This window comes from Thermoplasmataceae archaeon, assembly GCA_038729425.1.
Taxonomy (GTDB): Archaea; Thermoplasmatota; Thermoplasmata; order Thermoplasmatales; family Thermoplasmataceae; genus B-DKE.
This window is the reverse complement of the sequence record JAVYSB010000005.1, coordinates 1-57,671: the sequence shown is the minus strand read 5'-3', so window position 1 is coordinate 57,671 and position 57,671 is coordinate 1. Positions and strand designations below refer to the sequence as shown.

The following is a 57,671-nucleotide window of genomic DNA, read 5'->3' as shown; positions in this document are numbered from 1 at the left end:
CTATATACGTTGATAAGCAAATTGGAAGCTCTTGCAAAAACGTGAAGATACTCAATTCAATAAATATAGGTTATAAATAATTATGTTTAGTTAAATATATATACGATTATAATATTAACTGCTGATCGGTGTGCCACTCTCAGAAGAAAGCGAAAAACTAGCACGATTTCTGATAATATCAGACATCCCAAGAAGCGTTGCGTATACGCTTGTATATATCCGGAACAAAGGGGAAATTACGAGCGTGGAAATTGAAAGGGAGACCAGCCTCAGGCAACCCGAAGTGTCCATTGCGATGCAGTGGCTGCGAAGGAAGGGCTGGATAAACAAGCGTAACATGAAAAAGGAAGGCAAGGGCAGGCCAATCCATGGCTACAAGCTTTCAAAAAGTTTTAATGAAATTCTAGACGAGATTATACAGGAACTGTCTAACAAGATTGATGAGATTAACAATAACATCAACAGCCTGAAGGCATTCCAGAAATGATATTTTCATTTTAAAGTTCAATTGTCAGACATTGATTTCCTTTTCCCTGAAATATCCGTTTTGCCATCCCGTTAAAGATACCAACCTCGACGACACCCGGAATAGACTTGATCAATGATTCAAGCCCGACAGTGTTCTGAATCAAGCCAAAATCACAATCCAGTATAAGATTTCCGCTGTCGGTGGTAAAATCCTTCCTGATTCTGCAAACACATCCAAGCTGTTCAATGTTTTTCTTGGTAAATTCAAGACCAAATTCTAGGACCTCTACTGGAACTCCAAATTTTCCTAGCTTCAATTTCATTTTCGAGCTATCGATCATCACGTTGAATTCTTTGCTGTTTTTGGCCAGAATCTTTTCTTTTGTGAGTGCGCCTCCCCCTCCCTTGATCATGCTTCCTCCAGGTTCAATTTCATCTGCTCCGTCAAAATAGGCATCCAACAACTCATTACTCGTACTAATGATCTCAATTCCAAGATTCCTAGCTTTCTTTTCAGTATCCACGGAGCTTGCCATGCACTTCACGTCATATCCATTCTTGACAAGACTAGCAAGTTCAAGTATGAAGTAATGTGTTGTGGAGCCTGTTCCCAAACCTATAATGGAGCCGCTCTTTACGTATTTTGCAGCTTCAACAGCTGCAGATCGCTTTTCCTTTTCAAGCACAGAATCCATGGATGTGAAGCTAGGATTGAATAATTAAATTATCTGGAAAGAATACCAAAATAATAAAAGATTGGTGTAAATATTCTTCCATGGATTCAAAGAAATGCGAGGAGTCATTCTCAACCATGGAACGCCTTGTCCTACCCGCAGATACTAATATTTTCAATGCTCTTTATGGTGGAAGACTCGTGGAGTGGATAGATAATGTGGCATCAATTGTTGCGATAAAACATGGCAGGAGGAGAGCAGTTACGGGCAGTATTGACAGCCTTTACTTCCTTTCGCCAATTCATCTTGCGGATATCGTTAAGATGCAGGGGAGGGTTAATTACGTTACTAGGACGACGATGGAGATTGAAGTTGATGTTATTTCTCAGGAAGGGCTCACGGGAGCTGAACACTTCGCAACCAAGGCATATCTCACATATGTTGCGGTGGATCAAGATGGGAGACCCACTGATATCCCCGGTTTGATCGTCGAGACCGAAGATGAGAAAAAGCGTTTTGAAGAGGCTGAAGCAAGGAGAAAAATACGTCTTGAAGGACTCAGCCGGATCAGGAAGGAAATAGGCGATTCGTAAACTTCAATCCTGGAGTGTTGTTCGATAAGCCTATTTTTGAAGTCGGAAACGTTCAGAAAACGTTTAATAGGATTGTCAAATCAACCTTTGTACTTTTCTGGACGTGAAAACATGAATCAGACATTACAAACTGGAACGACGACCGTCGGTATAACCCTGAAAGACGCCGTGATAATGGGGACTGAGAGAAGGGTCACCATGGATCATTTTATCATGCATAAGGATGGGAGGAAACTTCATCAAATAGACACTTACGCCGGAATGACCATAGCTGGTCTTGTAGGGGATGCTCAGGTTCTTGTAAGATACATGAAGGCAGAACTTGAGATTTACAGGCTGCAGAGAAAGTTTAACATGCCAATAGAGGCTGTAGCCACCTTGCTGTCAAACATTCTCAATCAATCAAAGTATTATCCATACATGGTGCAGATCTTGATCGGTGGTGTGGACAAGTCACCTCACATATTCTCCGTTGACGCAGCAGGGGGATCGGTTGAGGATATCTATGCAAGCACTGGATCCGGATCGCCATTTGTATATGGTGTGCTGGAGACCGGATACAGCAGGGATATGAAAGTGGATGAGGGAATAGATCTTATCATAAGAGCAATTTCTGCCGCAAAGCAGAGGGATTCTGCCTCTGGCGGTAAGATAGACATAGCTGTTATGGATAAGAAAAATGGTTATGTTGATCTTACAGAGGAAGAGATAGCCGAAAGGATCAAAAAACTTAAAATCCCACAATAAATTTATTTTATAACCAGATAACATTTAAATTATATTCGCAGTACGGAGAGTTTAAAATAATGTCTTTTAGAGATTACCTCGCGGAAGCCAGACAGATCTTTGATAGATTGTATCCAAACAATCAGATCACCGAGATCGACTACGAAGGCCCTACTATTGTTGTTTACACAAAGGATGAAAACCTTTTTTCCAAAAGGGAAGACCTTGCCAAACAGATAGCTCAGGAGATGAGAAGAAGGATTGCAATCCGACCTGACCCATCGATTATGATGCCTGAAACGGAAGCGGAAGAGAAGATAAAGGCGATTATACCTGATAAAGCCGGACTTCAGGATATTTACTTTGAGCCGGATACTGGTGAGGTCGTAATCGAAGCGGATGAACCCTCGATCGTGACTTCCAGAAATTCCGGGATGATCGTGCAGATAAAATCTGAAACGAGATGGTCTCCAAGAGTAGTAAGGGCTCCACCTATCAACTCACGAACTGTAAAGGAAATGAGGGAGTTTCTCCGTGAGGTAAAACAGGAGAGGAAGGAGTTTCTCCATAAACTAGGAGAAAAGCTTAACATCCCGACTATGCCGGGAGAGACGTGGATAAGGATCACTGCACTTGGAGGTCATCGGGAGGTTGGTAGAAGTGCCACACTTGTCAGCACCAACAACTCAAAGGTTCTGGTGGATGTCGGCATGCTCAATACTAACGATGCTGATGAACAGCCATGGGAGGGAGCACCCTACCTGTATCTTCCGGAAGTGCAACCTTTCAGTTCAATTGATGCCGTTGTCCTGACGCATGCACATTTGGATCATTCAGGATTGCTCCCCATCCTTTTCAAATATGGATACGATGGGCCAGTATACATGACACAACCTACCAGGGATCTTGCCGCATTGTTGCAAAATGATTATATCAAGGTCGCCCATGCTGAAGGCCATAAGGCACCTTATGAATCAAAGCACATTAGAGAGATGCTAAAGCGTACCCTTGTCCTGAGATACAACGAGACGACGGATATAACAAGGGATATGAGACTGACGCTATACAACGCCGGTCACATACTGGGATCATCCTCAGTACATCTTCACATCGGCGACGGGCTTTACAACATCGTGTTGAGCGGTGACGTAAAGTTTGAGAAAACATGGCTTTTTAACCAAGCTAACAATAAGTTTCCGCGCGTGGAAACATTCATGACTGAGTCCACCTATGCTGGTAGAGACGATTATTTCTATACCAGGGCGGAAGCTTCAAACACCCTTATTGACATAATAAACAGGACTTTCGATCGCGGAGGATCCGTTGTAGTGCCCGTATTTGCCGTGGGAAGGAGTCAGGAAGTAATGCTGGTCCTTGAACAGGCAGTTCGTGAAGGTTTGATCAAGAACGTTCCAGTGTATCTCGATGGGATGATTATGGAGGCTACTGCCATTCATGCTGCCTACCCAGAGTATCTCAACAAGAATCTTAGAGAAAGTATTATGATCAGGGGGGAGAATCCTTTTCTGAGCCCAATCTTCAAGAGGGTTGAAACCCGGGAACAGAGACAAAATATATGTGACTCTGTCGAACCGCAGGTTGTACTGGCCACATCTGGGATGATGAACGGCGGACCTGTGATGGAATATCTCAAGTCCTGGTGCGAAAACCCAAAACACTCACTTGTCTTTGTCGGGTATCAGGCAGACGGAACACTAGGGAGAAAAATCCAGAGGGGGGCAAAGGAGATTTCGCTTAATGATGCGGGGAAACTGCAAAAATTTCAGATAAACATGGCGGTTGAGGTTGCTGAGGGATTTTCAGGTCATTCAGATAAGAAACAACTACTTGCGTATATTGCCACTATGCAGCCAAAACCGCACAGAATATTGGTTAACCATGGAGATGGCGATAAATGCTATGAGTTCGCAAAACTTATTAGGAACAAGTACGGCATCGAAAGCATCGCCATGAAGAACCTTGAGACCGTCAGGGTATATTAGAGGTTGATCTGGTACAATTTTGTACCAATAAGAAAATATCTGTAATTCCCGATTATATAATATGTTTAAACACATAGCCGTAGGTGCGGTAATTACCCTGCTATTATTGGGGGGATCATCCATCGCTCTTGCGGATTCGAACACCGGAGACGGGGGCACGGGGTTGCATTTTACATATACCCTGCTTTCCAATGGTAACGTCTCGGATGTTGCCTACGGAAACCTGTCTCTCGCGAGTAATGTGAATGCCACGGGATTTCCAGTATCTCAAAATGGAGGTATAGTATCTACAAAGACAATGACACTCTTTGGTGGTCAGGACTCAAAGGATCTTTGGTTCGGGACAGCACATCAGTCAATGCAGCCCCTATCAACGAGAGAAAACGTGACCATGGCCCTAGCCCTTGCTACAGATCCCGTATTCCTTGGGAACAACTTGATCAACACTGATAGTGTGGAGTTACCGATGGACATTAAGGCAACCTATGGATGGAATGTCTACAGCCTGTCTACAGGAAATTACAGTGCATACCTGTTGACGAACGGTAAGGTTTACACCCAGTCAGGAAAAAATGTCACTTTCTACAGCAACCAGTTAACAACATTCAGTACCCTAATGGTTGGATTTATAATGAGAGGAGATGTTCAAACCCTAATCCAGAAATATTCGCACGAAGATCATGAAAATGCCTTCACATACAATCAGACAACTGGAAATGTAACTGGCAGATTCGTAAACTTCAATTTCAACAGGACAACCGGCCTTATCTCTAATTTCACTGCTAACCAGACAGGGCAACAGGTGTTCTCAAGCATAACAGGTGCAGGCATCGGCAATTTCACCTCAAATGAATACCTGCCCGCAATACGGACCCCAGTTTTGACTGTAGGGGGGCTATTTGTTTACAATAACGGATCAATAATTTACGCCATACACAACAACCCGGCTCTTGAATCCAAATTCCTTGTGTATAACGGGACAATAAGCTTCACCCTCTCTAGTAACCTCACTGCTTCACAATTCTCGACACCTAACGAAGAAACTTATTACAATACCTCTGACCTGAATTCAAACCTATCTTACCTAGCAAATGTGAGCTTCGGATACAACCATAGATTCGAGGCCGGCCATATGGGTGTACTGATTAACAATTCGCAGTTTTACGGGTTCCTCCTCATCAACAACGGAAATCTCACTATTAACGGGAAAACACTGACAGTCTCGTCTTCAACGGGTCAGATAGCAGGTGTTTCCTTTGTTGCCCCTGAGGGACTTCAAAGAATGGGTTATGAATACCAGCACAGGCTTTCATACGCGTTCGCTCACAGGCAACTTGCTGGTCTTGTCTCTGTTAGCTTGACAAACACGGTGTTTTCTAACATCACTATGTCTCTGAACTCCTCAGTGAATCTATCGGTTTCCTCAACCACAAACGGTAAGGTAGCACTGCATCTTTCGTCTGCCGTGCACACTGGAACGAATATAGCGGTGTTCATATCAGATCAGGTGATCAACTCGGCAGGAAAGATGTACGTATATCTAGACGGAACTGGGATAACACTGTCTTCCTATGATAACGTGATAAACTCCACCAGCAGTACAAACGCTTATTACGCAGTCATACAGGAGAGCACCGGCACATTGCTGGTGGTTCATGTTCCCCACTTCTCCAACCATACACTGGTAATCAGTTCAACGCCGATAAGCAATTCTGGCAGCAGTTTCTCCAGCCTTGGATTATATGATTACTTGGCCATTGGCGCTGTGGTAGCAGCAATAGCCGCAGTGGCATCCATAATGGCTGTCAGGAGGAAGAGGAACTGAATTAAACAATTTATTTTTTTTATTTATTTAATCGTCAAGGATCCTCAAGGCGACGAACTTGGAATGTTCCTTAAATTTCTTTGTTAGTGAACTAACACTGATGGCGTGTATCGGTTCAAAGACTGATCCTATTACGCGGATGGCGTAATCTTAACCTAAATTACTTTTTACCCATAAGCACCATTAGAAATTCTGGGGAAAAATTCCTACGCACAAGATAGGTGTGAGAGAAAACATTTTTAGAAAGTTCATTTTTGGAATTTTATAGGGGGAAATCACCATTTGGCGATACCTTTTTCCAGTCATCTAGAAATCTCCTTAGCCCCTCGTCGGTTTTGGGATGAGAGGGCAGCTTTTGAAGAACATCAAATGGCAGAGTAACTACATCAGCTCCAAGCAGGGCTGACCTGAGGACATGCACAGGATTCCTTATAGATGCAACAAGGATGTTGGTTGAAAGGTCGTAGTTCACAAAAATAGTCTTTATCTCCTGTATTATGGCCATTCCATCCTCACCTATATCGTCGAGCCTGCCAACAAAGGGTGAAACGTATTCTGCACCACTCTTGGCTGCAAGTATCGCCTGAATGGGATTGAAAATAAGGGTGCAATTCACCTTGATCCCCTTGTCACTAAGTGCCTTGACTGCCCTTAGGCCATCAAGTGTCATTGGTATTTTAACTACCGCATTTTCTCCAAGGGAAGCTATTTTCAAGCCCTGTTTTACCATATTCTCATAATCTGTCGCAACAACTTCTATACTCACTGGTCCAGGTGTAATCTTAAGGATTTCCTTAACAATATCGACGAACCCCCTGTCCTTGGTCGCACTCTTAGCAACGAGAGAAGGGTTCGTTGTCACACCATCGAGAAGGCCATAACTGATCGCCTGTTTTATTTCTTCAACGTTTGCAGTATCAAGGAATATTTTCATATCTTTCCACCCTGAAACACTCTTCAGAGGTTTTTGCTATATCCTCTGCTGACATATGAAAGTAATCAAACAATTCCCAAGATTTCCCAGATTTTCCGAAGTTATCTTTCATGCCTATTCTTCTCATAGGGATTGGATATTCCTCTGAAATGATCTCAGCAACACGGCTCCCTAGGCCATTATAGATAGAATGCTCCTCTGCTGTCACAATTCTTCCTGTTTCCCTGGCTGCTTTTATAATTAAATTCCTGTCAATAGGTTTGATAGATGACATGTTGATAACTCTTGCATCTATTCCCTTTGCCTTCAACTGAAGAGCTGCCTTCAAGGAGAAATCTATCATTGCCCCGTAGGTCACTATAGTAAGGTCACTACCATCCCTGAGAACAACTCCCTTACCCAATTTAAATTCGTAGTTTTTCTCTGTCACAACTTGGAATTTCTCTCTGGATAGCCTCACATAAAAAGGGGTCTTAGATTTTTCGTACAGGCATCTTATTACTGCTGATGTCTCAACGGAATCCGCCGGGACAACCACATGCATGTTTGGTAGACCCGACATAATTCCCACATCCTCAACTATCTGATGTGTTGCCCCATCCTCACCGACGGTTAATCCGGCGTGGGTTACAACTAGCTTTACATCAAGATTATTGTAGCAAATGGATTGTCTTATCTGCTCATAAGTGCGTGTGAGGAAAACCGCGAATGTTGAAGCAAATACCTTCTTCCCTGCGAGGGCTAGCCCAGCAGCAGCGGTGACCATTGATTGCTCCGAAATGCCCATGTTGAAAAATCTTTCTGGAAAAGCCTTGCCAAAAATTCCGGTTCTAGTGGAAGATGAAAGGTCGGCGTCAAGCACAACTAGTTCATTGTGCAATCTTCCAAGCTCGGCGAGCGTGTTTCCGTAAGCATCTCTGAGGCTTTCTGACGTCAATTAATTACCTCCGCATCCAGTTCTTTAATAGCAAGGTCATATTCTTCCTTTGACGCAGGAGGGGAACCATGATATTTGGCTGTGCCTTCCATATAGCTGACGCCCTTCCCCTTTATGGTGTTGGCAATTATAAATGTGGGAGTTCCTTCGTGTTTTTTCGCGCTTTCTATGGCGGATACGATCTCGTCATAATTGTGGCCATTGATCTCTATTACGTTCCATCCAAAGCTCTCAGCCTTGGCACGGATGTTCCCCATTGGCATTATATCGTCCGTGCGCCCATCAAGCTGAACACGGTTCCTGTCAAGGATAGCAATGAGATTATCCAGCCTGTACTTTGATGCTGCCATCATGGACTCCCATATGTTTCCCTCCTCTATTTCCCCATCTCCGAGTATAACAAATACATGATAATCCCTCTTGTCAAGCTTCCCGGCAAGTGAAAGGCCTACCCCGATTCCAAGGCCCTGTCCAAGAGATCCCGTGGAAGTTTCAACGCCTGGAACTCCCTTGTGAACGTGACCTTCAAGTTTTGAATTCAACTTCCGGAAACCTGACAGCAGTGAATGGGGGAAATAACCCCTTTCTGCAAGAACTGCATAGAGACCAGGAGAGGCGTGGCCCTTGCTCAGTATTAGTCTGTCCCTGGAAGGATCCTCAGGATTTTGCGGATCCACGGACATTTCCTTGAAATAAAGAACTGTGAGTACATCTGTTATACTTAAAGAACCACCTGGATGGCCACTGCCCGCATTATACACCATATCTATGATATCGTGGCGAATCCTATTTGCTATTTTTTTAAGGTCAACAATACTATACTCCATAAGATATTCCTCTTCTGGTAACATCCAAGAACTGAAAATTAACCATTACCGGTCTCGTAATATACGAGTAGTTAAAAACCTTTTTTTGCTGGCCGTGAAACAAATGGCTGGATCGATGAATTGCAGACTCATTTTATAGGTGTGTAAGGTCATCTGACAACATCTATGCCAGTGCCACCTTGGTCTGTTCCACTGCCAAGGAGTTCATCAATCAGTTTAGACTTAACCCCGGTCACAACCAGCATTACCTGCACCTTGGACTCAGTGTCCTTGTCAATATTTATGCCTAGAAGCATCTTTGTGGATTTGTTGCAAACCGACTTCATTATCTGGGATATTTCACTTGCTTCCTCGATCTTTAGATCTTTGCCCCCGGTAAGATTCATAATCACGCCCGTAGCGGTGGAAAGATCAGCTGATATGAATGGAAAATTCAATGCGTCCTCAACGGCATTTCTAACGCGAGACCCGGCATCGCCCTTGCCGATACCTATTCCTATGACCGCCAACCCTGAATTCTTTATCACTGATTTGAGGTCGTTGAAATCAAGATTTATCAGCCCCGGTTTGGTGATAAGTTCAGTTATGCCTTTTATTGCCCTGACTATTATTTCATCTGCATACCGAAATGCCCGCTGAACTGAAAGTTTTGGCACAAGTTCAAGCAACTTGTCATTGGGGATTACAATTGTGGTATCAGAATAATTGAGCACTTTCCTTAGCCCCCAGCGCGCGCTCTGCATCCTCGACTCCCCCTCGGACTTGAAGGGAAGCGTTACGATTGATACTGAAACGGCACCCAGGCTTTTCGCAACCTTTGCGATATGAGGAGCAGATCCAGTGCCAGTTCCACCGCCCATCCCGGCAGTTATGAACACGAGATCTGATCCCTTAATACGGCGTATCACTTCACCCTCTGATTCTTTCGAAGCTTCTTCACCTACAAGGGGGTTTGCTCCGCTCCCCAGCCCACGGGTCAGGTTTTCGCCAAGAAGTATCTTCCCATTTGCTTTTGTCCTAAGAAGGTGTGGGGCATCAGTATTACACGCAATTAGTTCAATACCCTGTAGTTTTTCCCTTGCAAGCCGTGTGATGGTGTTAGAACCAGCACCACCAGTACCAAAGACTCTGATCTTTGGTGCTCTCCTTTCGATTATCTGCCTAAGTTCATCATCAGAGGTAAGCGAATTTTCTGAGTCATCTGACTCGAGCTGGCCATTATTGTCCGTTGGATAGACCACGAAGTGTGTTAAGGCATCTTACTCTATTAAACTTTCATTTACGTGGGTACCTACGCATAAAGATTTATCGACAAGTAACATTTGACTCTAGGCATACCATGAGGAGAAACAGTGGTATTATGGACAGAAATCGTGAAGACAAAGCCGTGGCTGAAATCATAGGCACGATCCTTGTTTTCGCCATTGTTATCAGCATTCTGACTGCCTTTGTCGCGTGGTATGTCCCAACCGAGGGTGCCTCAAATGAGCAATCGTATCAACAGGCAGCCTTGACGGCATTTTCAGAACTCTCCTCTAAATTGTCATCTCAGTCCCTGCAAAACGGCAGCATGATAGTTCAGTCCATACCGCTTGGAGTAAACGGGGTTGAGCCCTTTGAACAGCCCTATGCAACACAGTTAACCTCTTTGCCGTCATCTTCTGGGATGAACTTCAGCCTGAGATTTCAGCTACTGGTGAACTATACTCAGAATGTAAATACGAAATCAAACATCAATTTCCCTGTCACTGTGAATGGTTCAGGTTCCCTTCAGGAGTATGGGTCCACAAATTTTGTCACACCGGAGTATTTTATTATTGAGGACGGAAATCTGGTATCCAGCTATGGATCGCCATCAAGCTCCACCTCTCTCGGTCCCATGCCAGTTTACATTACCGGAAACAATAGCAACGTGGCCCTGGAAACACGATCAATCTCCATCGGCGGATATCCAATTGCAATTTCAAAGATCGGGTCATTGGTGATGAGCTTGGCCGTTTCCAATTATTCATTAATCCAGTACACTACCGGTCACAGCTACCTTATCAATGGTAATACATCCTCCATAGATAATATAACACTAAAAAATTATGAATATTACATCAACACGCCATTCTACAGGCAATGGAACTATTCTCTATACAGTGAACTCAACAACAGCCTTTCAATATACAACCCAAACCCCGCGGGGACTTCTTGGAATTCAGGCAATTTTACAGTATCAGTCGGGGCAGGATATATTAGTATAACTTCCAAAGGTTCTGTAAAACTCTCTTCAATTCAGTTCACTTCTTATGTAATAAAAGTTATCAGTTCCTGAAAATACGTGTTCTTAGGAAAAAGTATTTCAATTCTTGTCGCTTATAATTTTGGTTTTGATGAATGTGAATGAATTCAAACTGACCATTGGTAATCTGTTAGATACGGCCGCCGATAGCAACCCTAACCAGGAGATCGCCTATAGAAGCAAGGAAAAATATACTTACAGGAAGTTCCAGGAAAGGGTTTACAACCTAGCAAAGGGGCTTGTTGGGCTGGGCGTAAGAAAGGGAGACAGGGTTGCGTTCATAGACTGGGACACAAACAGGTTCATGGAAGCTTACTATGCCGTTCCCATAGCTGGAGCTACACTTCATACTGTAAACATAAGATATACCCCAGAGCTAATATTTTACACGATGCAGCATGCGGAAGATAAGATTGTGTTTGTAAGGGATGAATTCCTTCCAGTCCTTGAGAGAGCCGTAGAGGCGTTTGACTTTGTCGAGAAATGGGTTGTTTATTCTGAAACCGGAAGCTACAAGACCATACTTCCAAACAGCTATAACTATGATGACCTAGTTAACGGCGATCATAAAGCGCAAATCCCTGATGTCACTGAGGACGATATAGCGACAACGTTCTATACTTCCGGAACAACGGGATTACCTAAAGGTGTAACTTTCACACACAGACAGCTTGTTCTGCACACTCTCTCTGCCAATGGATCTCTTTCAAACGACCCCGTGAATCTTGTCAATACTGATGTGATGATGCCACTTGTTCCCATGTTTCACGTTCATTCATGGGGAGTTCCATATATAGCGCTAATGAAGGGCATGAAATACGTGCTACCTGGCAAATACGATTTTCTTGAGATTCTCAAAACTATAAAGGCAGAAAAGGTCAATGTCAGCCTGATGGTACCAACCGTGCTTTACATGGTCATCACCCATCCTGAGGCAAAAAAATATCTCGAGGGCTCAGGACTAAGGGTTGTCATTGGCGGGTCAGCACTACCTCGTGGCCTTGCGGAGAAAGCAGAACAAATGGGGGTCCAAGTGACATCAGGCTATGGCATGTCGGAGACCTGCCCTATTCTAACAATTTCCACCTTTACTTCAGAAGTCAAAAAGATGACAGATGAAAAGAAATTTGAATACAGGCTCAAGGCTGGTGTCCCCCTGGGACTGGTGGATCTGAAAGTGGTTGACAATAAGGGTAAGGAAGTACTTAGGGACGGGAAGACTATAGGCGAAGTTGTGGCCAAAGCGCCCTGGCTCACGTACGCGTACGTGAAAGATGAGGAAAGCACAAAGAAGCTCTGGAAGAATGGATGGATGCATACAGGCGATCTCGGGACCATTGATGACAATGGTTACCTCAGTATAGTCGATAGGGAAAAGGATGCGGTAAAATCTGGCGGCGAATTTATCCCGACACTGATAATCGAAGATGGGATAAGCACGTGTAAAGGGGTGAAAGAGGTGGCGGTTGTCGCCAAACCACATGAGCAGTGGGGCGAGAGGCCGGTAGCATTTGTTTCCTCAGATCCCGGGCTTAAGGGTTCTGATATAAGAAAGCATCTCGAGATTCTCGTAGAAGCCGGTAAAATAGCGAAATTCTGGATTCCGGATGAATTTATTTTTGTCAACGAGTTTGCAAAGACTAGCACAGGCAAGGTTGACAAGAAGGTTCTCAGGGAGATGCTTCAAACTCAAAATTAATCTATTTGGAAACAATAATTATTATAAACATACTAAATAAAAACATTTATATTTATAATGTATGACTGGAGTGTGTCTCTGTATATCGATGTTGATGTTACATTCATCCTCCTTGCCATCATTTCAGTAGTTTATTACCTTGTAAATAGCTATTTTTCCATAAAATATAAACAGGAAATAGGGAACAACCCTGTGGATAAAAAGAGGGTCACAGCCCTGATTCCTGTTTACAATGAAGACAGGGAACGTTTCACACAGGTCGTTCAAGCTGTAAGGAATCAGAATATTGAATTCTTGGTTGTAGGTGATGCCTGCAATGAACCCTACCGCTCAATTACAGAAGACAACGGAGGTCACTTCCTGTACGTCAGAGATCACGGAGGAAAGAGGATGGCGGTATCTGAGGGAATCAAAAGGATAGACTCAGACTTCGTTTTACTCATAGACAGTGACACCGTGATTCCGGATAATACCGTTATTAGCATGCTGTCAAAATTTAGCGACCGCGTTGGCGGTGTAGGGGCTAATCTTTCAGTAAGGAGAGACAGTAACTGGATATCATACAGTGCTGAATTTGTAGAAAGATCTAGGGAGGTACTTTTCAGATCGCTCTCGTCGCATGGAAGTGTCATGCTCCTGGATGGTGCCTGTGTGATGTATCGGACTTCACTTGTCAAGCCTTTCATCCTTTCCGATGAGTACACCGACCACAGAGTATTTGGGAAGAGAAACCCACTGGGCGATGACAGACAATTAACAGGATATATCATCAGGTCAAATTACAAAGCTGTCAAAGACTATAGCGTGAACGTTGAGGTTCCGGCTCCAGTGAGCGTGAAGAAATTTATAAAGCAGAATGTAAGGTGGATGAGATCAAACTGGGTTAATTTTTTCAGGGAATTATTCAATGGGACTGCAAAGAAGGCTGGGAAATTCTACACATTTGATCTGCTCTATACGTATCTGCTGCCATTACTATTTATTGCGACGGTCGGTGTTCAGGCATATTTTGCTATTCACTTCATTGATGTCAGATATCTGGCAAACGGGCATTTCCGTTATTTTCATGGCATTTCAGTTAATGTGATTTTCACACGCTTTGCTCACGTAAGTCCAGTGTTTTTAATTCGAGCTCTCACAACGGTTGCAAATTACATGGCGACAATGGTATTTAGCTTGGCTATTGCGTTTAGAATTAGCAAGGATCGCCTTAAGACATTCGCATTTGGTGCTATAGCAATGCTGGTTATGCTCGGGACATCAATATATGGCCTCATAACGATATGGAAGCAAAACGGCTGGATGACTAGATAACTTATCAAAAAATGGGATTATGGTTTATATACCATTTTCACTTCTTTTACTGCGAAATCAATATTTGGGAAACTCTGCTTGACTTCTCTCATTATCTTTGTCAGCTTCATTACAAAAAGTTCTCCTGCAAAGAAGTGTATGCCCAGTGTACCCGCTGACCATTCTGACCACCTTCGAAGATAAAAGAGGTTCTCTCCCATCATTACCTGGCTTATGTGGTTTGACAGCTTGTCCCCAAAGAACGCCCTATAAATCTTGTAGTTCTTCACAGTAGATATGTACTTGCTTTCCGACTGGCCAATGAAAGTGGTGTCTGTTATTATTTCAGGAGTTTTGCTGCCACTGTAGATTGCATAGACATAATCCTCAATGCTGTTCACGTGAGGAAGTTTAGATTCTCTCTTCCAGTTCGTGGAAGTATCGCTGTATGCAAGTATTCCTCCCATGGATTCTGCATGTTTGACCTCGAAGACAATCTCATATACTGATTGGTTCACATGCAAAGCCTGCAGAATTGATAAGAAGCCATTGGATTTTCCAAGGTATTCTGCGTATATGTCAGGGTTTCCCTGCCCCTCTACTTTTGAAAGCAAGATGTCAGATATCATCTTTCTCTGTGTACTTATGAATCTGAATGGTTGAATATATATGCCATTTTCAATGACGCCTGGATCGAAGATGATACTCTCAACCTCCTTAAGAAGCAAGGCGTATTGTGACAACTCACCAAGGTTATTGACATTGGAAACTTCCCATATATTGTTATTGAGTTTAGCCCCATTTCTATTAAGTTCAGCGGTTATCTCTGTCCGTTTTGCCTCAGGTATTCTCAAATCTGGAAGGAAAACCCTTACTGATATGCTACCCTCCGGGGTGGCAAAGGGCACAACAATCATATTAAGCCCGTATTTACGGCTCATCTCGCTGGCCACATCCTTGAAAACGCCCTTCATAATCAACTGTGAGTCAAAAACCTCATCCACATCGTTTATTTCCATAATGCTCACATAATAAATGCAATAGGAAGATTATAATTTTTGCCCATTTGCTATGTTGGATATTGAAAGATCAACATATTTGGCAGAGCAGAGTTGAGTGTGAATAGTCGAATCCCCTGAAATGAAAAAGTTTTAAGCTAACCCAGCAATCAACAACTATGCCCGTTTCTCCCATTGAGTACAGGTACGGAAGAAATGAAGTGAAAAACATTTTCTCAGAAGAGTCACGCTTCAGATATATGCTCGAAGCAGAAGCTGCACTTGCATATTCAGAATGGAAGAATGGTATAATTCCGAAAGAGGCATATGAAGACATTTCTGGTGTGGTCTCAGCCAGAATCGTAAATCTGGACAGGGTAAAGGAGATAGAAGCCGAAACTAAGCATGATTTAATGTCTCTTGTTAGGGCTCTGACCGAGAAATGCGGTCCGGGCGCCCCCTACGTCCATTATGGTGTCACCTCAAGCGATATTGTAGATACGGCAACAGCCCTTCAGCTGAAGGATTTCTACAGTATACTGCTAAATGATCTATTTGATCTTCAAACGGCGCTCGAAAAGCTTGTCCAGAAGCATTCGCTCACAATTATGGTTGGCAGGACTCATGGCCAGCACGCCAGCCCAATCACATTCGGCTTGAAAATGGCCGTGTTTCTGAACGAGATTGGCAGACACGCAGAAAGAGTCGTGGAGTCTAAGAAGCGCGTTCTGGTTGGAAAAATGCTTGGACCGGTGGGAACGGGAGCATCCATTGGAGAGAATGCCCTTCAGGTTCAGAATGATGTTATGGAGAAACTGGGAATAGGAGTGGAGGACAGCGCTACACAGGTAGTAGACAGGGACCGATATGTAGAGTACCTGCAAATATTGTCTAATGTCGCCACGTCGCTCGAAAAATTTACTACAGAGGTTCGTAACCTTCAAAGAACAGAGATTGATGAAGTTTCCGAATATTTTGATATCAGCAGACAAGTAGGATCCAGTGCCATGCCAAGTAAGAGGAACCCAATAGACTCCGAAAACGTCGGAAGCTTAGCGCGTATTATAAGATCGCTGGTTAACCCAGAGTACGAAGCAGCAATTACCTGGCATGAAAGGGACCTTACGAACAGCGCACTTGAAAGATTCACAATTCCATATGCAAGCATCCTTATCGATCATATACTTGTGAAAACTGTTAACATATTCTCACGCCTGAATGTCCATGTCGAAAGAATGAAAATGACTGCGGTGTCCAACGAACTCTCCATGTCAGAAAATGTTGTGAAGCTCCTCGTATCCAAGGGGATGCCCCGGCAGGAAGCCCATGAGTTTGTTAGAAAATCAGCTATGGAATCCATAACTGACAAAAAAAAGCTGTCCAAAGTAATACTCGATAAAACTGGCAAAGTAACTGCAGATGAACTGCGGGATGCCATGGATCCTTCCAGATTCATCGGTGTTTCCGAGAAGATATGTGAAATGTCTGTCAATAATTCAAAGAAACTGAGAGAATCACTTGGGGGGAAACGATTTGCAAATTGAAAATGAGTCCAGTTCCCTGTGGAATAGAATTCTGGATCATCTGTTGCTCGAAAGTAAATCCATTTCGGGGATAGCCCAGGAATTGTCTAAGGAGGGGATAAAGCTGAACAGGCTTTTCCTGACAGGTTATCTCGAGGCTATGGTGAGAGTTGGCGTTCTTGCAGTCAGGGAGATAAAGCCGTCTAAGGTATACTCTGTGAACCAGGAAAAGCAATTTGACATTTATGAGAAGGTAGGGAAACTATGCCGGGAGAAAGACCCAGAAAATGCTGCTGACAGGGTGTTGGATACCCTAAACCTCCTCTTTAACAGGCCCATATTCCTGAGAGAAATCGAGAGATGCAATGTCGATATCCCAAATCAATACAAGAAAGCAAATTCTGCTAAGCGTGCTGAATACATAGAAAAATTGACAAAACTTGGCCTGAAAATCCCTGAGAACAACGCCATGCTTGAACCGACCGTGCATGACAAGAATTTTGCCATATCGATGCTGATCCAGCTCATAAAGAGCAACACAAACCTTGATACTTATTCACCAGAGGAATCAGAGGGAATTCAGAAAAGACTGGATGAATGACAGCGGGTACCAGATTCAGTGCAGGTTCTGATTAGGTCGCGATTTGCTTCCTATTTCAACAGCAGCATTCTCGTATTGATCAGTCTCGTTCACTTCTGTGTTGAACAAGTTCCTAGCTTCTCCGACAAGCCCTTTAATTTGTCTCGGCAACATGTTGTATGTGTACGAATAACCGCGCACACATGTTCTCACACACAGGTTACACGTTTCGGATTTCTTGGCGTAAGCACGGAATTCCTGGCTGGCAAAATAGTCCTTGAGCGAGCCTTTTTTCAGGTCATATGCAAAGGTGTAGTCACAGTTGTATATTTCCTTGTTTGGGGTGACATATACAAACATCTTAGGGAAATGGCATTTCCAAGGTTTGCCCTCAACATAGTCTTCCAGAACATTCTCGGTTTCCATAAGCGGATAACCCTCCCTCTTGATTTTGAGCAGAGTATCATAGAACTCATGAAGTTGTTGCTTACTCAGGCCGATCCCGAAATTAGGTGTTGAATTTACATCTGTCTGACCAAAATCAAGCGACTGCTCTATCGAATTGAACGAAATACCTATTCCGAGCGATTTTGCAAATTCCGCCATTTTCCTCATCGACCCCCAATTCAGTGTGCTTATGGTTGTAACTAGCGAGATTTTTGTCCTGCCAATTTTCTTGAGAGCGCGTATTCCATTCATGACCTCTTTAAAAGTTCCAGGCCTGCCCCTGATGACATCATCATAATCATTATAGTAGTCCACTGATACGAAAGCAAAATCAAGATTTTTCAGCTCTTCTGCTTTCTTTTCCATTAGCGAACCGTTTGTATTCATCACTGTGATAAACCCTTTGTTCTTTGCATAATCTGTTATTTTACCTATATCTCTCCTGATTAATGGCTCTCCCCCAAACATGTAATACCCCCGGATCCCCGCATCATAAGCCTCATCCAGAAGATTAAAAACTTCCTCGGTTGTAAGATCCTCCTTCATTCTCGGAGTATTTTTCCAGTAAGTGCAGCTCTTGCACCTGGAATTGCATCCAAAGGTCATCGCATGTGCGAGAAAAAATGGGGTATGTGTGAACAATCTAGATTTTAACATTGAACCTACTGCTGAAAGATATCGCCCCCAATTTTCTTGACTGACGTAGTCGGTCTTATTAGAAGCGTTGCGGGCTACGGTTTCAGATGAATACATAACATTAATAATTAGAATTAAGATATAATTGCTATACCTTACATGTTAGGCTAATTTCTTGACCATATTTGTGCAACCGCACGCATCGATCAACATTGGAAACGTCGTTCTTTAAATAAGTTGCAGTTCTGAAAATCGACACCCGTGTTGAAGTTATGCTCAAACCACTAAATCTATAATATCGAAGTAAGGTGGGTATGAATTTTGGAATACAATTCCGGTTTAGAGACAAAAGGTTTCGTAATTAGATTTCATAAAATTTGAGATGTTCTAGGTAGCACCAACACCCAAAAATGGTCTTTTGTACTTTTTGGATAATCAATGATTAGATCAACTGGGGGTCCTTTGCTGATTCCGGTATATTAGAATACTTTAATGAGTTCAAATATATGACCGGAGGTTCTTGGCACTTTAATTTTCCTGAACACCTGAATGGTCAATGCAAATTGCCTGTCAGCCTGTTATGTGCATGCGCTTCATTAAATCTGATCAAAAGAGAATTTCAAGTCAGAATGGTTTCATTTCCAAGAGGATCTCCAACCTGTATGGAGAGAATATTATTAGAATATCATTTGTTGACAATTTTTGCACTTCTGGGCATATGACTTCCAGTCCTGATCTCGTTTATTCAGGTAGTTATTTTTGTTATTTGGATTCCTCGAGAATAGAAGAATGTTTTCTCTTTTATTATAGCCTCTTATAATCCCTCAATAAATAGTGCCTATCTCGGAATATCGTGTCACTATAGGTTTTCCTCTCTTAAACCGATCCAAAGAAAAAGCCCGCCAATCGAACTCTGCACTTTCAGGATCTTGATCCGTGACCATTTCAGATACAATTTTTCCATAGGCCGGTGAGAGTTTGAATCCATACCAACTTAGTCCTGCGCATACAAAAACGGAATCTAGGCCCAGGTATGACAGTGAGTCAATCAGCGCTTTTCCGTCAGTTTTCGTAATCTAATCCGAAATTGTCGTCAACCATGTGTAAGTTATGCTAGTTAGTTATACTTAAAATTTATGAGATTCATAACCTATCTTTTTTGTGTGAAAGTAAAGGTATGTTACAAAGGGTTTCAGTGATATTATATATGAGGTCTAAATGACGATGATCATGAGAAGGATGAGTGGGGGGTCGGCTTACACAGGGAGTTTACCTCTCGGGTGCCAACTTTGTGCAAAGGGAGGAAAGATGGTGCTCTTTGTTTCCGGTATATGTGACGCTAAGTGTTTTTATTGTCCCCTCTCAGAACCCAAAAAAATGAAGGATGTAATGTATGCCGATGAAATGCCACTCAGAAATATGAAGGACGCAATTTACGAGGCGAAGATGATCAGCGCTACCGGCACCGGAATCACCGGTGGGGATCCTCTCAAATATTATCAACGTACATCTGAGTACATCACAATTCTAAAAGAAGAATTCGGCAAGACACATCACATCCATCTGTATACCATAAGCGGAACTAAAACTGCGATCGATACAGTAGCAAAAGCTGGATTGGACGAAATAAGGTTTCATCCTCCGGAAGAAATATGGTCTTTTATGGATAGGTCCATTTTCAAGGATAGAATAAAATGGTCGAGAGACAATGGCATGAGCGTAGGTATAGAGGTACCCAGTCTTCCTTACAGGATGAAGGAGACTCAAGATCTAATAGAGTTCGCCAGAAAGATGGATCTTGATTTCATAAACCTTAACGAACTGGAGTTCTCGGAGACCAATTACGAAAATCTATTGGGAAGAGGATATCAGGTAAAGAGCGATTATGAATCTGGGGCCAATGGTAGCCAGTCTCTCGCTATAGATATGGTCAAAAAGTTTCCTGATTTTACCGTACATTACTGTTCCGCGGCTTTTAAGGACGGTGTCCAGCTTAAGAATAGACTAAAGAGAAGGGCAAAGAATGTTGCAAGGGATATTGACGTTGTCACAAAGGATGGTACAATAATAAGAGGTATAGTGGAGGGCGCCGACACGACAGAAATGCGTAACAAACTTATCTCTCTTGGCATGGATCCCGAAGAGATTCACGTCAATCCGACAAAAAATAGGTTGGAAGTTCCGCCATGGATACTGCAGGATATTAGAAACTCGGTTGAGTATGATATATACGAGATTGAGGAATACCCTACGTGGGATGCTCTGGAAGTTGAAAGGGTCAAAATCTGAACTCACTCACTAAGTAGGAGATAACCGCAGGAACCCTCCCACACTTTTTTGGAGTTTCTGTAGTCAATCTCTGGTTTCCCAGGGACACCGTACACGAATGTCTCATATTCGCCACCTTCACCCGCGATATTTATTCTCCTCTTCCGAGAGATGTTATTAAGATGCTGTATGTACTGTGAATCAATTGTTTTACCTAGGTCTTCCTCTGTGAGACCCTCGGCAGACACTGAAACAATCACTGCCCTGATGCCCCTCTCCAATAACTCAAGTAAAACCTTCCCCTGGCTCTTCCGCCATAATGGCGTAAATGAGATCATTCCAAGTTCGGTGCACATTTGTTCGATCCTTGTCTTCTGATAATCTGAGGCGATGGCTCCAGAAATAATAGCCCTGGCTCCCTTTGCATAGTAGGATTCTACGGTTTCTCTCAGCTTTTCTTCCATGCAGAATGCCACAGGCACTTCAAGAAACCTGGCCGGCAACGCCGATTTAGACGCATTGGGAAAATGAAACATGGGAGAGTATTCGTCCGGCAAAACGGTCACTGCGGAAATAATTTCATAACCACTTTCTTGCGCTATCTGCATTGAAAGAAAGGAGTCTTTCCCCCCTGAAAAAAGAGCAACTGCCTTTGTCATTTTGTTACTCGACTTGGATGTGGAATTCTATTATAATATATAGCACATAACTTAGGGTCGCGTAACGATGTATGTCATAACACTGAATCTGTTAACCTATTTAATCAAAGACATTGTTCATAGTGCTAAACCACTCTCGCTCACATGCGATCTGGCACTTCTGTAACATTTTTTGATCAGGTATCATTAAATATTTCGCGGCGATAAAAGCAGCAGGAAATATATGACACTGAAAGTTGGAGATAAGGCTCCGAATTTTGCTTTGCCAGATTCTAAACTGAAAATGAGATCGCTATCTGAATATAGCGGGGAAAAAGTTGTTTTAGCGTTTTTCCCCGGAGCATTTACCAGCGTCTGTACAAAGGAAATGTGTACTTTCAGGGATTCTATGGCAAACTTGAAGAAGCTCAGTGCAAAAGTTGTAGGAGTTAGCGTCGATACACCCTTCACGCTCGCAGAGTTTGACAAGCGGAATAATTTGAACTTCGACCTTCTCAGTGATTCAACAAGAACGGTTTCAAAACAGTATGGTGGAGTACACGAGGATTTCGTTTCACTGAAAGGGCTTTCCGTGTCAAAAAGAAGTATTTTTGTTCTGGGAGGGGACGGGGTCATAAGGTATGTGTGGATAAGCGAGGACCCTGGGAAAGAACCTGACTATAAAAAGATACAAGAAGTACTCTCTGGGATCAACTGATCCCGGAAATCTTCAATTGCTCCAATCAATTCTTTTATCTGGACCGTTGTATCCTTGGACGATAATTGAAAAAGTTTATTCAAATGTTGAGTATCAAACACCGTGGATAAAGATACTGCAAGAAAATTGATAGCTATTGTCTTCTCAAACAAAAAAAATTCGGAAAGGTGCACAAAACAGGATTTCGTTACATTCCTATCATTTAAGCGCTCCCTTTTGAAACCAGACGTCGTAGAGAAATTCATCGTTGAAGCCGTGAATGAAGGACTGCTTTATGAAAGCGACAAGGAATACACACCAGCCTTTAGTCCCGCCGGAATCATAGTACCTCTCGACTTCTCTGTGAATGTGGATGAACTTTTTTCCTCGTCCAGAGACAAGCCTATTGTGGATAGGCTTCTGGACGCCATTGCAGCTTCAGGGAAGCTGACCAAGAAGGAAGCAATAGCCAGAAGCAAGGAAGTCACAGACAAGATAAAGCTGATTAACTTCGACCTGGCATTAATGGCAGTTATGTCTGATGAGGATATTGATCTAAGGCCATTCACAAAGGAAATGCTGGAAACATACCTTAAACTGAAGAATTAGAAGATTTGATCGGCTTACTCAGATAGCCTTTGTGCTATTTTAATCGCGTCGTCCACATTACCCATCTCCATGGCTATATCTGAGGCTATATCGTATATATAGGAGAGGGAGCTTCTAAACTCCTTTCTTTCTTTTTTGTTCTTTATACTAGCTGATATGCTGTCTATCTCGTTCAGAGACTCTATCGACTTTTCAAGTGCGTCTTCAGCGTTTCCATGTTTTCTGATATTCTCTATTATTCCCTTCTTTGCTTCAAAGTAACTATCCCAATCACCGTTTTTACGCGAAGATTCCATTACGCCATTAAAGATATTCAACAATTCTTCTTCGTTCCCTTTACGGGTACCAATAAGTTCTGCTTTCGCCAAAAGTACCATGTTTACAAGACCTTCGTCTTCAGTCTCTCTGGCAATTAAAAGGGCCCTTTCCAGTTCCTCGCCTGATTCATTCAGTTTACCGGCGTCCATCAGAATATAAAACATGTTAAGTCTGTCAACGATCTCGAGATCTCTCTCGCCTGATTTATTATGAATATCTAGAGCCATATTAGCGTATTTCATGGAATTTTCAATATTCTTCGGCTCCAAGGCTGAATACGCCTGTGATATCTTGTAATAGATTTCTCCTAGTGTTGAAAGATCACTATCCTTGATTAGTTCTGTCGCTCTCACGTAGTCTCTGATTGCGTCAATGTACTTCTCTCTCTGAAGCGAGTTATCAGCAGACTTTAGCAGTGCCCCTAATTCATCCATTGGATTCACCCAATCATCGTAAAGCTATATTTAGCTGTATTTATGAATTCTTGCGTAATAGGGCTAATATTTCCCTCGCACGTGATGGCGATATAGTATTTTCCTCCCTCATGATTTTTGCGACCTGATCGATCTCTCCACCTAGTGCTCCTGCCGTGATAGCTATGCTTCTGGCGTGCAGACTCATGTGCCCCCTCTGGATGCCTTCCGCACTTAGTGCACGTACTGCAGCAAAATTCTGGGCGAGTCCAACAGATGCCAGAACACATGCAAATTCCCTTGAATTCTCCACATTTAGTATCTTTCTCGCTACCCTGGCCTTTGGAACAGTATTGGTAGAACCTCCCACCGTCCCGGTAGCTATAGGTATGGCTATGCTGACATTGAGATCGCCACCCGGTGTGATGTCATATCTGGTAAGTGACTTGTATCCAGTAAGAGAAGCGAAGGCATGAGCTCCAGCCTCAATTGCACGCCAATCATTCATTGTTGCCAGAAGAACTGCATCTATACCGTTCATGATTCCTTTGTTGTGGGTTGCTGCCCTATAGGGGTCTACCATAGATAAATTGAAGGAATTCATAATATTTTTTACAACCTGTTCTCCACCAATCAAGTCTTTTTTAAAAATTGCAGATGCATATGCCATTCTCCTGTCAGAGAGATTCGATAAAATCCTTAGATTAACATGACCTCCTGTAATCTCTTCAATATAAGGTGCTATAAACTCGCACATTGAATTTACAATGTTGGCCCCCATCGCATCGAGCACATCGACAAAGAGGTGCACCACAAGCATATCCTCCGGGACATGGTATTCCAGCAGCTCTATGTGCTGAGCACCAGCACCTGCTTCTCTCAGGGTCTTGCTCTTTGTGTTTGCCAACTGCAGAATTTTTTGTTCTGACCGCAGGATTTTTTCCTTTGCATCATCCTGAGATCTCAGATTCATGATCTGGATCTGGCCAATCATTATTGGGTCACTCGCACGGGCAGTGAATCCCCCGGAAGCTCTGGCTATCTTTGCAGCGTTGGAACACGCAGCTATGATCGAGGCTTCTTCTACTGCCATTGGTATCAAATAATCTTTGCCGTTGATTTTGAAGTTGGTGGCTACACCAAGCGGGACATCAATGGTAGAGATTACATTTTCAATCATTCTGTCAGCTATATCCACTGGAAGGGAACCAAAATTAGAAAGGAGTGAAACGTCATCATCCCCGAGATCTGAGAAGTCAGCTACGAGCTTCACTCTGTCTTGTATGGATAATTTGTGCAGACCGGGTATAGAGGAACTCTTGCCACCCATGAGGAGCCATGATTTCCATGATTAAATTACTATCTTTGGGCATTTTACTTTTATTGAAAATATGGGTACACCAAAAATAAAATTTAATAATATTTTATTAAGCTGAGCCGAGAGTTATTTAAAAACGTGGAATCCTCTTGCCATCGGTGAAGCTTGGTCAATAGAAGAATGAAAATAATATTAGAAGTAGCGCCTGGCGCTATTATATCGCTTCTTATTTCATTTTATTTAACTTCGGCTGAAATTTAATAGCAACTTAATTGGCAAAGCTTTGCGGTAACTTTTCCTGGGTTCTAACTTTTGATATTCGCTGGAGTCTGGTCATACTTCCATGCAAAATTTTTTAGGCGTGCCTTAAGATGAAAAACTCCGTTAGGTCAAACAATACCATTTGATAAGAGATCCAACAATTAAATCTTCAGTCAAAATTCGAGCAAAATTGATCAATCCTATTCATTCTTTTCATCCGCTTGATAATTCCTTCTCTTCTTGATGTGAATTGCTTTTCCTATCCGCAAATCCCTATTACTCGCATCTAAGCAAGAAAAATAGTTTTGTTAACTTCGTTTTATCCGCATCTACTGGAAAAGTTGTAGGACCCATTTTAAAATTAGTCATCGTTCAAATTGAGCCAAATTCATCTCCCATATTTCAAGCGAAATGATAATCCTATTATTATGTATTTTCCGCTATATTCATTAAATTAGCAATTCTTACAAACACTGTTTGTTAGCCTAGTTTCAAGATTCTGTATGAATGCCGTTTACAAAAAGTTTATAAACATAATCTCTAACATCTCAAGTGCCCTTTTTATTAATATTCTGAAAATAACAAATTAGAGGTCTAGAAAATGACATTTGTTGATCCTTTGGCCGTGATGTTGATCGGCTTAGCAATGGGTACGCTCCTAGGTGCATTTTATTTCTTCTTCTCAGCTAGGGGAGACAAGGAGCAGATTAAGAGTTTGGTAATACCAGCAATCGGTGTGGGTCTGTTCAATATTGTGAGCGGATTTTACATGTCCTTCTCATGGGTAATGACGGGATTCGCAACAAAATACAACATGGAATTCGGAGATCCACTTCTTCTCTTTGGTATTGTATTGCTTGTCTCTGCAGTGATGATATATAAGGACATGCATCTTGGTCTTATGCCCTTGCTGATCATGCTGGTTGGCATCTATGTTCTGGTTGGAGCTTATAACATACTTGATTATAGTATGGAAAGTGGAAACGACCTGATTACTTCAATGGGACTGTACATTTTTGATGGAATCGGTGCTCTCCTTGCTCCAGTGCTTTACATTAAGCCTACGACATCCACTGGAAAGATTCTCTACTATATCGAGTGGATTATACTGGGTATAGGTACTGTATTCGCACTAATTATTGGATATGGAGCATTTAACCAGCACGTAGGAAGCCCTCCGTAATCCATCCTCTTTTTTTAACCTAAAGTCTTTTAATTCTACAATCATTTATCTATTTTGATGTTGAAAAATAGAAGCATAGTTTCCATTGATGATGTTGACTCATCTGATTTGAGCGAGGTTTTTTCAGTAGCCGACAGAATGCTGGCTGCGTTGGAATCAAGAAAAAAGCTCGAAATACTGACGGGAAAGATTATGGCGACCCTTTTTTATGAACCCAGCACTAGAACGCGCTTATCGTTTGAATCGTCCATGCACAGACTTGGTGGTTCTGTAATTAGCGTTTCAGACGTCAAATCATCTTCGGTAGCTAAGGGGGAGACCCTTGCAGACACCATAAGAATGGCCGAATCATACTCTGATGTAATTGTCATAAGGCATCCTCTTGAAGGGGCTGCGAGACTTGCCTCAAAATTTTCGTCCAAACCGGTTATCAATGCCGGTGACGGGTCAGGGCAGCATCCTACACAGACTCTTCTCGATCTGTATACAATTAAGAGGCACTTCGGCAAGATCGACGGACTGAATATAGCAATGGTTGGAGATCTCCGCTATGGGAGGACGGTGCACTCACTTCTTCTGGCACTTTCAAACTTTGATGTTGAGGTTACCCTTATTTCTCCCGCTGTTCTTAAAATGCCCGATCATATTAGAGAAAGACTCAGTAAAAAGGTCAAAATCACAACAGAAGAGAACCTTGAAAAGGGGATAGATGAACACGACGTTTTCTATGTAACAAGGATTCAGAAAGAAAGATTCACTGATCAGAACGAGTACAACAGTGTTATAGGGTTATACTCGATAGATAGTGAAACTGTGAAAAAAATGAAGCAGAACTCAATAATAATGCACCCCTTACCAAGGATAGATGAAATAAAGGCGGAAGTGGATTTTCTGCCGAATGCAATGTATTTCAAACAAGCTTACTACGGCGTGCCGGTCAGAATGGCATTGCTTTCCATGATCCTGGAGTGATGAACATGGAACAGACACTAAAAGTATCAAAAATAAAAGACGGGACTGTAATAGACCATGTTCCGGCTGGAAAAGCACTGAGGGTTGTCTCCATTTTGAAGATAGAAAACAACCCTGACGTATCCACCACCATAGCTATGAGGGTCCCAAGCAACAAACTTGGAAAGAAAGACGTCATAAAAGTGGAGAACAAATTCCTGAGTAGAGACGATCTTGATAGAATATCTCTGGTAGCACCTGCAGCAACTATTAGCATAGTCAAAAACTATGAGATAACCGATAAATTCACGGTGAAACTCACCGGAAACGTTGTTGGCATTGTTAAGTGCCAGAATCAGATTTGTATTACTAACCAGAAAGAACCCGTAAATAGTGAATTTTCCGTTGTATCAGAGAATCCACTGGTGCTGAGGTGCCTTTACTGCGAAAGGAATATGGTGGAAAAAGATATAATAACCCAGTTGTAAAACAGGGCATAAAAATTAATTATGTGGTGTGTTCAAAACGCCACAATCTTCTTTGCATTTATAGATGCATTTGACAGCTTCATAAGATAAACCTCAATTTCCCTTGCAATTTTTGTATTGATCGAACCCCACTGACCATCAACGCTGTATCCAGTGGTATGTCTTGTTAAATTCTCTTCCAGGTCCTGATTGTCAATTACTCTAACTCTTTCGCCTGCTGATACAAGGCGGTTTATAGCCCCCTCAGCGATTGATCTCTCACTCGGATATAGCCTGGAAGGTTTTATTATGACATTCAGATGCGGAATATTTCTGCTTGACATAATTCGGGAAATAGATGAATGCATAGCCTGAGCATATCTGTTCCCAAACGCACTGAGCAGGATATATGAATCACTTCTCTGAAACTCGGTAAAGACACGTAATGCAGTTCTTGTGATGTCAGATTCATTATTTGAAATGTCCGCAGTAGTTGTTTCGAATTTGGCCATCGCGTAATCGTCGCCTCTCATGCTGTCGTCATCCAGCGAGTCATCACCTGCGTTTACAACTCTCACTTCCATAGGTTTATGAGAGTAAATCTCTATGTGAGCAACATCATTGCTTATGTTTTTCTGCGCAGCTAAAGTATGTCTTGAATGATTCACAGCGTGGTAGAAAACTCTAGCTTCCTCTAATGGCATAACTTTCCTTAATGCCCTTTCCGCCGCGCTGCCTATGGCGATCAGCGCACAATCATATCTATCAGTAGCGTAATCCCTAGCAATTGAACAAATTCTCTCTCGAAAATATCCAGTTTCAGTTTCAACATCCTTTTTCATCATTTTAATCACCTATGATTTTTCCTCGTCGTCATTACTCCGATCTATCTTGGTTCTCAAGGAAAGGTCTTCTACCCTAGCCCCAGTAGACTTGTCCATGACCGCCCTGAACTCATTGTTCTTTGAATCAATTATTTTTGAGATCAATCCGCTAGATCTGGCAACATTGAGGATTTCTGTTATTGCATCACTCCTGTCGTTGAAATAGCCCTGTCTTATGGCCAGCGCTAACGTCTGCTCCATTATCTTGTCCAGCCTGAGCGAAATTTCATTTGGACCAAGTATTGTAATTCTGTTTTGAGAGATGTATTCAAGAGCAGCAAATCTGATGAATTCAGATCTGCTGGCAAATCTCGCAGTGGATTTGAGGAAATTATCTATCTCCTCAACTTCGCCTTCAGTGATTCTGATGGTTATCTTTGTGTCCTTGTTCTCCAACGAGATATAACCTCTAAACATTATGTAACAATATATATTTAAATGTTTCTTTTGTATATACAAGTAAGTAATGTTGGCCTGATGCTGAGTACACACATTATGTACACGTGGAGACAGTTATTATAATAATTTTTCTCTACTTAACCATGATTATATTTTGTTGATATCATTTATTTTATAAATTTGCGTATCATTATATATATCGTACATAATTTTAATAATCATTAGTTTAAATAACCCGTCAGGATACGTCTATTGTATGACAAACGATTACGAAGAGCTTCTGGAAAAGGCGTCGGGGATGCTTGCAAAGTCAAATACCAGCGATAGCAGACTTAAGATACCGGAACCTGACGTAATCACCGAGGGCAAATCTACCATAATCAGGAATTTTCTCGATATAACTGATCTCATCAATCGGGAACCGCAGGTTATTGCGAAATATCTAATGAAGGAATTTGGCATTGGTGTGACCATCAGTGGGAGAAGACTCATAATTAACAGGAAGCTGTCCGCTTCACAGATTTCAAAGAAATTCTCACAATATATGGACTCTTACGTGAAGTGCTACGAATGCGGATCACCTGACACAGAGATCCACAGGGTCGGCAGAATAGATCTGCTTACTTGTAAAGCATGCGGGGCCCAACACCCTATCAAGTTAACAAGGGATTCAAAATCTAACGAAGCCGATCTGGAAGAAGGGAAGCAATATAATATAACTATTAACGAAGTTGGGAAATCCGGCGAAGGGAGAACCAATTATAAAGGTTACTCAATAATTGTTGCTGGGGGCAAAAAGGGCGAGAATCTCAGGGTTCTTATTAAAAAAATCAGGAATGGTACAGCGATTGCGGAAATAGTCTCAAAAAACTGAAATGGACAGCAATACTGTCATTGTAGATTCCAACGCACTCATATATTCGGTCAGACAGAGAATTGACCTGAAGAAAAACCTGCAAGGCAGAGGTCTTCAAAATATTCTTGTCCCAGATTGTGTTATTCGTGAACTGGAAGGGTTGGCAGGTAGTGTGAAGGAAGCTAGAGCCGCGCTCGAAATCGCTTCTAAGTTCAGGTCAATCATTGTAGAGGGGGCTTGCGACTCAGCCATAGTCAGGCGTGCGATGAGCGACAGGTGCTCAATCCTGACCAATGACCGCGAGATGATCTCTGCTGCAAAGACGGGTAAAGTACATGTTTTTACGATCAAAAGAAAACGAATAATCGATGCCGTGTAATCGATCATAAGGATTAAGATTGAAGGCTTAATTCCTGAAGGAGGATGAAATCAGGAATAGCTAAGGATTATCAGCTTTATCTGGCACTTAAAGCCATAAAGAAACTTATAGGAAGAGAATCGTCCAGAAATATATCTTCAGGTGAAGTCGCAAAGCTAATGGGAATAAGCCAGCAATCCGCTTCTAGGATCATAATAAAACTAGGGGCAGAGAAATATATAAACAGGGTACTGGAAAATAGAAAGCAGGACATTTCGCTTACAGAGAATGGTTTAGACATTCTTTTCTCGGAACTAGATTCTCTCTCGCGTATACTGGATATGTCTGACATAATAACAATTGAAGGGGAAGTGAAGAGTGGACTTGGTGAAGGTAGATACTACATTTCAAGAAAATCATATATTATTCAGTTTCAGGAAAAGTTGGGATACATTCCATACCTGGGGACACTTAATATTAAGGTTGGACGGGAATTCGAGAACGAATTGAGACGCCTCAGGAACAGCTCAGGTATACACATAGATGGGTTCCAGACAGAGGATAGGACCTTTGGACCGGTAAAGGCTTTCAAGGCAAAGATAGACAGCATCGACTGCGCCGCAATATTGCCAGAAAGAACAGTCTACTCTGATGTTCTTGAAATAATATCAAGTCAGTACCTACGCGATATGCTCAAGCTGGTCGATGATTCCAAGGTATCGGTCAAGATAGAGATAGGTTCTCAATCAAAATCCAGCTAAATCTCCACATCTATTTTTCCGGATTTAACGTCATCTATTACTTTTTCAAATCTCCTATTCGCTTCTTCCGGCTTCAGTCCACACTCATAAAGCTCCATGTATATCTCATATCGCTCTTCGTCCTCGGACCCGTCTATACTCGCCTGAAAAATTTTGGTATAGCCGCAAGTTTTGTCCGCGTTGAAATTGAGCCGATAATAAAGTTCGACTACAACGTTTTTTTCATCTACTTTTTCTCTTTTCCTGATAAGTTCTTCTGTCAAGCACAAATCCCCCTCTATTAAATGAAATCATCAAGCCCATGTTCCCAGGCATTTCTGAAGGTTTCAAGGTCGTAGTCAATATAGACGATGCCTGAATCCTCAAACTTGACGTTCTTACTGCCAGTTTTTCCAACAACCGCGAGCCTTACATCTTCAAAGCATTCCTGTAATTTTTTCAGGTCCTTCTGATCCACTTCTACCAGTAACCTGTTTCCTATTTCGCTGAAAAGTTTCTGACTAAACCTTCCATTTGAAATTTCCGATAGGTCGACTGAAAATCCAATTCCTTTTCCGAAAGCCATCTCAAGTAGTGCCATCGCTACGCCGCCGCTAGAAACGTCGTGAGCAGCTTTAATCAGCCCGCCCTTAAACGCTTTATGAAACCCTGCCGCTATACTCTTAAGTTCGTCAAGGTCAACAGGTGGATAATCATTAGATCTAACTCCAAGATAGTGCAAATAGAGGCTTCCAGAGAGGTCCGGTGGACTATTTCCAATCAGTATTATCAAGTGATCCGCGCTCTTAAATTCAGGGCTAACCAACTTCCCCACGTCATCCGCAATTCCCGAGACCATTATTGTCGGGGTCGGAATGATATGCGAGCTGCTCGATCCGTTGTAGAGACTGACGTTTCCAGCAACCACTGGCAGCGAAAATTTCCTGCAAAAGTCACCGATGGCGCGGACAGATTCAACAAATTCACCCATTGCCTCCATGTCTTCGGGGTTCCCAAAATTCAGGGAGTCAACTATTGAGTGCGGTCTGGATCCGGATACAAGTACGTTCCTGTATCCCTCGGCGAGCACTGCCATTGTGCCATTATATGGATTTAAAGAGACGCTTCGTCCACCTGTTCCTACTGAAAGGGCGAGGCCACGCATGCTCTCCTCTACTGGCTTGATTACAGCACAATCAGAGTGAGTTTCATGGTTTGGCATTCCAGCAAAAGGCTTCATTATAGTATTTCCCCTCACTGTAAAATCATACTGCCTTACCACCGGAAAGCGGGCGCAGGCGTTTGGGTTCTTTATCATATGCAGCAGGAAATCTCCATATTCGATTGGTTCTTTTGGTATCGTACTTTCCTTCTTGTCAATCGATCTTGTTTTAAACGGTCTGGCATAGATCGGTCCTGACGTGAGGAATGGAAGACTTAGATCAAGTTCAAGGGAACCGTTATGATATATTACAAGGTTAGTGCCCGCCTTTACTTTACCGATCTCAGAAAATTCTATGTCCCACTTCCGGAAAATTCTGGAAATTTTTTCTATATTCTTTGGATCTATAGCCAATAGCATCCTCTCTTGGCTCTCGCTTATCCAGATTTCCCATGGCTTCATGTCCGACTCCTTGAGGAGGACATTCTCAAGATGAATTTCGGCTGATGTCCCACCAGCATAGCACATTTCACCAACAGAGCTGGAAAGTCCACCCCCACCAAGGTCCTTCATGCCATCTACGAGCCCCTCTTCTACTGATTCAAGGACGGCATGTATGAGCGGTTCTTTGATTATGGGATTTCCCAATTGGACAGCTCGTTTGTTGGATTCTTTCTCACTAATCTGGACTGAGGCAAAATTAACCCCATGAATACCGTCTCTTCCTGTCCTCCCTCCCGCAAGGATAAGTATATCCCCAACCTTCTCTATTTTGCTTCTGATTATGTTCTCCTTTCTAGCTATTCCAACGCAGCCAGCATTCACAATTGGGTTGTTATTGTATGACTTATGAAACTCGACGGAGCCGGCGACGTTAGGTATTCCAACCCTGTTTCCGTAGTCTCTGATTCCTCCGACAATTCCATCAAATGTGAATCTCTGAGTCAGGCCGTGATCATTCTTCGAGGCATCATTGATATCTCCAAGATAAATAGAATCAAGCAATGCAATGGGTTGAGCTCCCATGCAGAGAATATCTCTTATGATGCCTCCGACCCCTGTTGCTGCACCTCCATAAGGTTCGATCGCACTTGGATGATTGTGGCTTTCCATCTTGACAACGTACGCGTGCTCGTCGTCAAATTCTACAACGCCGGCATCGTCTTCCATGGCGAGGATAGTATAGTCAGTCTTCAGACCAGAAAGAAATTTCTTGAGGTAGAGTTTTGAGGATTTATAGCAGCAGTGTTCGCTCCATGCCTGGGCCATTGCCTGAATCTCAAGCATTGTCGGGTTGCGACCCAGATCTGAAAAATAATGTCTAAGCATTATCATCTCATCTCTGCTGAGTGAAAGTGAAAGACCTGAACTCAGGCTTTCCAGATAATCGTTTCCGGTTTCAAGGAGCTTTACGATCTCTGTCCCTCCATTAACAGTGGCTGGTTCCCGCATTTCAATCACTAGTCTCTACAATTTTGAATCTCTGAATAACTGGATTGTATAGTAGTTTGTCAGCAATCTCTTTCACTGAAAGCAGAGCATCATCCCTGTTACCATTGATATTGAACTCAAATGATTTAGATATCCTGACACTGGACAGGTTTTCGAAACCTATTATTTTCAGGTTTCTCAAAATAGTTTCTGATTCCGGATCCTCAACACCTTCGAGGTACTCAATTTCCACTCTGACCCTGGGCATAGAAGGAAATGTCATTGATAAATTAAACATTGCTCCATGAGTACAAATTTCATGTGCAGAGATAGCAAAATCATGATCAGATCAATATTTCCTAGGCTTTTATGGCAGAAATAATGGGTTCAAGGATATCGTACACTTTGTCTGATTTTTCCGTCACTGTACCAGTAACAACAATATCTGCTCCGGCTTTAGAAACAATGCTTGCAGCTTCTGGTGATCTTATGCCGCCTCCCACGATGAGCGGTAAATCAATACCGGGCCGGACCTTAGATATGAGAGATGCTGGTACATGGCTATTAGCACCGCTTCCAGCTTCAAAATACATAAGTTTCATACCGAAGAACTGTGCAGCAAGTGAATACGATAGCGCAAGTTTGTAATCATCTCCACGCAGAAGCTCAGCTTTCCCCACCTTTCCTACGGTCATTCCAGGCTCAAAAATAAGATAACCCATGGGAATGGCTTCAAGTCCTGTCTCTTTCAGGAAGCATGATGCTTTCATCTGATGCCTCACGATGAAATCTGGATCTGTGGAGTTCATCAGAGACATGAAATATATAGCATCTGCCTGTTTTGAGACCATACTTGAGGAACCAGGAAATAGAATGGTCTTCAGGCTTGTATGCTTCTTAATGTGATCAACGCATTGATCCATCGCGTCTATATTGATATCGGTAGAACCTCCTACCATGATGAAGTCGCTGCCAGCCCGTTCGGCCTCTTCCGCTATGACAGCTGATTTTACGGGATCCTGTGAAGCGGGATCGATAAGCGTCATGTGAACCTTCCCTTTTGCTATACGTTTTTTTATCTCTTCATAAACTTTCATTCTTTTCACCAGCTGATGGAAATGAGGCTAACACTTGAAATGAACTCCAGGGCGATGGCACCAACCACATACGCAACAAGAGCTGTAATCATTGCATATTTACTATATGTCTGGCTTCTCTTAGGGTTTTCTGGTATCTTGTGCACTGAAAATAAAAAGATGATATCCGCAACCAGAACAACCACAAGATAGGGATATGGGAAAATCCCAAGAAGGAAGGGGAACACCGAAATGACGACCGCGATGACAATGCTGGAAGTTGCAACTGTGGAAGCCATCCTAACGCCATGCTTCTTTGGAAATGTAATTCTGTCTGAGTCACCTCCCATGTCTTCTATGTCTTTTATTACCTCACGGGAGAAATTGGAAAGTGCCGCAAGGACGAAAAGAATTACCATGGGTGCAATCGCTCCCACGGAAACTCCTCCATAAATAAAAATAAGGCCGACAAGGACGCTAACCGTGGCATTTCCCCACAGCCCTATGTTTTTTGTCCTCGTTTCATAGGAAATAAGGAGCAACTCTGCTAACAGCACTATAATAGGTACAAATACAGAGTAGATACCTGTGACCGTACCTGGAATGATAATTACGAACGGAATTATGAATAGAGCTGTAGAATACATTTTCGCACTTTTAATTGATATTTCGCCAGAGGGGATCGGTCTGTTCGGATGGTTTATTTTATCTGTATCTTGGTCAAGGATATCGTTCAGCACGTTCCCAGCAGAGGTAACAAGAAAGACTGATATCGATGCAATCAGTAGAGCAATAAAGTAGTAAGGCAATCTGTACCCAACGCCAATGAATCCAGAAATCCACGTCGCGACGAGCCCCATGACGCCGTTTATTGGTCTGAGTATTCTTATCCAGCTATTCATCTGTCACCTGTGAAAGCTTATGATTTATTTATTGTTTTTAATGGTCTTGAGAACCACCTTAAAATAATAGCCACTAAAAAACAGAATAAATGTCTTCAATTTTGCATCTTGCCTTGATACCAGTGCTCGAGAACTCAGTTCTTCCGGCGTCAATCCCAAGGTCATTCAATTTCTGCACTACTGAATTGACCTTCGGGGTCTCCACATGCTTATCCTGGGAAATTCGCGTGAGGTCCCAGAAAAGGAGGGATTTATCCTCGCTTCCCATAAGATCCAGATATTTCCGCAGTTCCCTGTTCTCCATATTCTTTGAATCCCTGGTCATGCTAAAGATTAAGTCCCCGTCATTGAGGTGTCCCGTCCACACGGGTCCTTCTTCAATATCACGATATTTGTTCCAGAGTAGTTTGCTCTTGTTCACGGTTCCTATCTGGTCCAGAAGCCTGTCAGTCTTCTCTGTGCCCTTCTCGATCCGGAAAAAAAGGCGATAAAAATGGGAGTTCCAGAATGAGATCAGAGGGTATGCTGCCCTGTCAAATACTGCAGCTCTTTTTATTATATACGAGATAAGCAGTCTCAGCCCCATCTCGTGTCGAAAAACATCATTCTGAATAAACGCGCCATATCTTCTTCTTGTTTTCATGATTACAGAACCTGTCAGCGGGCTCAAATCAGTTGCAGTGAAGCCTATATAACCTCCCGGCCTTACAGAATTTACTGCAAAATCAGTATAAGGCACTACCGTTCCATACGGGTCAATGTCAATATAATCGAATATTTCGTTGTTGCAAGCATCCTGAAACCCGCAATTATATGCTTTCACCGTTAAGTTATTCAGCGTTATGTTCTCGGTCACGTATTTGTAAGCAATAGGATTCTGTTCCGTTATCACGACTTCAGTTGGTGTTTCAAGGGCGAGCCGTATCCCACGAACGCCTGTTCCACCAAAGGCATCCAGCGATTTCTCTGGCTTCACAGATTTAACAAAGAGTACGGACAAATCCCGATTCAGTTTCTGAGTCCTGTTATAGAATCCTGGCATCTTCTTTCCAGGCCCATTTCTCGTAAAGTTGTCTGGTACATTTATACGCGCCGATTCCTCGTCTATTATCAACTAGAGTCCTTCTTCCCCCTTAAGTACGCGTAGCACCTTAAAAGGCATTATGTTTCGATTGATTGGGGTGATGTCAAAAACTCTTATGCTTTCCAGGCTCCTGATCTCCTGCAGAACAGGATTTCTTGACTTCTTATGAAGCGTAACTATAAGCGGCTTCGTTGACTTCAGGGTTTCTTCTATTTCTTTCTGAACATTCTTTGTTGCGTTTTCAAGCTTGCCTATCTCATCTATCACAATTACATCGGCATTTTCTCTAGCTTTCTGCAAGCTCGGTACAAGGATTTCCTCAAGAATTCTGGTGTCGACGCCAAGTTTGTCGATCTTCACTCTTGATGTTATACCAGCTTCAGCGAAAATTGCCCGTTTCTTAGTGAATATGTCAAAAATTGAGTATCCAGTAAGTTTTGAATTGTCAGTTATCTCCGTGACAAGCAATCCCTGAACTTCCATTCCGTCTTTCTGCAGCATATCAATGATCTTTCTCAGCGCATCCGCCTTTATTGACCCCACGGGTCCCGTTATTCCAACTTTTACTGCCATTTTTGATCTCAACCATCCAGATGCATGAGCGGATAGTCCATTTCCTCAATATATTCGAGCCTAGCCCTAATAGAGGAATCCCCATACTTGATTTCAAGGCCCACGTTCAACATTTCACCGGAGAGGGTTATGTATTTATACACTCCCTGCCTTTTTTTTACCATCTCAAGGTCAATTTTAACTTCGGCGCTTTCCACGAATGGCTGTACCATCACACTTTCCCTGATGGCGTTCTCCAATGACTTGATATTGCTGAGATTAATCGGAACACCAACATACTGGTGGTATACAGTGCCGAGTTTTATCCCCGCTTCAAATATGGCTCTCTCCCGTTCCGTACATTTAAAATAACTGGCGGCGGGGTCGTGCATAGATACCGATATTTCTGGAATATAGATAAATATATTGATATGTAAATTTTGATCCAGGATGCACTAACCGATGGAAACAATTAATTATTCTCTCGTATTTCTGCAAACGGAAACGACATTGTCAGATAATAAAAGGATAACGGAAGGGATCAGGGACGCTGCTCGATTGATCACACTTCCAAACGTAGTCAGATTTGTGGGTCTTGCCCTGATTGTTATAGGGGCGACTTTTTATGTGGGCTGGTCGATTGTTTACGGCACATGGACAGATATTGGACTTTACTCGTTTGTCGTTCCCGTCTTCGTTTTTGGTATCCTAACGCTCATGTATGCCCAAGAGAGGTTTCCCAGAACAAAATAAACCTAGGCTTTCTTTTCATCAATGACAGATTTTTCCTTCTCTGTACAGAGTATTCTCAATTTTCTTACGCGTCCATCAGAGAACAGCAGGCACTGTGAATATGCATCATTCCTGCCTCCCATGAGGTTTTTGAAATCTACCTCACGCACTCTGTCTGCTCCAGAAATTGAGTAATTTGAAATGTTCTCTGATTTGGTTCTGAATCCAAAAACCTTAGAACTGTTAAGCAGAATAGAATGGGATCGCGGATTGAGAAAAAAGTCATCCGGATTCTGCGTGAGACTCATTACTGAAGTGTTATAGTGCCTTGAGTGCCGGACGATCATGTCCATTATAACCGAACAGGCTTCATTGCCAAGAAATATGTGTGCTTCGTCGATAGCCACAATTTTCCTGCCTGGCAGAGAAGATATAGCGGAAAATAACGAAACAAGAACGGAAACAACGGATGCCTCGTTTGACCTGTCAACAAATTGCGGAGTCCTGATGATGGTTATTGAACCATTTATATTCAGGGGAACTTCCCTTATCAACACATTGCTTGCGAGTCTTTCTATTGCTGTCACAGAATAATATGACGCTCCAGAACGTTTCAGATATTCTACGAAACCGGTAAAACAGCAGGAAGAACAGGTTTTCAGATAGTTGATTAGATCTCTCCTCAAAGGTGCAGAGTCTTCTTCTATATGATTATCAAACTGTATCAACATGGATAGTACAGCATCAGCAGAATCCACGCTGCCTCCGGATAACCTAAGCGGATCAATATAATCTCCCTTACCGACACTCACCGTAGATGGATTGGCTGCTGCGGAAAGAGAACCATATTCCCCTAATGGGTCTATAATCAGGACATGTTCCGCGTTTCCCCTGACTAGAGATCGACGGATGATCAGCTTTGACAAAAATGACTTGCCCGACCCAGACTCGCCAAATAGCAGGACATTGTAAGAATTTTCGCTGAAAATATCAATTATAACGGGCTTTTCACTAATATCATCTACACCAAAAATTATTCCGGTTTTATTCGGGATCTGCTCGAAATGAATTGGCAGCATGCTTGAAAGGGATTGTGAATCCATAATATATCCATATTTCTCACTCGTGTATGGTGGTAACAGAGCAACTACGTCATTTCGTGACATATTCTTTTCTAGCTTAAAAAAGAGTCCAATATATTTCGTTGACTCCAGTATCCTTGAAACAATATGTGAGAGTTTCACAGGATGATTAGCAGTTACAACCAGTCGAAACCTGATATCGTATATTTTCAGACCACTGACAGATTTTTTTAGCATTTTCTCAAGGGCTTCTGCATGCCTTGACAACTTCAGATATCTTGATCTGTCCCTCTTCTCAACATATCTCATCTCTGACCTTCTTGAAGCGTGCAACCTCTTGAGCAACTTATCAGAGTTATTATCCGCTATTTTTTTTGTTTCGACAGCTATACTAGCCTGAACATTTGCTGCCTCAAGCAGCGTGCAATAAAGAAAAGGCGAACCGTAATCTGAGTCAGCCAGAGTAATTATGGCATGGTTATTTTCAATCTTGATTTGCGGACCATCCAGTAAGTAACGAAACTCCACTCTTTCTGACCTGTCATTTGATATATTATCACTCTTCCTCGAAAATTATCAAAGAGACCTCCCTAGTAACCTTCCTATTTCGGAAATGTCCGACATAAATGCTATTTCTATACCAGATCTTTTCAATCCTTCTCTTAAGGTTTCACAGTCTTTCCTCAGAAGATTCATAGATCTGGAGAAGTCTATTAAGGTGTCCACACTCAACAGTAAAAAGGATCTATAGTATCTTACATCCTCAAAGATATAAGAAACCAGGCCATTATAGTCCAAAGAATCATCATCTGTTTCTTTAATGATATAACTGCTCACGTCAAGCATTTCGCTATATGCAACAAAACTAACTCTCGAGTACAGCTTGTCAATAATCGACGATATCATTTCAGTTTCAGAAAAGGATTCCTCATATGACAACATCTGAGCAGGTAAACCTTTAAGCGTTGCAATTGCGAACATTAACTTCCCTTTTAAGACTGTGCAAATGCCATCCACGCAGTCCACATGGTATTCCAGTTTTAGCGTACCGGATTTTCGTTTTAATTCGGTTCGCAAATATTGTCCGATCGTGCCCGGGAAAAACCCCTCTTCCGAAGGCATAAGAGATAAAATCACTCCTCCAACAGCAAAAATTATGGACAAAAGGGGATTGTAATGTAAAATCAAAAGGGATACCATCAGCGTTGCTATGAGCGAGGAAATCTTCCTGGCATCGATCCCACCGATTCTCGGTCTGATGTTCCTCACATTTGCCGGGATCTTATCGGTGCTGCTTCCAGTCAAGTCAAATCACCATTCTCGCCTGTATTTCAATTTCTCATCCTCGATTTTTTTCCAGTCGATGCCGGCTTTGGAATGATCCTTCACTTTGAGTGGCCCAGAGCTCCCCTTATCTTTATTCCATAAAGGATATGAAAGCATATTTCCGGCACTTGAAACACTGGAATCCCCTGACATTATAGCACGAATGTATCCTCCCTGAGTGCCGATTCCCGAGAGCACGGATCCTGCAGACATTTCGCCATACATTGACTGGAATGAGGAAAACCTGTAGACAAGGGAGTTTGACATGAGTACGGTAGGCAACAATACGGCAAGCGAAAGAAAACCTATCTGCAAGAGAAAATCATAATAGAAAATATGAACAAGAACCAGTATTATCATTACAAAGAAGGGAAGTATGGACGATTCAATGTATAAAATCCAGAGCTTCACGGGTAGTTTAGAAGTACTGTCCGTCATGAACAGAAGGCTGAAGAGAGGGAGAATCAAGGAAAGAAAGATCATAATGGCTTGTCGAACAATGAGCATGCTCATAAGGGAGAATGTTGCCACAAACAGCCAACTGAGCAAGAAGAATTCAACTAAAGAGTTTGATGCGCTTACCTGGGAAACTGGGGTTATGAGGTTTGATGATATGTTAGTGACTGACAGAAGGCTGTACCAGTTGATCGATCCATATGACCATACGGAATCAAAGGCATAAGAAGTGCACCCGATAATAAACTGTGTTATCTCCATGGAACCAACGAACAATATTACACTCACTGAAAATCGCGACACTATTGTCCAATACGCACGCCCGCTGTTGGCGTAAGAGGTAAACATTAGGATCATAGCCGCAAACACAATGGCAATCGATGCGAACTCGACATATAGATTGTTGAAGAGGAAAGAGTAGAACCCCATAAGTGGAATGTTAGACCCCATGTCAGGGAATGAATAAGAAGGCTGGAGGCCAAATTTCACCAGGAAGTACCAGAAAACACCTATTAGACCGACGTATGCCTCGTCAGCTAGGTATATTACCGCAGAGAGTACTTTTGGAATATCCGCCAGAAATGGAATCATGTTACTGACCCAGCGCTATGTAGTTGAAAATAGCGTAAATCACGCCGCTGACAGCCAGAACATAAATTAAGGTTCCTATAAGGGCATTTCTCAGCCTCCCTCTGGCTTCGAATTTCCTGTTCTCGTCAGTGCTGAAGAAACTCAGTGCTATTGGGATCCATAAGAGTGCTATGATCACAGCCGACAGTGATACTACTACATCCAGCAGTCTGGACATCGCCCCTGATAGCTGAGCCGTTCCGCTGATAACTGATGATAGAATAACCATACCAATATGGGTAAAAGATGCCATTATTATACTACATTTATGAGTTATATAAATGTATATTTACCCACATATCAGAGTTTGATGTTTCCATTTTAAAGTGGGATGTGCAATAATCAAAACCTCAGATGATCTGCCTATAAAACAGGTAATAAAAAATATTCAGAACATCTTCAGTATCTCCTTTGCAGTATTCAAGGAACTTCACTGGATCGTTCTTCCAGAGGTGCCTGATGGCCTGGCCTACATTCATACCTTCAATAATCACGTTGTCTTTTTTGCGGTTTAGATTGAGATGCGCATACCTTGGGTGTGAAACGACATCCCTTAATTTCCGAAGCTTGAAATCCCCCTCCGCCTCAAGGTCTTCAGCTATGATATACATCATATCTATTATGATTGACGTCCCGGAATAATATTTGAAATTCCATAATTGATCCGCGTAAGACAGCTTCCTCAGCTTGGTTTGAATCAGAGGTATGTCGTAACCTGTTTGATTGTATCCAATGATCACGTTTGGCTGATAACTTCCCAGAAAGTTGTCCATTTTGTTCAATATGTCTCTCTCCGACATTTCTGACTCATCCTTGGCAACGAAAACCTCAGTTCTGGGTGAAGGCACACTGTAACTGAGAGATATCGCGATAATCCTCTCATCGTTCAGAAAATCCTGTTGGGAATCAATCAGGGTTTCAAGATCAATTGAAATAACCCTTGGGTCTTTCATTGACTGAAACAATGGCTTAAGAAATCTAAACGAGTTCGGCCTGTCCATGCTGAGCCAAATGATTAAACAGATATTAAGTAACCACAAACCGTACCCATGTTCCAAACAGTGCACAAACTCTTTCATGGCAACGTGGAATGATAAAGTCTATTGAGTGAAAACTGTCAAACCAAGAGGTCGGGAGTAAACAGCCTGAAATTATGGACAACCAGTGTAGTATTACAAGAACCAACATATTTTATCGATCATCGATTTGTTCCAGATGAAGAAAGCAAAAAAGAATTCCAGAAAAGCAAATTATCTACCAGCTAAGGTATCCCTCGCTTGACGGGACAGAATTTATTACAGTTAAGTTTATGTAGAAGAACAAATATACCCGCATATGCAAACGTCCCATTCAGCCGATTCTTCTATTCTGCAACCCTTGGAGAACGATATAGAATCCAGTTCCGCGAATCGCCTGAAGTCAGCTGAAAACAGACTCAGGAGGGTGAGGGAAGAATTGAAGAAAGCTAGAACAGAGGCCGAAAGGTACAGAGATATGTTTATCAGGGAAAGGGCAGACGCCGAAAATCTTGTCAAGGCCAAGGATAGGGAGATTTCTTCAACCAAAAAGACCGCTTCTGCAAACCTGATGAAGAATATACTGCCGGTTCTTGATTCCATGGACTCAGCTATCCAGTCGTCTGAGGCAAACAGTGGATTGATTCCTATCAGGGATCAAGCTCTTAGCCTTCTTGGTTCATCTGGACTGGAGCCGATAAAGTCAGTGGGTGAACCTTTTAACCCTTATTTGCATGAGGTCGTTGCGACCACCAAAGAAGGCGAAGACGGGAGGGTGGTTGTGGAAGTGCAGAAAGGATACAAGCTGAACGGAGAAGTTCTTCGCTATGCAAAGGTAATAGTTTCAAAGAGGGAATAAATATGTCAAAAATAATAGGAATTGATTTAGGAACAAGCAACTCAGCAGCGGCTGTGGTCATTTCAGGAAAAGCGACCATAGTCCCGAGCGCAGAAGGTGTCTCGATTGGCGGAAAATCTTTCCCTAGCTACGTGGCTTTCACAAAGGAGGGAGATCTCCTTGTCGGAGAGCCAGCAAAGAGGCAGGCGCTCTTAAACCCTGAAGGTACGGTGTATGCTGCAAAGAGGAAAATGGGATCTGATTATAAGTTCAAAGTTTTCGGAAAGGAGTATACCCCGCAACAGATATCGGCATTCATTCTCCAGAAAATCAAGAGGGATGCGGAGGCTTTCCTGGGAGAAACTGTCAGCGAAGCAGTCATAACTGTCCCTGCATACTTTGACGACAACCAGAGACAGGCGACAAAAGACGCAGGATCCATCGCTGGCTTGAACGTAAAGAGGATTATAAATGAGCCAACCGCTGCTTCGCTGGCCTATGGAATAGACAAACAGGGGAAATCAGAAAAAATTCTTGTATTCGACCTTGGCGGCGGAACCCTAGATGTAACCATAATGGATTTTGGCGAAGGAGTCTTTGAAGTTGTTTCAACGTCAGGCGATACCAAGCTCGGTGGCACGGACATGGACGAAGCAATTATCAATTTTCTTGCGGATGATTTTAAGGCTAGGGAGGGCATCGACCTCAGGAATGACAAATCTGCATACATTAGGCTAAAGGACGCAGCGGAAAAAGCTAAGATAGAACTATCAAGCACGTTGACCTCTGAGATAAACCTGCCTTATATAACGGCAAACCAGACCGGCCCAAAACATCTCACATATAGCCTTTCAAGGTCGAAATTCGAAGAGTTAATCGCTCCAATTATCAAACGGGCAGAAAAACCGATTGACACGGCTCTTTCCTCAGGTAAACTTTCGAAGGATGATCTGACCAGGATAATACTCGTTGGGGGACCTACGAGGATTCCCTATGTGAGGAAGTTTCTGGAGGATTACTTTGGAAGAAAAATTGAAGGAGGGGTTGACCCCATGGAATGTGTCGCCATTGGCGCCGCCCTTCAGGGAGCTGTTCTTTCGGGTGACATAAAAGACATTGTGCTGCTGGATGTTACGCCACTTACCCTTGGAATTGAGACCCTGGGAGGAGTGGTTACGCCCCTTATTCCTGCCAATACAACGATCCCTACCAAGAAATCACAGACGTTCACAACAGCCGCAGACATGCAAACTGCGGTAACAATCCACGTTGTGCAGGGTGAAAGACCGATGGCAGCGGATAATGTATCGCTGGGGATGTTCAATCTCAACGGTATCCCACCCGCGCCAAGGGGAATACCCCAGATCGAGGTTACCTTTGATATTGATGCCAATGGTATAATCAACGTTTCTGCACATGATAAGGGATCGGGGAAAAAACAGAGCATCTCAATTTCAGCCACAAACAAACTTTCGAAGGAAGAAGTAGAAAAAATGAAGAAACAGGCGGAGGAGTTTGCAGAGCAGGACAAGAAGAAGAGGGAGGAGATTGAAACAATTAACTCCGCAGAAACCCTGGTTTACACCGTCGAGAAGACCATAAACGAGAACAAAGAGAAATTGGACAGCGGGGATATCAAGAATGTTCAGGATGTGCTGGCTGAAGCAAAGAAAGCAATAGCCGAAAAGGACATGGACAAGATTAAGGAGATTTCAGAGAAACTTACCAAGAGCATACAGGATATAGGTACCAAACTATATCAGAAGCAGGGACCGACAGAACAGGCTGCAGGAGAGGCGGGAAAGGAAACTTCGGACCAAAGTACTTCAGGGAATGAGGAACCGAAGCAGGAGAACATTTATGATGAGGAACCAAAAAAAGCGTAATATTGTAGTGAATCCAGATGCCTAAGGACTATTATCAAACACTCGGGGTGGATCGCAATGCGACCCAGGATGAGATAAAAAAAGCATTCAGGGCACTCGCAAGAAAGTACCATCCCGATATGAATCCAACAGATAAGAAAGCAGCAGAAGAAAAGTTCAAGGAAATTGGGGAAGCTTATGAGGTCCTCTCAGACGAGAACAAAAGACGGATGTACGATCAGACCGGCAGTGCAGACTTTGGTGGGGGCTCCTCCAATTTCACGTGGGAGAACTTCAGTCACTTTAATGATTTCGAGGACATATTCAGCAGGATCTTCGGAGGAAGCTTTGGTGGATCCCAGGGCTTTGGCGGCTTCGGTAATTTTGCCCAGCAGGAACCGGAACTCGACATGGCCCTCAGGATGACAGTGAGTATGGAAGAGGCATACCATGGGTCTAAGAAAGAAGTGAGATACAGGAGAAACGCCCCATGCGAGACCTGCAAGGGCACAGGTGCGAAGGACGGAAAACTGAAAACGTGTGAGACCTGTGGCGGTACAGGACAGCAGAGGGTTATACAAGGTCAGGGATTCTTCAAGATGGTTACCGTTACTACGTGCAGGACCTGCAATGGGAGAGGGAAAATACCAGTTGAACCATGCCCAGTCTGCAAGGGATCCGGTACGATTGTCAAAAATGAGAGCTTCGAGGTAAATGTCCCTCCCGGAGCAAGAGATGGATTGAGAATAAGGTTTAAGGGGAAGGGGCAGTCTCAGAACGGTTATGTCGGTGATCTCTATATCATAATTTCAGTCAGACCGGAGAATGGAATCACAAGAAAGGATGATGATTTGTACATGATAAGGGAGATTAGTTTTCCTGAGGCGGCCCTGGGAACAGAGATCGAGATCAACATATATGGTGATAAACATAGTTTACAAGTTCCAGCAGGTACACAGCCCGGCGAAATCATAAAAATTAGAAATGCTGGAATGCCGCACATGAGTAATAAGGGATCAGGGGACCTTTTTGTGCAGGTAAATGTCGCAGTACCTAAGCACCTGTCAACAAAACAGAAGGAAATTATTTCCCAACTAATGGAAGAAACAGATAAAAAGCATTTCTGGGCGCGTTAATTATAACAGATAAATTGAAACGAATAGAAGTATCAGACAGTGACAGATCCTTCCTCAATTTCACGCTGCAACTTCATTCTCTTCTTAACCACCGTTCTGGTGGCATAACCTGCTATGGCATTAAGAGTATTCTTTGATATTCCAGTTACTGAAGTCTTAAGTAACTCCTTATTCTTTGTGAAGTCCTCTGTAAATGCTTCCGCATTTTTTTCGACAATTTCTTTAGCAACTCTTTTTACGTTTGAAGACCTGATACTTCCCATATTAACCAAACCCCATCGTTAATGGATATAAAAATATATCAATATTATAGGGGAGGTGCAATAAGTACGGGAATATCGCTCAACTTTATTATTTCAGAACTTACCGAACCCAGGATCGCCTTGCTTAAACCTGATAATTTCCTTGTGCCTGTTATGATGAGGTCAGCACCTCTTTCCTTCGCAACTCTCATAATAGACTTCGGGACAGTCTCTCCCTTCGAATCCATATTCACAAACGATGCGTTGACACTTCCTTCGCCCATTACATTTTTAGCAGAGGCAATTATACTTTCAGATGTCTCTTCCTGCCTCTGGTATACGCTTGCAGGAATATAAGTATCAAAAGTTGGTGTAACACCAACCAGAGACGGCGTTACATATACAATTATGTACTCGTCAATTACCGCACTGAATTTCATTGAAAACCTGAGTGCCTGTTTCGCCGCATCTGAATCATCATACGCAACAACCGCTTTCATTTTATAAATATAGCTTTGGAGTAATTTATATTTTTCCCTTGAATCGGTTTTTTACAGATTTTTCAGGTTCTGGCAAGATTATAACTTGAATGTGATCCAAGAATCATATCTCCCATGTAGCCGTTGTGGAACGGTGTAACGCTGGTAGTAAATACCAGCCTTTTCAGCATCAGCAGTTGAAACATCCCACAGCTCTTACGAAAGGCCCAAAAAAATGAAGAATGTTATTCACGAAGAGGAATTAATCCGGTGCAATGTCAAATCTCGCTCTGGATATAACCAGATTCAGTAGCACGCCGAAAAGTGATATGATGAACATTAAGGCAAATACTCCGCTCCATCCAAAATCCGGAACCAGGAATGATGATACCAGAGGTCCTATTGCGTCAGCAGAATTAGAAATAAGTCCCATACCGAATGCGCCAGATCCTAATATGGCAACAGGGAACACATTCCCAGCTGAAGCCCAATAATTTGGCGGGAACATCATAAGTAATGCGCTAAAGGAAACTGCAAGAACCAACCAGTAGAAGGAAATTCCTCCAACAGTTACCATGAGAAGCGCACCCGCTCCCATGAACATATCTGCAATCGTCATTATTCTCAACCTTGAATTGAAAATCTGTCTGTTTGAATTCCCAAGTCCTGCCCATCGATCACCTAAAATTCCGCCTGCAAAAGCGGCTGCGAATCCCACTAGTCCCCAGATTATCACGATCTCCGTTGCTTGAGAAGTTGTGTACCCGAGGTGCTCTGAAAATGTTGACATATACCCGCCAAGGCTGAAAAGTACCCATGTTACAGGAACCTGTATAATTCCCATGATCCATGTCATGGGATTCTTCCACGCACCTTGATGTTTTACTGATTTAGCCTTCTTTATGAGGTCTAACTGTGACTTTGAAGACCTTGCAAGAGAAAAATATACTGCGGCACCGGCGATCATCACCACACCCGTGATATAGTATGTTATCTGCCAGCTCATGGAACTGAACACACCTGAAAGTATGCCGCCAGCGGCACTTCCCAATGTTATAGCACCTAGGGTAAACGAAAGGGACCTACCACGTTCAGACGATCTGAACCACCCTGAAAGCTGAATGGAGAACAGGGCGAGCATCATGATCATGAAGCCCTGGAAAAACCGCAGCGCAGTTATCATATATATGTTGACAGAGGATGGGATCAGGAACTCAGGAACTATCAAGCAAACCTGGGCAACTATTACCCCAGTGCCTATTCTGGTGTCAAAGATTCCACCGTGACCGATGAAGAATGCAATGAAAAGGCCAATGGAAAATGCGTCTACACCGTAAACAGTGAGAGTGTTGCTGTTGACACTCATGCTCTGAGCAATTGACGGAGCTACAATGCTGAAAGCAGACAGCGATATGAAACTGGTAGTCATGACAATGCCGGAAATCGTAGCCATTACCCATCTGTAAGAGGATTTTTGTTCTGGTGTCAAGAATGCTTCCGCAATCGTCTCCTTTTGGGTCATCTTAAATCATGCAGTAATTGGACTATTAAATAAAAAGCATTACCAGAATATTATCATTTTCATAAACTTTCCAGCAGGTACTGAGACAGATCGGTGATGCTTCCATCTTTGTTGAGGTTGACATAACAGATTGGACACGCAGTAACAATATTATCTGCCCCAGCGGCTTTAAGCTGATCAAACCTCTTTTCAGAAATATTCTTTGTTAGATTACCAAACATGAGTTCTGCAGGGCCACCACAGCACAAAGTATGCTTTCCGCTTCTTTCGGGATAAATCACGTCTGCAACTCTCCGGAGGATTTCGGTTGGCTTCGAATAAGTATTATTCCTCAGTACAAAATGACAAGGTTCATGTAAGGTAACGGTACCGCGATTATGCGAAAACCTAAGATCATTAAGGTAATCAAGGTAATGAACGACTTCGAAATCAAAATCCTTGAAGTTTTCCCTGTACTGATTATTCAATATATCATATGTGTGCGGATCAACAGTAATAATGGTTCTGACCCCATGATTCCTGAAGAGTTCGATTACCCGCTTTCCATATTCCAGAAACTTTTCCTTATAACCCAGATCGTATATGAATGTACCAGGATAAGGCTCTTCTTTCCCAAGATAATTGAAATCTACGCCAGCCATTCGCAATAGCTTGTATATGCTTTTAAGGAAACCATTGACACGATACTGTGTTTCACGATTTGCCATAGATCCTGTAATTTTTATCAGTGTGGTGTGATTTGCAACAACGCCTGCCAGAAGTTCTGCCAGTGAACCCATGTATCTCTGCATCCTACTGAGTGACTCACTGAATGCCATGAGCTGATACATATTGCCGGTGTAAAGCAGGGTATCAGAATTGTGGTTGAACTCAAGACCATCAGCCCAGTCAGAACACTTTTCCCTTACTCCAAGGGGATTTCCATACCTCATAGTAGCTTCAACAACCATTTTCGCGAAATTGTTCTCCTTGCTACCGGTGAATTCTCCAGAGCCAGCAACAATCTCCCTGCCGATCTCACTCACTATACCAGCATTAACGCCCGCAGGGCAAACTTGCAAGCAGGCGAAGCAGTCCAGGCATGAATAGAATGATTCGGACATATCCAGTTCGCTCCTTCCGTTCCTCTTCACGTCATCCACAAAAGCCTTACCAAGATCGACTCTGCCTCTTGCGCCGATAATAGCATTGAAGCCTGACGATGGGAGGGTCGGGCATACGCTCTCGCAGAAACCACAATTGACACATTTCTGCACCTCCGCATTCATTTCTGCAACGAGTTGATCGAAGTCAGTCAAAAATTTTCCCCCGGTTCAATATGTTATTGGGATCGAAGACTTCACGCATCCTCCTCATGAGCGTTATGCTAAATTCCGAGTCCCTGGCACCGAGTTCCATCTTCAGCAGTTCTTTCTTCTCGATGCCTATTCCATGTTCCGCAGATACCGATCCACCGTGATTCAACGCAATTCTTCCCAGGGACATCTGAAAAGCGTCAACACGTTTTCGGATCTCCTCGCGTCCCATGTCAGCGAATATATTTGCATGCACATTTCCATCACCAATGTGACCGAAGAACACAACCTTAAGCCCGTGGTCGTCCGCGGCCTCCCTGAACTCATCCAAAGCGTCTGGTAGCTGAGAAACGGGCACAACGACGTCGCCAATCACTACGCTTTGCTCTGGAGAATCGCGTTGGCTCAAAGAGGATGAATACAGCCCTTTGCGTGCTTCATACATTTTCTGCATCTCGATCTTATCTCTTGTGGTGATCATGTAGACCGGCATGCTCTCTCCTATTATAGCAGCTGCCCGATCAAGAACGCGATCCATGGATTCTGAGCTTGAAGCAACATCTACTAGAAGTAGATACTTTGCCTCTTCTGGAAACTTCATCCCCTTTGCCCTGGTGATAGAATCCATTGACATTCTGTCCATGAATTCTGCAACATAAGGGATAATGCCCCTTGACTTCAGTTCAGAAATAGCGCGGCCAGCTGCCCTTATGTCCCTGAAGTACGCTAGTATTCTCCCTGTCTCCTCCGGCAGGGGCCAGATCTTCAGGATAGCCTTCGTTATGACGCCAAGAGTCCCCTCGCTGCCAATCATCAGGCCAGTAAGGTCATAGCCCTTGCTCCTTTTGAGAGTGTATCCTCCGGTTTCTATGATCTCCCCTGTAGGGAGAACTACCTGAAGCCCAAGTACCCACTCCTTCGTCGTGCCATAGGTAGCAGCTCTCAGCCCCCCAGCATTTGTACATATTGTACCTCCAACGGTTGCGGAAATGGAACTGGCCGGATCCGGTGGATAGAAGAATCCAATACTGCTCAGCCGGTCGTTAAGCTCGTCCAGTCTCACTCCAGATTCTGCAACCACAACATTGTCAGATGGCCTGATCTCAAGGATACGATTCATTCTGGCGACACTTATTACAATGCCGCCTCCATCCGGCACTGATGAACCGGTCAGCGAGGACCCGCCGCCCCTTATTGTTACATGGGACTTGTGCTCATTGCATATCTTCATAACCTTGGAAATTTCTTCAGCACTGGTCGCCAGAACAACGGCATCCGGAAGTTTACCTTCGAAATATGAGGCGTCCCTCATGTAAGGCAAAAGCTCCTCTTTCTTGGTCAGCACGTCTTTACCACAAGCTTTCTCAAGTTCTTCCACCAGCTTCATAATGAACACATGTAAATTCTGTGGGGATTAAATATGTATCAGTACGCATTATGCACGCGTGAAAAGAAATGGGTGGTTTCGAAACATAAAGTGACTGCATTTAGTATTTTACGGCTATACGTTTTTATAAATCTATCCACTATTTATTTATGTTAAAAACAAAAGCTATAGATCTCCCGGATCTTCCTAAGGGTGGCCCCTATTCACATGCCGTGATTTCTGGTGGGTTTATCTTCGTTTCGGGTCAAACGGGCAATGCTCCGGACAGAGAAACAGATTTTGTGGAACAGTTCAGAAGTGCCATGGACAAGATAGAAAAGATTCTGAAGGAAGCGGGGGCTTCCCTGGAGAATACAGTGAAAACTACAGTGTATATCTCCGAAGCTAAATATTTCAGAGATATGAATAATCTTTTTGGAAAAACGTTCAAGAAGTCGCCACCGGCTCGAACTACCATAGTTTGTGGCTTCGTAACGGATAAAGTACTTGTTGAGATAGATGTCATAGCAGCAATGCAGCAATAAGGAGAGAACTTACAGAACTAAAGATTGTAAATTGTTTTCGTGACTATACAAAGAATAAATTCCAGGTTTGCCGTTGAATTGTTATACGCATACGAAGATTCGGCTAGATTTTGTTATTTACCATTACAGACCGCATAAGTGACGGTAAACATGGAAATGATTGACGCAGACAAAGATTCAGAAAAAAATTATACAGCCCTATTCTGAAAATATCATAAACATCAACTGAACCAAACTAATTGAAAGTAAGTATGCCCGAACATATTATTGGGCATGAATTTTTATTCCATTCAATTCTGAAACTTTTATCTACGTACTGAATATGTAAGGGAAATGAGAGCTTTCATCGTCGGAAGATTTCAGCCTTTTCACAGAGGGCACCTGGAAGTAATAAAGGAAATACTTAAATCGAATAAATCCCTGATTATAGGTATAGGAAGTGCCCAGTATTCTCACACACTCGAAAACCCATTTACAGCTGGAGAGAGGCATCTCATGATTTCTACATGCCTCGAGAGGGAGAAGATTTACGATTTCTATCTCGTTCCAATAGAGGATGTAAACTCAAACCCACTCTGGGTAGCCCATGTCGAATCCCTCACGCCTAAGTTCAACAGGGTGTACAGCAACAATCCCCTAGTTAAAAGGCTATTCAGCGAGAAAGGATACGAGGTAAATTCTCTTGAACTGATTAACCGCAGCAACTGGTCTGGCACAAGGATCAGGGAGAAAATGCGCAACGGAGATTCATGGGAATCAGATGTGCCTGACAGTGTCAGGGAAATAATAGAGGAAATAGACGGTGTCCAGAGGTTGAGGGACCTGTCCAAGTCCGATGATGAATAAACTTCATTTATTTTTATTGATAGAGCATTACCTCAAGGGTTTCTCTGTCCCTCTTTATGTTGCTGATCAAGCAATATTCGTCAGCCTGATGTGCCACTTCGTCAATGGTAGTTGACCAGACCACAGCCGGTATCCCAATTTTTCTGAAGAAAGCTGCGCATGTTCCTCCGCCAATTCCAACTATTCTTGGGGTTCCATTTCTGGTTGCAGCAATTGCGGCCTTAAGTTTCTGGACTACCTCGGCATTCTCACTTGTAGGAACAGGGGCTTGCTCTTTCTGGGAGAATGAGTAAGTAATTTTTGCAGGGCTCTTTTTTTCAAATTCCCTGATAATCCTGTCTATATTGTCAATGACATGGTCTATGTCGAATTCTGGAAGTATCCTGCAATCAAGGTACATTATTTCAGTTCCCGGTATGGTGTTGATGTTGTCCACGTTTTTTTCTCTCTTTGTTGGTTCAAAGGTAGAATAACTGGGCGAAAAAAGGGGGTTCTGCTTACTGTAATTATTGTGTAGAAATTCATCAAGTTCAAGCATGAACTTCATGCCCTCTCTGTTCGCGTTGATCGCTTGAGCTGGCATGCTGGCATGATACTGTTTTCCCTGGACTTTGAATTTAATCCAGAGTATGCTCTTTTCAGCTATTTCAATGTCCAGTCCATCCTTAGCACCAGCGTCGGGAACCATCAGGAGGTCGTCTTTCCTGAAAATGTCCTGGTCAATAAGGTGCTGTATGCCGTATTTGCTCCCCATTTCCTCGTCTGCTGCGAATGCAAGTCCCAAATTATACTTAAGGTCATTCGCTCTCAGATGTTTAAGAAGTAGGAAAGATAGGAATACTGCCTGTCCATCATCTGAAGTGCCTCTTCCATAAATCCTGTCACCGTCCATCGTAGCCTTAAATGGATCATGAGACCACAGTGCCCGGTCCCCATCAGGAACCGTATCGATGTGCGATATCAACCAAAGCGTTTTTGCTTTATTCCCAACTTTCAGTATAACGCTTGATCTTTTGACATCGTGTCCATCCTGCACATCATATCTCTTGTAATCATGATAACCCATCTCATCAAGCATTGTACATATCTCATCAGCCCTGAGTGACTCCCCTTTTCCCCCGGATTCAGGAGAGATTGCCTGAATTGGTATTAGTCTCTTTGCAATGTCAACTATGAACCCCTCATCACCGTTTGCGACAGTAGACTTAGCCATGGCAATATATCGTTTACATGTATATTTTCTTTGAGCAGGGAGTTATGGCATCAGTAACGAAGCTTTAAATGCTGCATGGAAAAACTTTGGGATCAGGTATGCTTCAGCTGGCAGCCCATATGATTGGGATTATAGAAGCACCGCCTTGAGAAAATAGCAATTATCAGATCCATCCGGGGTAATGCATCGGGAATATCGTAATATCTAAATTTAACCTGGCAATTGACTGCAAGGTAAAAACATTGGATGCTGCGAATTCTGACGAGAAGAGTATAACTGTGAAGAAGTCTGAGAATTTTTCAGAGTGGTATACACAGGTCATAACAAAATCGGAATTTGTTGATTACAGTTCTGTATCTGGAATGATCGTTTTCCGGCCGGATGCTTATTTTGCGTGGGAAGCCATAAAGCGGGCCGTAGATGAGAGGCTTAGAGCCGACGGGGTTCAGAACGTGTATTTTCCTATGCTCATTCCCGAGAAATTGCTGGACAGGGAGAAAGAACACATAGAGGGCTTTTCCGCAGAAGTTGCCTGGGTCACTCAGGGGGGAAAATCTCAGTTGGAGGAAAGGCTGGCAATAAGACCAACCTCAGAGGCCATAATGTACGAGAGCTATTCAAAGTGGGTGAGGTCATGGAGAGACCTTCCCATAAGGCAAAATCAGTGGAACTCCGTCATTCGCTGGGAGTTTAAGCATCCCACGCCTCTTCTCAGAAACAGGGAATTCCTGTGGAACGAGGGGCACAGTGTCTTTGCTACAGAGGAAGAAGCAATTGCTGAAAGAGACAGAATCCTTGGAATTTACAGTGAAGTGCTCAGGGACTATCTTGCCATTCCAGGTATCGTGGGAAGAAAAACAGATACAGAGAAATTTGCCGGGGGACAGGCAAGCTACAGTATTGAGCATCTTATGCCGGACGGAAAGGCGATACAGGGTCCGGATCATCACCAGGATGGTCAGAACTTCGCCCGTGCATTCGACATTAAGTTCCTGAACAGGAACGAGGAATACAGCTATCCATTCCAGAATACATACGCTATCACGACTAGAGAACTCGGTGTTATTGTCCTACTCCATGGTGATGATAAGGGTCTCGTGATGCCACCAAAATTGTCTAGAATTCAGGTAGTCATTGTGCCAATTTACAGTCGCCAGAATCGAGAAGCTGTGCTAGATTACTGCATGAAGGTAAGGGACTCCCTCTCAGATAAATTCAGGATTTATCTCGATGACTCAGACGAATACTCCCCTGGCTGGAAGTATAACGAATACGAACTTAAGGGAGTGCCATTGAGAATTGAAATAGGGGCAAGGGAACAGAAAGGAGAAAGCCTGACAGTTGTGAGAAGAGATACTTCAGAGAAGTCTATAATCCCGATTGCTAATGCCGGAAACAGGGTGTCAGAACTAATGGACAGCATTCATAACAACCTTTACAGGAGAGCTCTGGAGTACCTTAAGTCTCACATCACTAAAACAGATGATTATGCCGAATTAAAAACGATCATTGGCGGAAAAGGTGGTTTTGTCCAATCCCCATGGTGTGGATCGGCTGAGTGCGAGGCGAAGATAAAGGATGAAACAGGTGCAAAAGCTACCAATATGCCGCTGGATGCGCAGGGCGATGTCCAGGGCAAAAAGTGCATATATTGTGGTAAGGAGGCACGGCACATTGTCAATTTTGCGCGTTCCTATTGAACAAATATTCAATGTTTCATATAACCGCGCAGAAATGGTAGTGGTATTTTGTGGTGGCTTAAGATCAGCAACTTATTTGCTAAATGAAGGCGTGAACTGGAAAAATGGCTCTCTCTGATTTTGATCTGTTTGTCTTCGATATGGACGGCGTCCTGACTCTTGATTCAAGCAGCTGGAACTATGTGCACAGGAGATTCTCCGTGGATAACAGCAATCTGAGGCAGAGATTTGAGGATGGAAAAATTACCTATGCGGATTTCCTCAAAGGAGATGTTAAGCTGTGGATTGAAAAGAGAGGCAGGGTATCTAAGGAAGAAGTGATCTCGATCCTTATGGAGATACCAATGACCGGAGGAATGGTACAGGCCATAAGCAGCCTTAAGTCAGAGGGTAAGAAGGTTGCCATAGTGTCCGGTGGCATATCCTGGTTGGCGGATATTGTTCAGTCAAATGTGAAGTTCGATCATGTAAATTCCAACCACATTTTTACGGACAAAAATGGCTTCCTCGTACCAGACGGAAAGATTGAGGTTGATTTCAAGCGGAAGGACCTCAACGTAAGAGAACTGCGGAAAAAGTACTCCGTTCCAAGGGAAAGGACCGTCTGCATCGGTGACTCACTCGATGACCGGTCTATGTTTCGGGAGGCCGGGTATTCCATAGCCTTTAACCCAAGACACGAGGATCTCTCCGGTTATGCTGATACCCAGGTTAAATCCGCTGATCTCAGGGATGTAGTCAGTGCCGTTCGCCGGCTCTAAAATATCTAGATTTTCTTTTTATATTGTTTACACATGTCAACACGATGGACAGGGTCGAGATCGGTGATCTACAGCAGAAACTTCCCCTTGGAGTCGGGTGCATTGACAAACTCCTTGCAGGTGGCATCGAGAATAGTGTCATAACAGAGATATATGGCGAGGGGGGTTCTGGAAAAACCAATCTTGCCCTTCTCTTTTCAATTTCCTGCACCAAACTTGGAAAGCGTGTGATATTCATAGATACGGAGGGAGTATCACCAGATAGGGTTCTCCAGATTTCCGGCGAAAATGATCAGTACAGGGAAAATCTGATGATCTTCAGGGCCCGCAGTCTGGAAGACCAGGAACTCGCACTTATGAGAAGCGAAAGGCTGATTGAGAAATACGGCAATGTCGGCCTGGTCGTCATCGATTCATTCACAGAGTATTTTCGCCTCGAGAAAACAGCAGATGCCGCAGCAAGGATTGCCGGATTTCAGAAGCAACTCTCACATATCTCGCGGATTGCGGTCAAGTTTAAGATACCCGCGCTGATCACGAACCAGGTTTACCAGGATATTGATAGCGGTTCGTTGCAACCATTCGGTGGGTATGTTATCAACCACGCAATGAAAGCGATATTCGAAATTACAAAAATCGGAAACGGGAAACGGCGGTTCACGGTGATAAAACACAGATCAATAGCAGAGGGCGTATTCGCTGATTTCCGAATAGTAAGCTATGGAATAACCTGCGAGGCATAAAATGGGAGTGAACATCTCTGATATTGTGCAGAAACATACAACAAACCTGAAAGAACAGTCAGGTGCCGTGGTCGCTGTAGACGCCTACAACGTGATTTACCAGTTCCTCAGCGGAATAAGGGAATATGATGGCAATCCGCTTAAAGATTCCCACGGAAGAATTACCTCACACCTCTCTGGGATATTCTACCGTAACATCACGATGATGGAACAGGGTATTAGACCCATTTATGTGTTTGACGGCAAGCCATCCCATCTGAAGAACAGAACTCTGGAGGAACGGAGACTCATAAAGGAAAAGAATTATCTTGAGCTTCAAGCAGCCATAGAGGCTGGTGACGAGGAAAGGGCTAGGTCACTATCCTCTAGGATCAATTATGTCACAAGAGAGATCACGGATGAGGCAAGGGAGATCCTAGGATATATGGGGCTCCCATACATAGATGCCCCCTCGGAGGGAGAGGCGCAAGCGTCCGTCATGTCCAGGCTAGGGCTCGTCTCAGGCGTCGTCTCGCAGGATTATGACTGTCTCCTGTTTGGTGCCAGGCGCGTGTTCAGAAACTTCACCATGTACGGCAGGCGGAAGGTACCTGGAAGAAATCTTTATGTCAACGTGAATCCTGAATATATCGATCTTAGCGAAGTTCTGGAAACGAACCATATCTCACTTCAACAGCTGATAGATATAGGAATCCTGATCGGGACTGACTTTAACCAGGGGTTACCAAGGGTAGGAGCCAAAACGGCTCTAAATCTCATTAAAAAATTTGGCACAATCCATGCAGTGTTGAAGGAGAGAGGGTTGGAGATAGAGAACGTTGATGAAATCCGCGCTTTTTTTGTATCACCACCATCGATTCA

62 protein-coding genes (1 of these 62 running past the window's edge) are annotated in these 57,671 nt (G+C 43.1%); 30 read left to right on the top strand and 32 right to left on the bottom strand.

Annotation, left to right across the window (positions count from 1 at the left end):
- On the top strand, positions 1 to 45 hold the end of the coding sequence (locus QW597_05690) for a UPF0147 family protein (protein ID MEM0156075.1). Its footprint begins 213 nt before the window's first position; the window shows 45 of its 258 coding nt (coding positions 214–258); its start codon lies beyond the left edge, outside the window; the stop codon is at positions 43 to 45.
- Positions 46 to 130: 85 nt separating this feature from the next.
- Positions 131 to 487, top strand: coding sequence for an ArsR family transcriptional regulator (locus tag QW597_05685; protein MEM0156074.1), 357 nt, complete (start codon positions 131 to 133; stop codon positions 485 to 487).
- 10 nt (positions 488 to 497) lie between these two features.
- On the opposite strand, the gene rpiA is transcribed toward QW597_05685, so the two are convergent.
- Positions 498 to 1,163, bottom strand: coding sequence for a ribose-5-phosphate isomerase RpiA (gene rpiA / locus QW597_05680; protein ID MEM0156073.1), 666 nt, complete (start codon positions 1,161 to 1,163; stop codon positions 498 to 500).
- Positions 1,164 to 1,243: 80 nt separating this feature from the next.
- On the opposite strand from rpiA, the gene QW597_05675 reads away from it, so the two are divergent.
- The 4 genes from QW597_05675 (at position 1,244) to QW597_05660 (ending at position 6,289) form a co-directional block, all read left to right on the top strand.
- The gene (locus QW597_05675) at positions 1,244 to 1,735 is read left to right on the top strand and encodes an acyl-CoA thioesterase (GenBank protein ID MEM0156072.1); all 492 of its coding nucleotides are present in this window, start codon (positions 1,244 to 1,246) and stop codon (positions 1,733 to 1,735) included.
- A gap of 111 nt (positions 1,736 to 1,846) precedes the next feature.
- A complete protein-coding gene (gene psmB, locus QW597_05670) occupies positions 1,847 to 2,482 on the top strand; it encodes an archaeal proteasome endopeptidase complex subunit beta (GenBank protein ID MEM0156071.1) in 636 nt (211 codons plus the stop codon).
- Positions 2,483 to 2,541: 59 nt separating this feature from the next.
- Positions 2,542 to 4,464, top strand: a complete 1,923-nt coding sequence (locus QW597_05665; GenBank protein ID MEM0156070.1) for a beta-CASP ribonuclease aCPSF1 — start codon at positions 2,542 to 2,544, stop codon at positions 4,462 to 4,464.
- A 61-nt stretch (positions 4,465 to 4,525) separates the two neighbouring features.
- Positions 4,526 to 6,289 carry a hypothetical protein gene (locus tag QW597_05660; protein MEM0156069.1) on the top strand — a complete coding sequence of 588 codons (1,764 nt, stop codon included), beginning with the start codon at positions 4,526 to 4,528 and terminating at the stop codon, positions 6,287 to 6,289.
- Positions 6,290 to 6,551: 262 nt separating this feature from the next.
- Here QW597_05660 and fsa read toward each other — a convergent pair whose 3' ends face one another.
- The 4 genes from fsa to ftsZ form a co-directional block, all read right to left on the bottom strand.
- Positions 6,552 to 7,223, bottom strand: a complete 672-nt coding sequence (fsa, locus tag QW597_05655; protein ID MEM0156068.1) for a fructose-6-phosphate aldolase — start codon at positions 7,221 to 7,223, stop codon at positions 6,552 to 6,554.
- Positions 7,207 to 8,160: a transketolase family protein gene (locus QW597_05650; protein ID MEM0156067.1), complete on the bottom strand. Its 954-nt coding sequence runs from the start codon at positions 8,158 to 8,160 to the stop codon at positions 7,207 to 7,209. The genes fsa and QW597_05650 overlap by 17 nt, the downstream gene beginning before the upstream one ends.
- The gene (locus QW597_05645; protein MEM0156066.1) at positions 8,157 to 8,987 is read right to left on the bottom strand and encodes a transketolase; all 831 of its coding nucleotides are present in this window, start codon (positions 8,985 to 8,987) and stop codon (positions 8,157 to 8,159) included. The genes QW597_05650 and QW597_05645 overlap by 4 nt, the downstream gene beginning before the upstream one ends.
- 149 nt (positions 8,988 to 9,136) lie before the next feature.
- Entirely contained in the window at positions 9,137 to 10,228 is a 1,092-nt protein-coding gene (gene ftsZ / locus QW597_05640) for a cell division protein FtsZ (GenBank protein MEM0156065.1), read from the bottom strand.
- 98 nt (positions 10,229 to 10,326) lie between these two features.
- On the opposite strand from ftsZ, the gene QW597_05635 reads away from it, so the two are divergent.
- From QW597_05635 to QW597_05625, 3 genes are all read left to right on the top strand, one after another.
- The gene (locus QW597_05635) at positions 10,327 to 11,307 is read left to right on the top strand and encodes a hypothetical protein (GenBank protein MEM0156064.1); all 981 of its coding nucleotides are present in this window, start codon (positions 10,327 to 10,329) and stop codon (positions 11,305 to 11,307) included.
- A 58-nt stretch (positions 11,308 to 11,365) separates the two neighbouring features.
- Positions 11,366 to 12,973 carry a fatty acid--CoA ligase gene (locus QW597_05630; protein ID MEM0156063.1) on the top strand — a complete coding sequence of 536 codons (1,608 nt, stop codon included), beginning with the start codon at positions 11,366 to 11,368 and terminating at the stop codon, positions 12,971 to 12,973.
- A 72-nt stretch (positions 12,974 to 13,045) separates the two neighbouring features.
- A complete protein-coding gene (locus QW597_05625) occupies positions 13,046 to 14,287 on the top strand; it encodes a glycosyltransferase (protein ID MEM0156062.1) in 1,242 nt (413 codons plus the stop codon).
- Between the two features lie 17 nt (positions 14,288 to 14,304).
- Here QW597_05625 and QW597_05620 read toward each other — a convergent pair whose 3' ends face one another.
- Complete coding sequence (locus tag QW597_05620; GenBank protein MEM0156061.1) at positions 14,305 to 15,285, bottom strand: hypothetical protein; 981 nt, start codon at positions 15,283 to 15,285, stop codon at positions 14,305 to 14,307.
- A gap of 158 nt (positions 15,286 to 15,443) precedes the next feature.
- On the opposite strand from QW597_05620, the gene purB reads away from it, so the two are divergent.
- Both purB and QW597_05610 read left to right on the top strand, forming a co-directional pair.
- Positions 15,444 to 16,808 (top strand): adenylosuccinate lyase, encoded by a 1,365-nt coding sequence (gene purB / locus QW597_05615; protein MEM0156060.1) that lies wholly within the window; start codon positions 15,444 to 15,446, stop codon positions 16,806 to 16,808.
- Positions 16,798 to 17,388: a hypothetical protein gene (locus QW597_05610; GenBank protein ID MEM0156059.1), complete on the top strand. Its 591-nt coding sequence runs from the start codon at positions 16,798 to 16,800 to the stop codon at positions 17,386 to 17,388. Before purB ends, QW597_05610 begins: the two co-directional genes overlap by 11 nt.
- 15 nt (positions 17,389 to 17,403) lie before the next feature.
- Here the strand turns inward: QW597_05610 and QW597_05605 are convergent, their stop codons facing one another.
- Complete coding sequence (locus QW597_05605) at positions 17,404 to 18,471, bottom strand: radical SAM protein (protein ID MEM0156058.1); 1,068 nt, start codon at positions 18,469 to 18,471, stop codon at positions 17,404 to 17,406.
- Between the two features lie 1,197 nt (positions 18,472 to 19,668).
- Here QW597_05605 and QW597_05600 point away from each other — a divergent pair.
- Positions 19,669 to 20,739 (top strand): 4Fe-4S cluster-binding domain-containing protein, encoded by a 1,071-nt coding sequence (locus tag QW597_05600; protein MEM0156057.1) that lies wholly within the window; start codon positions 19,669 to 19,671, stop codon positions 20,737 to 20,739.
- Between the two features lie 2 nt (positions 20,740 to 20,741).
- Here QW597_05600 and QW597_05595 read toward each other — a convergent pair whose 3' ends face one another.
- Positions 20,742 to 21,377: a diphthine--ammonia ligase gene (locus QW597_05595; protein ID MEM0156056.1), complete on the bottom strand. Its 636-nt coding sequence runs from the start codon at positions 21,375 to 21,377 to the stop codon at positions 20,742 to 20,744.
- 223 nt (positions 21,378 to 21,600) lie between these two features.
- Between QW597_05595 and QW597_05590 the strand changes: the two genes are divergently transcribed.
- Together QW597_05590 and QW597_05585 are read left to right on the top strand one after the other, a co-directional pair.
- Entirely contained in the window at positions 21,601 to 22,074 is a 474-nt protein-coding gene (locus QW597_05590; protein ID MEM0156055.1) for a peroxiredoxin, read from the top strand.
- Positions 22,075 to 22,176: 102 nt separating this feature from the next.
- The gene (locus QW597_05585) at positions 22,177 to 22,662 is read left to right on the top strand and encodes a DUF2240 family protein (GenBank protein ID MEM0156054.1); all 486 of its coding nucleotides are present in this window, start codon (positions 22,177 to 22,179) and stop codon (positions 22,660 to 22,662) included.
- A 14-nt stretch (positions 22,663 to 22,676) separates the two neighbouring features.
- On the opposite strand, the gene QW597_05580 is transcribed toward QW597_05585, so the two are convergent.
- Both QW597_05580 and QW597_05575 read right to left on the bottom strand, forming a co-directional pair.
- Positions 22,677 to 23,414: a hypothetical protein gene (locus QW597_05580; protein ID MEM0156053.1), complete on the bottom strand. Its 738-nt coding sequence runs from the start codon at positions 23,412 to 23,414 to the stop codon at positions 22,677 to 22,679.
- Positions 23,415 to 23,454: 40 nt separating this feature from the next.
- Positions 23,455 to 24,723, bottom strand: coding sequence for a hydroxymethylglutaryl-CoA reductase, degradative (locus QW597_05575; GenBank protein MEM0156052.1), 1,269 nt, complete (start codon positions 24,721 to 24,723; stop codon positions 23,455 to 23,457).
- 850 nt (positions 24,724 to 25,573) lie between these two features.
- On the opposite strand from QW597_05575, the gene QW597_05570 reads away from it, so the two are divergent.
- From QW597_05570 to pyrI, 3 genes are read left to right on the top strand one after another with little or no spacing between them, the layout of a single operon-like run.
- Entirely contained in the window at positions 25,574 to 26,155 is a 582-nt protein-coding gene (locus QW597_05570) for a DUF981 domain-containing protein (protein ID MEM0156051.1), read from the top strand.
- Positions 26,156 to 26,212: 57 nt separating this feature from the next.
- Positions 26,213 to 27,127, top strand: coding sequence for an aspartate carbamoyltransferase (pyrB, locus tag QW597_05565; GenBank protein MEM0156050.1), 915 nt, complete (start codon positions 26,213 to 26,215; stop codon positions 27,125 to 27,127).
- A 5-nt stretch (positions 27,128 to 27,132) separates the two neighbouring features.
- Positions 27,133 to 27,594 carry an aspartate carbamoyltransferase regulatory subunit gene (gene pyrI, locus QW597_05560; GenBank protein MEM0156049.1) on the top strand — a complete coding sequence of 154 codons (462 nt, stop codon included), beginning with the start codon at positions 27,133 to 27,135 and terminating at the stop codon, positions 27,592 to 27,594.
- Between the two features lie 32 nt (positions 27,595 to 27,626).
- Here the strand turns inward: pyrI and QW597_05555 are convergent, their stop codons facing one another.
- Together QW597_05555 and QW597_05550 are read right to left on the bottom strand one after the other, a co-directional pair.
- Positions 27,627 to 28,418 (bottom strand): hypothetical protein, encoded by a 792-nt coding sequence (locus tag QW597_05555; protein MEM0156048.1) that lies wholly within the window; start codon positions 28,416 to 28,418, stop codon positions 27,627 to 27,629.
- Positions 28,419 to 28,427: 9 nt separating this feature from the next.
- Positions 28,428 to 28,853: a ribbon-helix-helix domain-containing protein gene (locus QW597_05550; protein ID MEM0156047.1), complete on the bottom strand. Its 426-nt coding sequence runs from the start codon at positions 28,851 to 28,853 to the stop codon at positions 28,428 to 28,430.
- A 259-nt stretch (positions 28,854 to 29,112) separates the two neighbouring features.
- Here QW597_05550 and QW597_05545 point away from each other — a divergent pair, with 259 nt between their 5' ends.
- Genes QW597_05545 through QW597_05535 form a run of 3 tightly spaced genes read left to right on the top strand, consistent with a single transcriptional unit; the run spans position 29,113 to position 30,831 of the window.
- Positions 29,113 to 29,730, top strand: coding sequence for a translation initiation factor IF-2 subunit beta (locus QW597_05545; protein ID MEM0156046.1), 618 nt, complete (start codon positions 29,113 to 29,115; stop codon positions 29,728 to 29,730).
- A 1-nt stretch (position 29,731) separates the two neighbouring features.
- Positions 29,732 to 30,091, top strand: a complete 360-nt coding sequence (locus QW597_05540; GenBank protein MEM0156045.1) for a hypothetical protein — start codon at positions 29,732 to 29,734, stop codon at positions 30,089 to 30,091.
- Positions 30,092 to 30,135: 44 nt separating this feature from the next.
- Complete coding sequence (locus QW597_05535) at positions 30,136 to 30,831, top strand: DUF120 domain-containing protein (GenBank protein ID MEM0156044.1); 696 nt, start codon at positions 30,136 to 30,138, stop codon at positions 30,829 to 30,831.
- Here QW597_05535 and QW597_05530 read toward each other — a convergent pair.
- The 8 genes from QW597_05530 to QW597_05495 all read right to left on the bottom strand — a co-directional run bounded on the left by QW597_05530 (position 30,828) and on the right by QW597_05495 (position 37,409).
- Complete coding sequence (locus QW597_05530) at positions 30,828 to 31,094, bottom strand: hypothetical protein (GenBank protein ID MEM0156043.1); 267 nt, start codon at positions 31,092 to 31,094, stop codon at positions 30,828 to 30,830. The genes QW597_05535 and QW597_05530 overlap by 4 nt on opposite strands.
- Before the next feature lie 17 nt (positions 31,095 to 31,111).
- Positions 31,112 to 33,424 (bottom strand): phosphoribosylformylglycinamidine synthase subunit PurL, encoded by a 2,313-nt coding sequence (gene purL / locus QW597_05525; GenBank protein MEM0156042.1) that lies wholly within the window; start codon positions 33,422 to 33,424, stop codon positions 31,112 to 31,114.
- A 1-nt stretch (position 33,425) separates the two neighbouring features.
- Positions 33,426 to 33,671, bottom strand: coding sequence for a phosphoribosylformylglycinamidine synthase subunit PurS (gene purS / locus QW597_05520; GenBank protein MEM0156041.1), 246 nt, complete (start codon positions 33,669 to 33,671; stop codon positions 33,426 to 33,428).
- A 91-nt stretch (positions 33,672 to 33,762) separates the two neighbouring features.
- On the bottom strand, positions 33,763 to 34,500 hold the full coding sequence (locus QW597_05515) for a geranylgeranylglyceryl/heptaprenylglyceryl phosphate synthase (GenBank protein ID MEM0156040.1): 738 nt from the start codon (positions 34,498 to 34,500) through the stop codon (positions 33,763 to 33,765).
- 5 nt (positions 34,501 to 34,505) lie between these two features.
- Positions 34,506 to 35,381 (bottom strand): UbiA family prenyltransferase, encoded by an 876-nt coding sequence (locus QW597_05510; GenBank protein MEM0156039.1) that lies wholly within the window; start codon positions 35,379 to 35,381, stop codon positions 34,506 to 34,508.
- 73 nt (positions 35,382 to 35,454) lie between these two features.
- Positions 35,455 to 36,495: a N2,N2-dimethylguanosine tRNA methyltransferase gene (locus tag QW597_05505; protein ID MEM0156038.1), complete on the bottom strand. Its 1,041-nt coding sequence runs from the start codon at positions 36,493 to 36,495 to the stop codon at positions 35,455 to 35,457.
- Entirely contained in the window at positions 36,496 to 37,038 is a 543-nt protein-coding gene (locus QW597_05500) for an NTPase (protein MEM0156037.1), read from the bottom strand.
- A gap of 8 nt (positions 37,039 to 37,046) precedes the next feature.
- Positions 37,047 to 37,409, bottom strand: coding sequence for a dihydroneopterin aldolase family protein (locus QW597_05495; GenBank protein ID MEM0156036.1), 363 nt, complete (start codon positions 37,407 to 37,409; stop codon positions 37,047 to 37,049).
- 118 nt (positions 37,410 to 37,527) lie between these two features.
- Here QW597_05495 and QW597_05490 point away from each other — a divergent pair, with 118 nt between their 5' ends.
- Complete coding sequence (locus tag QW597_05490) at positions 37,528 to 37,770, top strand: hypothetical protein (GenBank protein MEM0156035.1); 243 nt, start codon at positions 37,528 to 37,530, stop codon at positions 37,768 to 37,770.
- Between the two features lie 2 nt (positions 37,771 to 37,772).
- On the opposite strand, the gene QW597_05485 is transcribed toward QW597_05490, so the two are convergent.
- The 5 genes from QW597_05485 to QW597_05465 form a co-directional block, all read right to left on the bottom strand.
- A complete protein-coding gene (locus QW597_05485; protein MEM0156034.1) occupies positions 37,773 to 39,359 on the bottom strand; it encodes a DUF87 domain-containing protein in 1,587 nt (528 codons plus the stop codon).
- 48 nt (positions 39,360 to 39,407) lie between these two features.
- Complete coding sequence (locus QW597_05480) at positions 39,408 to 40,136, bottom strand: hypothetical protein (protein ID MEM0156033.1); 729 nt, start codon at positions 40,134 to 40,136, stop codon at positions 39,408 to 39,410.
- 6 nt (positions 40,137 to 40,142) lie between these two features.
- Positions 40,143 to 41,204 (bottom strand): hypothetical protein, encoded by a 1,062-nt coding sequence (locus tag QW597_05475; GenBank protein MEM0156032.1) that lies wholly within the window; start codon positions 41,202 to 41,204, stop codon positions 40,143 to 40,145.
- A 1-nt stretch (position 41,205) separates the two neighbouring features.
- Positions 41,206 to 41,496 (bottom strand): hypothetical protein, encoded by a 291-nt coding sequence (locus QW597_05470; protein MEM0156031.1) that lies wholly within the window; start codon positions 41,494 to 41,496, stop codon positions 41,206 to 41,208.
- Between the two features lie 97 nt (positions 41,497 to 41,593).
- Positions 41,594 to 42,244 carry a 3'-5' exonuclease gene (locus QW597_05465; GenBank protein ID MEM0156030.1) on the bottom strand — a complete coding sequence of 217 codons (651 nt, stop codon included), beginning with the start codon at positions 42,242 to 42,244 and terminating at the stop codon, positions 41,594 to 41,596.
- Between the two features lie 334 nt (positions 42,245 to 42,578).
- Here QW597_05465 and QW597_05460 point away from each other — a divergent pair, with 334 nt between their 5' ends.
- From QW597_05460 to dnaJ, 3 genes are read left to right on the top strand one after another with little or no spacing between them, the layout of a single operon-like run.
- Entirely contained in the window at positions 42,579 to 43,118 is a 540-nt protein-coding gene (locus QW597_05460) for a nucleotide exchange factor GrpE (protein ID MEM0156029.1), read from the top strand.
- Positions 43,119 to 43,120: 2 nt separating this feature from the next.
- The gene (dnaK, locus tag QW597_05455) at positions 43,121 to 44,983 is read left to right on the top strand and encodes a molecular chaperone DnaK (protein MEM0156028.1); all 1,863 of its coding nucleotides are present in this window, start codon (positions 43,121 to 43,123) and stop codon (positions 44,981 to 44,983) included.
- A 17-nt stretch (positions 44,984 to 45,000) separates the two neighbouring features.
- A complete protein-coding gene (gene dnaJ, locus QW597_05450) occupies positions 45,001 to 46,098 on the top strand; it encodes a molecular chaperone DnaJ (protein MEM0156027.1) in 1,098 nt (365 codons plus the stop codon).
- A gap of 32 nt (positions 46,099 to 46,130) precedes the next feature.
- On the opposite strand, the gene QW597_05445 is transcribed toward dnaJ, so the two are convergent.
- The 6 genes from QW597_05445 to QW597_05420 all read right to left on the bottom strand — a co-directional run bounded on the left by QW597_05445 (position 46,131) and on the right by QW597_05420 (position 51,023).
- Positions 46,131 to 46,361: a 30S ribosomal protein S17e gene (locus tag QW597_05445; protein ID MEM0156026.1), complete on the bottom strand. Its 231-nt coding sequence runs from the start codon at positions 46,359 to 46,361 to the stop codon at positions 46,131 to 46,133.
- Between the two features lie 44 nt (positions 46,362 to 46,405).
- A complete protein-coding gene (locus QW597_05440; protein MEM0156025.1) occupies positions 46,406 to 46,840 on the bottom strand; it encodes a universal stress protein in 435 nt (144 codons plus the stop codon).
- A 62-nt stretch (positions 46,841 to 46,902) separates the two neighbouring features.
- A complete protein-coding gene (locus QW597_05435) occupies positions 46,903 to 47,025 on the bottom strand; it encodes a hypothetical protein (GenBank protein MEM0156024.1) in 123 nt (40 codons plus the stop codon).
- 56 nt (positions 47,026 to 47,081) lie between these two features.
- Positions 47,082 to 48,341 carry an MFS transporter gene (locus QW597_05430; protein ID MEM0156023.1) on the bottom strand — a complete coding sequence of 420 codons (1,260 nt, stop codon included), beginning with the start codon at positions 48,339 to 48,341 and terminating at the stop codon, positions 47,082 to 47,084.
- A gap of 59 nt (positions 48,342 to 48,400) precedes the next feature.
- A complete protein-coding gene (locus QW597_05425; protein ID MEM0156022.1) occupies positions 48,401 to 49,639 on the bottom strand; it encodes a (Fe-S)-binding protein in 1,239 nt (412 codons plus the stop codon).
- Positions 49,632 to 51,023, bottom strand: a complete 1,392-nt coding sequence (locus QW597_05420) for an FAD-binding oxidoreductase (protein ID MEM0156021.1) — start codon at positions 51,021 to 51,023, stop codon at positions 49,632 to 49,634. The genes QW597_05425 and QW597_05420 overlap by 8 nt, the downstream gene beginning before the upstream one ends.
- Before the next feature lie 149 nt (positions 51,024 to 51,172).
- Between QW597_05420 and QW597_05415 the strand changes: the two genes are divergently transcribed.
- Complete coding sequence (locus QW597_05415) at positions 51,173 to 51,547, top strand: RidA family protein (protein ID MEM0156020.1); 375 nt, start codon at positions 51,173 to 51,175, stop codon at positions 51,545 to 51,547.
- A gap of 333 nt (positions 51,548 to 51,880) precedes the next feature.
- Positions 51,881 to 52,393 (top strand): nicotinamide-nucleotide adenylyltransferase, encoded by a 513-nt coding sequence (locus QW597_05410; GenBank protein MEM0156019.1) that lies wholly within the window; start codon positions 51,881 to 51,883, stop codon positions 52,391 to 52,393.
- 13 nt (positions 52,394 to 52,406) lie between these two features.
- Here the strand turns inward: QW597_05410 and QW597_05405 are convergent, their stop codons facing one another.
- Complete coding sequence (locus tag QW597_05405; GenBank protein MEM0156018.1) at positions 52,407 to 53,606, bottom strand: M20 family metallo-hydrolase; 1,200 nt, start codon at positions 53,604 to 53,606, stop codon at positions 52,407 to 52,409.
- Between the two features lie 242 nt (positions 53,607 to 53,848).
- Between QW597_05405 and proS the strand changes: the two genes are divergently transcribed.
- The 4 genes from proS to fen form a co-directional block, all read left to right on the top strand.
- Complete coding sequence (gene proS, locus QW597_05400) at positions 53,849 to 55,306, top strand: proline--tRNA ligase (protein MEM0156017.1); 1,458 nt, start codon at positions 53,849 to 53,851, stop codon at positions 55,304 to 55,306.
- Between the two features lie 104 nt (positions 55,307 to 55,410).
- Positions 55,411 to 56,067 carry an HAD-IB family phosphatase gene (locus tag QW597_05395; GenBank protein ID MEM0156016.1) on the top strand — a complete coding sequence of 219 codons (657 nt, stop codon included), beginning with the start codon at positions 55,411 to 55,413 and terminating at the stop codon, positions 56,065 to 56,067.
- Between the two features lie 44 nt (positions 56,068 to 56,111).
- A complete protein-coding gene (gene radB, locus QW597_05390; protein MEM0156015.1) occupies positions 56,112 to 56,810 on the top strand; it encodes a DNA repair and recombination protein RadB in 699 nt (232 codons plus the stop codon).
- A gap of 1 nt (position 56,811) precedes the next feature.
- The coding region (gene fen / locus QW597_05385; protein MEM0156014.1) for a flap endonuclease-1 at positions 56,812 to 57,671 on the top strand (860 nt) is incomplete at its 3' end.

What these genes read in the sequence shown, in the direction of transcription:
- rpiA (MEM0156073.1), bottom strand. Translation starts at nt 1,163, where the DNA reads ATGGATTCTGTGCTTGAAAAGGAAAAGCGATCTGCAGCTGTTGAAGCT.
- QW597_05675 (MEM0156072.1), top strand. Translation starts at nt 1,244, where the DNA reads ATGGATTCAAAGAAATGCGAGGAGTCATTCTCAACCATGGAACGCCTT.
- psmB (MEM0156071.1), top strand. Translation starts at nt 1,847, where the DNA reads ATGAATCAGACATTACAAACTGGAACGACGACCGTCGGTATAACCCTG.
- QW597_05665 (MEM0156070.1), top strand. Translation starts at nt 2,542, where the DNA reads ATGTCTTTTAGAGATTACCTCGCGGAAGCCAGACAGATCTTTGATAGA.
- QW597_05660 (MEM0156069.1), top strand. Translation starts at nt 4,526, where the DNA reads ATGTTTAAACACATAGCCGTAGGTGCGGTAATTACCCTGCTATTATTG.
- fsa (MEM0156068.1), bottom strand. Translation starts at nt 7,223, where the DNA reads ATGAAAATATTCCTTGATACTGCAAACGTTGAAGAAATAAAACAGGCG.
- QW597_05645 (MEM0156066.1), bottom strand. Translation starts at nt 8,987, where the DNA reads ATGGAGTATAGTATTGTTGACCTTAAAAAAATAGCAAATAGGATTCGC.
- QW597_05635 (MEM0156064.1), top strand. Translation starts at nt 10,327, where the DNA reads ATGAGGAGAAACAGTGGTATTATGGACAGAAATCGTGAAGACAAAGCC.
- QW597_05630 (MEM0156063.1), top strand. Translation starts at nt 11,366, where the DNA reads ATGAATGTGAATGAATTCAAACTGACCATTGGTAATCTGTTAGATACG.
- QW597_05620 (MEM0156061.1), bottom strand. Translation starts at nt 15,285, where the DNA reads ATGGAAATAAACGATGTGGATGAGGTTTTTGACTCACAGTTGATTATG.
- purB (MEM0156060.1), top strand. Translation starts at nt 15,444, where the DNA reads ATGCCCGTTTCTCCCATTGAGTACAGGTACGGAAGAAATGAAGTGAAA.
- QW597_05605 (MEM0156058.1), bottom strand. Translation starts at nt 18,471, where the DNA reads ATGTTAAAATCTAGATTGTTCACACATACCCCATTTTTTCTCGCACAT.
- QW597_05600 (MEM0156057.1), top strand. Translation starts at nt 19,669, where the DNA reads ATGACGATGATCATGAGAAGGATGAGTGGGGGGTCGGCTTACACAGGG.
- QW597_05595 (MEM0156056.1), bottom strand. Translation starts at nt 21,377, where the DNA reads ATGACAAAGGCAGTTGCTCTTTTTTCAGGGGGGAAAGACTCCTTTCTT.
- QW597_05590 (MEM0156055.1), top strand. Translation starts at nt 21,601, where the DNA reads ATGACACTGAAAGTTGGAGATAAGGCTCCGAATTTTGCTTTGCCAGAT.
- QW597_05580 (MEM0156053.1), bottom strand. Translation starts at nt 23,414, where the DNA reads ATGGATGAATTAGGGGCACTGCTAAAGTCTGCTGATAACTCGCTTCAG.
- QW597_05575 (MEM0156052.1), bottom strand. Translation starts at nt 24,723, where the DNA reads ATGGGTGGCAAGAGTTCCTCTATACCCGGTCTGCACAAATTATCCATA.
- QW597_05570 (MEM0156051.1), top strand. Translation starts at nt 25,574, where the DNA reads ATGACATTTGTTGATCCTTTGGCCGTGATGTTGATCGGCTTAGCAATG.
- pyrB (MEM0156050.1), top strand. Translation starts at nt 26,213, where the DNA reads ATGTTGAAAAATAGAAGCATAGTTTCCATTGATGATGTTGACTCATCT.
- pyrI (MEM0156049.1), top strand. Translation starts at nt 27,133, where the DNA reads ATGGAACAGACACTAAAAGTATCAAAAATAAAAGACGGGACTGTAATA.
- QW597_05555 (MEM0156048.1), bottom strand. Translation starts at nt 28,418, where the DNA reads ATGATGAAAAAGGATGTTGAAACTGAAACTGGATATTTTCGAGAGAGA.
- QW597_05545 (MEM0156046.1), top strand. Translation starts at nt 29,113, where the DNA reads ATGACAAACGATTACGAAGAGCTTCTGGAAAAGGCGTCGGGGATGCTT.
- QW597_05540 (MEM0156045.1), top strand. Translation starts at nt 29,732, where the DNA reads ATGGACAGCAATACTGTCATTGTAGATTCCAACGCACTCATATATTCG.
- QW597_05535 (MEM0156044.1), top strand. Translation starts at nt 30,136, where the DNA reads ATGAAATCAGGAATAGCTAAGGATTATCAGCTTTATCTGGCACTTAAA.
- purL (MEM0156042.1), bottom strand. Translation starts at nt 33,424, where the DNA reads ATGCGGGAACCAGCCACTGTTAATGGAGGGACAGAGATCGTAAAGCTC.
- purS (MEM0156041.1), bottom strand. Translation starts at nt 33,671, where the DNA reads ATGCCCAGGGTCAGAGTGGAAATTGAGTACCTCGAAGGTGTTGAGGAT.
- QW597_05515 (MEM0156040.1), bottom strand. Translation starts at nt 34,500, where the DNA reads ATGAAAGTTTATGAAGAGATAAAAAAACGTATAGCAAAAGGGAAGGTT.
- QW597_05510 (MEM0156039.1), bottom strand. Translation starts at nt 35,381, where the DNA reads ATGAATAGCTGGATAAGAATACTCAGACCAATAAACGGCGTCATGGGG.
- QW597_05500 (MEM0156037.1), bottom strand. Translation starts at nt 37,038, where the DNA reads ATGGCAGTAAAAGTTGGAATAACGGGACCCGTGGGGTCAATAAAGGCG.
- QW597_05495 (MEM0156036.1), bottom strand. Translation starts at nt 37,409, where the DNA reads ATGCACGACCCCGCCGCCAGTTATTTTAAATGTACGGAACGGGAGAGA.
- QW597_05475 (MEM0156032.1), bottom strand. Translation starts at nt 41,204, where the DNA reads ATGATTCCATTTCTGGCGGATATTCCAAAAGTACTCTCTGCGGTAATA.
- QW597_05470 (MEM0156031.1), bottom strand. Translation starts at nt 41,496, where the DNA reads ATGGCATCTTTTACCCATATTGGTATGGTTATTCTATCATCAGTTATC.
- QW597_05465 (MEM0156030.1), bottom strand. Translation starts at nt 42,244, where the DNA reads ATGGACAGGCCGAACTCGTTTAGATTTCTTAAGCCATTGTTTCAGTCA.
- QW597_05460 (MEM0156029.1), top strand. Translation starts at nt 42,579, where the DNA reads ATGCAAACGTCCCATTCAGCCGATTCTTCTATTCTGCAACCCTTGGAG.
- dnaK (MEM0156028.1), top strand. Translation starts at nt 43,121, where the DNA reads ATGTCAAAAATAATAGGAATTGATTTAGGAACAAGCAACTCAGCAGCG.
- dnaJ (MEM0156027.1), top strand. Translation starts at nt 45,001, where the DNA reads ATGCCTAAGGACTATTATCAAACACTCGGGGTGGATCGCAATGCGACC.
- QW597_05445 (MEM0156026.1), bottom strand. Translation starts at nt 46,361, where the DNA reads ATGGGAAGTATCAGGTCTTCAAACGTAAAAAGAGTTGCTAAAGAAATT.
- QW597_05440 (MEM0156025.1), bottom strand. Translation starts at nt 46,840, where the DNA reads ATGAAAGCGGTTGTTGCGTATGATGATTCAGATGCGGCGAAACAGGCA.
- QW597_05435 (MEM0156024.1), bottom strand. Translation starts at nt 47,025, where the DNA reads ATGTTTCAACTGCTGATGCTGAAAAGGCTGGTATTTACTACCAGCGTT.
- QW597_05430 (MEM0156023.1), bottom strand. Translation starts at nt 48,341, where the DNA reads ATGACCCAAAAGGAGACGATTGCGGAAGCATTCTTGACACCAGAACAA.
- QW597_05420 (MEM0156021.1), bottom strand. Translation starts at nt 51,023, where the DNA reads ATGAAGCTGGTGGAAGAACTTGAGAAAGCTTGTGGTAAAGACGTGCTG.
- QW597_05415 (MEM0156020.1), top strand. Translation starts at nt 51,173, where the DNA reads ATGTTAAAAACAAAAGCTATAGATCTCCCGGATCTTCCTAAGGGTGGC.
- QW597_05410 (MEM0156019.1), top strand. Translation starts at nt 51,881, where the DNA reads ATGAGAGCTTTCATCGTCGGAAGATTTCAGCCTTTTCACAGAGGGCAC.
- QW597_05405 (MEM0156018.1), bottom strand. Translation starts at nt 53,606, where the DNA reads ATGGCTAAGTCTACTGTCGCAAACGGTGATGAGGGGTTCATAGTTGAC.
- QW597_05395 (MEM0156016.1), top strand. Translation starts at nt 55,411, where the DNA reads ATGGCTCTCTCTGATTTTGATCTGTTTGTCTTCGATATGGACGGCGTC.
- radB (MEM0156015.1), top strand. Translation starts at nt 56,112, where the DNA reads ATGGACAGGGTCGAGATCGGTGATCTACAGCAGAAACTTCCCCTTGGA.